This window comes from Thermomicrobiales bacterium (assembly GCA_041390825.1).
In the GTDB taxonomy this organism is placed as follows: Bacteria; Chloroflexota; Chloroflexia; order Thermomicrobiales; family UBA6265; genus JAMLHN01.
The window spans coordinates 1-47,053 of the sequence record JAWKPF010000033.1; the positions used below are offsets into that span (position 1 = coordinate 1).

Consider the following 47,053-nt stretch of genomic DNA (forward strand, 5'->3'; position numbering starts at 1 on the left):
ACAGGCGCGATAGCTCGTCGAGAAAGCCCGCGCGTTCGAGAAGCTGGATGTTCGTCATCCGGATCGGCCCAGTGGTGACGCGAACACGCGGTGGATCCAGTCTGGATCGCAACCGCGCCGTTAGGTATCGGGACCTCGATGTGCGTAGTGCCGGGAGGGGGATTCGAACCCCCACGGGTTGCCCCGTCGCATTTTGAGTGCGATGCGTCTGCCATTTCGCCACCCCGGCCAGGTGGTTGGCTGAATTCTAGCCGATCTCTGGCAGTGCTACCCTTGCGGTCGAAACGGATAAGCGACTACCCCTCAGGGAGCACGACGATGAGCGCCACTGCAAGCAAGACCGAGGTCCTGAACCCCCTTCTCATCATCGACGGAAAGGAAGTGTCAGCAGCCGACGGCGCGACCTTCGAGACCGTGAGTCCCACCACCAATGCGGCCATCGGGGTCGTGCCCAAAGCAGGGAAAGCGGATGCAGTCGCGGCTATCGAAGCAGCTCACCGGGCGTTCGAGCAGGGGCCCTGGAGCCGATTCACTCCGCTGGAACGGTCGAGGGCGTTGCACAAGATGGCGCAAATCCTGCGCGAGCGGATCGACGAAATCAGCGTGCTGGAAACAATGAACTCTGGCAAGATCATTGTCGAGTCCCGTGGCGATGTCGTCTCGTCCGCGAACTGTTTCGAATACTACGGCAACCTGGCTGGGCAAATCTGGGGCGACCAGATTCCCATGAACGGCCCGTTGCTGGACTACACCGTGCGCGAGCCGTACGGCGTCTGCTCACAGATCATTCCGTGGAATTTCCCGCTGCTGATGGCAGCTTGGAAAGTAGCTCCTGCTCTGGCCGCCGGAAACACCGTGGTGCTCAAACCGGCGAGCGCAACTCCGTTGACCGCGCTCATGTTGGGGCAGATTGCGCTCGAGGCCGGGATCCCAGCAGGGGTGCTCAACGTCATCACCGGTCCGGGCAAGGAACTGGGCGAGACCTTGACCACGCACCCCCTGGTGGAAAAGGTGGCGTTCACCGGCGAGACCGAGACCGGCCGCGAGATCATGCGCGCCGCGGCCGGCACGATCAAGAAGGTCACGCTGGAACTCGGCGGCAAAAGCCCGAATATCGTCTTCCCCGATGCGGACCTCGACGAAGCGGTGAACGGATCGCTCTTCGCGATCTTCACAAATGCCGGCCAGCGCTGCACGGCAAGGACGCGGCTCTTCTTGCACACCTCGATCTACGACGAGTTCCTCGCGACGTACGTCGAAAAGGTGAGCCGAATCCGTGTGGGTGATCCCCTCGACTGGGATACGCAGATGGGGCCGGTCATCAGCAAAGCGCAGCAGAGCAAGGTGCTGGAGTATTGCGAATACGCGGTCGAAGACGGAGCGGAGTTGTTGCACGGTGGCCGGAAAGTGCCGTCCTCGGAGCTTCGCGCGGGCAACTTCGTGGAACCGACCGTTTTTGGCAAGGTCTCACCGGACATGCGGCTCGCTCAGAACGAGGTCTTCGGACCGGTGCTGGCCGTCATCCCGTTTACGACCGAAGACGAGGTGGTCGCGGCCGCGAATAGCACGATCTTCGGATTGGCCGCCACGATCTGGACGAACGACATCAAGCGCGCCCATACGTTGGCCCGGCGAATCAAGTCCGGCAACGTGAGCATCAACTTCCCAACGGTCAATCCGCCAGAAGCCCCATTTGGCGGGTTCAAGCAGAGCGGCATCGGCCGCGAGCTCAGCCGGTACGGGTTGGACCTGTACACCCAGGTCAAGAACGTCGTGGTCAACCTGAATCCCGAGCCGTTCGACTGGTACGGCCGATGGCCGAGCGACCCACGAGGGTAGCCTGTCCGACAAGGTAGCAGCGGACTGGACGCTCAGCGAGTTCGAATTCATATCTGATCCAGGCCATGCCGACACGGAGAAATGGCCCTGTGCGCTGCACGCCACCTCGTGCGGGCTGGATTGTCGATGGCAGCCAACTGTCAACTGCGGGATACTTTCAGGTACGTCGTTCGCAACGCGCGCGAATGATTCCGCATTGCCAATCAGGGTGATCGACCTTTGAGCACGACTACATCACTTTTGCATGCCCATGCTGGCCGGACGTTCGACTCGGTCGATGCCCTCGAATCCGCGCTCCGTGCCGAGAAATACATCGCCGACCGGTCGCTGGCTACGACGCTCTACCTAATGCTGCAGATGCGCAAGCCGCTGTTGCTGGAAGGCGAAGCCGGCGTCGGCAAGACCGAGATCGCCAAGGTGCTCGCGACGATTCTCGACACCCCATTGATCCGGCTCCAATGCTATGAGGGTCTCGACGCGAACGCGGCCATCTACGAGTGGGACTACCCGCGGCAGATGCTCTATCTGCAAACCATCGAGGCTACCGGCGATATCAGCCGTGAGCAGGCCCGGCGCGACCTCTTTTCCGAAGAGTTCTTGCTCAAGCGGCCCTTGCTGCAAGCAATCGACGCGGCGCACGAAAAGTCTCCGGTCCTGCTCATCGACGAGGTCGACCGGGCCGATCAGGAGCTGGAAGCGTTCCTGCTCGAGTTGCTGTCTGACTTCCAGGTGACCGTCCCGGAACTCGGCACCATTCGCGCCGAGCATGTGCCGATCGTTGTCCTCACGTCGAACCGCACGCGGGAAATTCACGATGCGCTCAAGCGCCGCTGTCTCTACTACTGGATCGATTTCCCGACCTACGAGAAAGAGTTCAGCATCCTCTCCGCCAAGGTGCCGGACGCACCGGAGAAGCTGGCGACACAGATCTGCACCTTCACGCAAGGATTGCGCGAGGTCGATCTCTTCAAGTCGCCGGGAATGGCGGAGACGCTCGATTGGGCGCATGCCTTGCTGGCGTTGGGCTCCAACTCCCTGAATCCGCAGGCTGTCGACGACACCCTGGGTGTCATCCTGAAGTATCAGGAGGATGTCGACCGGGTGCGTGGAGATATTGCCGAGACCCTCGTGGAACGAGCCGAACGTGGAATCCCAGCCTAGATGGAGCTACCTCGAGCGAACGCCGAGCTCCTCGACACTTAGCTCGAATCTCCTGACGCTCGGTCGAGACCTGCGCAGCGCCGGCATGAATATCGGCTCCGGGCAGATCATCAACCTGGTGGAAGCTGTATCCGCCATCGATTGCCGGCGCAGGGACGACTTCTATTCCGCGGCGAAGACCACGCTGGTCACTTCGCCGGAGCAGATCCCGGTCTTCGATCTGGCGTTCTCTCGCTTCTGGCGGCGGCTTCTGAAGCCCGATGTCGCGACTGATGAGCTCTTCGAGCGGCACGAATTCGACATGCCGCCCGCGCCCAGCGATCAGGCCGAGCAGGCCCAGGCGAGCAAGAAGCAGGCTGCCGACAACGCCGCAAGCGCCAAGAAAGAGCGCGCGGTGGTTGCAGTCGAGGATTCCGAGGACCAGACGAGCGAAGACCAGCAGGATCTCGACGCGCTTCCCGAGGACGTCATCGTTTTCAGCGCGCGCGAGGTGCTGAAGAAGAAGGACTTCGCCCAATTTACTCCTGATGAGATCGCCGAGGCGCGGCGTCTGATCGCCAGCATGAACTGGCGGCTCGGAACGCGTGAGACCCGCCGCAAGGAGAAATCCAGCTCCGGAGATTTCATCGACTACCGCCGGACGCTCCGGCAGAGCATGAAACACGGCGGCGTTCCGATCGAGCTCAAGCGCCGGCGCAACAAGGTGAAGATGCGTCCGCTCGTGCTCATCTGCGATATCAGCGGCTCGATGGACCGGTATTCTCGTCTCTTGCTGCAGTTCGTGCATGCCATGGAGCAGGGGCTCGAGAACGTGGAAGTTTTCGTGTTCAGCACCCGGCTCACACGCATCACGCGGGAGCTGCGCAAGAAGAACGTCGATGACGCCATCGAGCAAGTGGTCAACTCGGTCCACGATTGGTCCGGGGGCACGCGTATCGGTGAGTCGATCAAGACATTCAACTATGAGTGGAGCCGGCGTGTGCTGCGTTCGGGAGCGACCGTCGTGATGATCTCGGATGGATGGGATCGTGGCGATCCGCAGCTCCTTGCGACCGAGATGGCGCGACTGCAGCGTTCGTGTCGGCGCCTGATCTGGCTGAACCCGCTCCTCGGAGCGCCCGGGTATCAGCCGCTCACGCAGGGGATCCGCGCGGCCTTGCCGTTTGTGGATGCCTTTCTGCCAATTCACAATCTCAAGAGCCTGGAAGCGCTGGCCGAGCTTCTCAGTGACGTCGAAGACACGCCGCCGGTGCGCGCAAACCGCAGCATCCAGCCGGCGTCGGCCGATTCGCAAGCACTCAAGCCATTCGTAACTGCCCGGGGCCAATTGGCTGTCAACATCGGGCCGATGATGGATGGCAAACCCTTGTCACAGGGAGGAAGAAAACGTGAAAGAACTGCTGCACGACATTGACCAGTGGCATGCCAACGGCAGCAAGGTGGCAATCGCGACGGTCGTCAAGGTAGAGGGATCCGCGCCTCGGCCCGTTGGGGCGGCCATGGCCGTGTCCAGTGACGGAGATCTGGCCGGATCGGTGAGCGGTGGCTGCGTCGAGACCGCGGTCTTCGACGAGGCGCAAGAGGTCATCAAGTCAGGGCGGCCGAAGTTGGTCCGCTATGGCATTACTGACGAAATGGCGTGGGACGTTGGCCTCGCCTGCGGTGGGACCATCGAGGTCTTTGTCGAGCCGGTCACGATCGAATGAACGACGCAGCCGCGGTCTTTGCCTCGGTCAGAAACGCGATTGCGGGGTCGATTCCGGTCGCCGTGGTGACGGTGGTCAAGGGCGAAGGCGCCGGCCAGAAATTGGCTGTTCTGAAGGATGACGTTATCGGGACCCTGGGGTCATCCTCTCTGGACGAATTCGCGATTCCGGAGGCCCGCCGGTTGCTCGACGACGAGCGCTCGCTCACGCAGACGTTCACGACCGATCGAGGCGAGGTCGACCTCTTTTTCGAATCGTTCCCACCCCCGCCAACGCTTCTGATCTTCGGGGCCGTCCATGTCGCGCAGTCCCTGGCGACCTTCGGCAAGCTGCTTGGTTTCCGGGTAATCGTCACCGACGCGCGCGCCAAGCTGCTCACACCAGAGCGCTTCCCAACAGCCGACGAGCTGATCCAGGGTTGGCCGGAGGATGCGATCGTGCAGACGCCAATCGACCGGAATACCTATGTCGCGATCCTGACCCACGATCCCAAGTTCGACGAGCCCGCGCTCATGGGCACGCTTTCCACGGATGCGCGGTATATCGGCGCTGTCGGCAGCCGAAAGACGAGCGCGGACCGCCGGGTGCGCTTGATAGAGGCGGGAGCCACCGAGGAACAACTCGCTCGGATTCGTGGGCCGATCGGACTCAACATCGGGGCCAGCACACCCGAAGAGATGGCGATTTCCATCCTTGCCGAGATCATCGCGGTGCGGCACGGACGCGACGGCACTCCGCTCACGAGCGCCACGGGCAATATTCGCGCTCGCGTCTAGCAATGCAACACGAGTCCGGGGTTTCCGCCGCAATTCTGGCGGCCGGGTTCTCCCGGCGGCTCGGGCGACCGAAGCAACTGTTGGAACTGCGTGGAAAGCCGCTCGTGCAGTGGGCGATCGACGCCGCGCAAGGGGCGGATGTTTCCGAAGTGCTGGTCATCCTGGGGGAATCGGCGCCGGACATCCTGGAGCGCATCGAGCTCGGAGATGCCCGCGCAGTCATCAATGACCGTGCAGTCGAAGGACAAAGCACGTCGATCGTTGCCGCGATTGCCTCGGCCGATCCGCTCCGCTCCGGGACGCTCCTCATGCTTGGCGATCAACCGGGTGTCACTGCCGAGGATTTGCAGAGAGTGCTTGCCGCATTCGATGACGCCCCTGATTCGATTGCGATGGCTTCGTGGCAAGGCGAGGCGCGCAGTCCGGTCGTTTTCGGGCGGGCATACGACCGCGAGCTCATGCAGCTGACTGGCGACACCGGCGCGCGCCAAGTCGTTCGAGCGCATCGAGACCGGGTGCGGTTTGTCGAGTTCGATCGACCAGTGCCGATCGATATCGACACAGTAGAGGACTATCGACGTCTCCTTTCCGAGAGGCCGTGACTCGCGGATGCGGAATCCGATTGGACACCCATAGACGCCCCACGATCGCTCCGTGCGGACCCGACGTTGAAACACTGGGCCGTACCCCTTGGTGATCGTCCGGACTCCGGATTGATCCTCGGCTCGGAAAGGGATAGGCGGAGCCATCTGGCCCCGCCCATCTGACGCCGGATCGTTTCGCTGGATCTACAGAAGACCGTCCGCCTGGAGTCTCGTGAGCGACTTGTCGAAGGCGTCGATTGTGTGGTCGATATCGCCTTCGGTGTGCGCGATGCTCAGCAAGCCGCCCCCGTTGAAGAGGTCCACTCCCTCGATCGCCATCGCGATCGCCAACGGGGTGTTCAAACCCGCCTTGCCACTCGCCTTGAGCACGTCGGTCGCGATTCCCTCCGGGGCGCGCAGGTCGCCGGCGGTGCGATTCGGCACCTTGTGGCCCAGAATCACGTGCCAGACCGAGGACTCACCCCAGGCGCAACCGTCGACACCGCGATTCTCCAGGACCGTGTTGATTCCGGAGCGGAGGCGCGCGGTCAGGTCGTCGCAATAGATCTGGATTTCCGGGTTGGCGCAGATCCCAAGGCAGGTGTAGCCCGCAGTTGCCGCAACAGGGTTGCCGTTATAGGTCCCCGGGTGGATGACCTTCTTGGTGGCATTCCAGCCTGGCTCGTCCTTGAAGACCAGCCCTTCCATAATGTCCGCCCGGCCCGCGACAGCGCCGCCAGGGAAGCCTCCCGCCAGAATCTTCGCCATTGTTGTGAGATCGGGGATGATTCCGAAGCGACCCTGGGCGCCGCCTGGCGACCAGCGGAACCCGGTGATCACTTCGTCGAAGATCAGGATCGTGTTGGTGCGCGTCGCAATCTCGCGCAGATCCCTCAGAAAATCCGCTTCCATTGGGATTTGTCCCCAGGACCCGCCGCTCGGTTCGGCAATGATGGCGGCAATGTCGCCCTGGGCCAGCCGCTCTTCGACCATGCCAAGATCGTCCTGTGGCAGGACGGCCACCGTTCGGCCGACCTCGTCAGGGACACCCGGGTTGGATGGGCTCTCGAACGGTGGCTTCTCGCCTTTGATCAGATAGTCGTTCCAGCCATGAAAATGGCCCTCGAACTTCAGGATGCTCGGCTTGCCGGAGTAGGCGCGCGCCAGGCGCATCGCCAGCAGGGTGGCTTCGGTGCCGGAAGCAGTGAAGCGCACCAGTTGGGCCGAGGGAATCAGCTCGATGACCTTCTCAGCCCACTTGATCTCTGCCTCGTGACCCGCACCGAAATGTGTGCCTTTCGATGACGCTTCGTGTACGGCGGTCATGACTTCGGGGTTGTTGTGCCCAAGAATCAGCGAACCGTGGCCCATTGCATAGTCGATCAGGCGATTGCCATCGACGTCCCACTTGTATGCGCCCTCGGCGCGATCGACATAGATCGGGAAGGGTTTGATGTATCGCCCATCATGCGCAATTCCACCCGCCAGCGCGCCACGAGCGCGCTCGTGCATCCGCTTCGAGCCGGCAAACCGGTCCTCGTATTCCCCGATCAAACCGGGTTCGACTGCCGATTGCACCATCTTTCGAACTCCCTGGACGAACTCGTGCGAATATCACGTCTCAGTATAGAGTCGGTTTGCGGCTCTCGGACCGAGGTCCCCGTATCGATATCGCGAGGAGACATGCGGCTTTGGGCACAGAGAACAATTTCCGGGAAGCATTGGCGGCCTTTCCACGGTTTCCCCTGACATTTCTTCCAACGCCGCTGCAGCGCGCGCGCAACCTCGAGCGGGCGCTCGGCGCCCGTGCACCGCAGATTTGGATCAAGCGGGATGACATGACCGGTCTGGCGTACGGCGGCAACAAGTCCCGCAAGCTGGAATACCTGACCGGCGACGCATTGGAGAAGGGAGCGACCGTGCTGATCAGCGAAGGCGCGGCGCAATCCAACCATGCTCGGCAGACCGCTGCGGCGGCGTCCCTGGCCGGGATGCGCTGCGTGCTGGTGCTCGACACGCGGCGAGGTTCCGAGCTTACCGGAAATCTGTTGCTCGACCGGCTGCTCGGAGCGGAGGTGCGATTGGTCGCGGGATCGGAGCAGCGCAAGCCGGAAATGGCGCGTGTGTTTGCCGATCTCGAGGCCAGGGAGAGCGACCGTACCTGGTTCCAACGGGCGGCAGCGTTCCCATCGGAGCGCTGGGCTATGTGAACTGCGTTTTCGAGCTCCAGGACCAGCTCGACGCGCTTGGACTCCAGCCAACGCGGCTCTACTTTCCGACGGGATCGCAGGGAACCCAGGCCGGTCTCGTGGCGGGCGCGATGCTCGCGGGAGCGTCGTTTGAGGTGCGAGGAGTGGCTGTAGAGGGAACCTGGGAGGAACTCTCCGCCGAATGCGTGCCACTGACGAACGAGACACTCGCCCTGTTGGGCGCAGACGAACGGGTGAGCCAGCAGCAAATCGTCATCGACGATAGGCATGTTGGGGCGGGCTACGCGATTCCCACCGACGACGGTATGGAAGCCATCGGCATGCTGGCCCGTACCGAAGCCATCGTGCTCGATCCGGTCTATACCGGAAAAGCGCTCGCCGGTTTGATCGCGGATGTCCTCGCTGGCGACGTTGGGCCGGACGAATCGATTGTTTACCTGCACACTGGCGGCGGGCCATCGGTGTTTGCGAACATCGATGCCTATGCTCAGCTCCTTGACAGATAGGAACATTTGTTCTGTGTCGTAATGCGGTGTAGGCTGCGTGCATGACGGACCAGCGGTTCCTCTATGCCGATATTGCTCCACCGTCTGCCGCAGTCACGGGTGACGGAATCTACACGTACGCGGTGCCGGAGAAGCTCCAGCGCGTGCTCGAGATTGGGCAACTCGTGCGCGTGCCGTTGCGTCGCCGGCTGGAGCCCGGCATCGTCACGCGCCTACACGATGTGACTCCGGACTTCGAGCTGCGGCCGGTCGACTCGATCGTCGAGCCGGAATTCGTGCTTCCGGCCTGGGCGATGGAGGTTGCTGAGTGGATGGCCGCTACCACTCGCTGCGGTTTCTACGACGCAGCCCAGCCGTTTCTTCCGCCAGGTGAGCTGCATGCATCGGAGCCGTGGATCCGAATTGTTCCCGGAGCCGTCCCAAAGCCGGATGAGTTGACCCAGCTTCAATCGCGCGTGATCGAGATGCTCGGCGAGCGGTCGTCGATGTCGCTTGCCGATGCGAGGAGAAGAGCAGGAAGCAGACTGACCTCGGTGATCCCCGAGCTGGAACGGCTCGGGTTGGTGGAACGCTTCAATCGACCAATCGATCGGATTCCCGCCGAACGGACGGAACGGTTGATTCGGGTGCACTCGACCGACGAGAAAATTGCCGGCCGCTCTGCCAAGCAACGCAAGACGCTGGAACAGCTGCGGCAACAGTCGCGCCTCTCCCGCACAGCTGATCTTCCGCTGCTGCGCTATCGCGACGTCATCGCGCTGGAAGGAGTCGATGGCGCGAGTCTCCGCGCGCTCGCTGAAAAAGGGGCAATCGAGTTCATCGAGCTGCCGATTTCGATGTACGAGCGTGAGGTGGAACCGTCGAGTCCGCCGCTCTTGTCGCGCGCGCAAGCGGTGGCCTGGCACGACATCGAACGCCAGCTGCAACGCCGGTCGGCGCGTCCGATGCTCGTCCATGGGGTCACGGGGAGCGGCAAGACGGAGCTCTATCTGCGCGCGGCTGCCTGGAGTGAGCGCGAAGGACTCGGTACGGTCGTCCTGGTGCCAGAGATTGCGCTCGCAACGCAGGTCGTGCGCCGTTTCGAGGAGCGGTTTCCCGGCCGGGTCGCGGTCATTCATTCCGAACTGAGCGATAGCGACCGATACGCCACCTGGAATGCCATTGCGCGCGGCGAACGCTCGATCGTGGTCGGACCGCGGTCGGCGCTGTTCGCGCCCGTTCCCAAGCTTGGCGCAATCGTGATCGACGAGGAGCAGGACAGCGCCTACAAACAGGACACGATTCCGCGGTATCAGGCGATCCGGCTCGCGCACAAACTGGCGCAAACGCGTGGCGCGTCGCTGATCCTGGGCAGCGCGACTCCATCGGTCGAGACGTTCTATGCGGCGAGACGTGGCGCCTTTACCCTGGTGTCGCTCCCGGATCGGGTTGGGTATTCACCTGGCGGTCTGGACAACGAGCAGCGCGATCGCATTCTGGAGATGCCGGATGTCGATATTGTCGATATGCGGCATGAGGTGAAAGCGACTGGCGCCGCCCTCATCTCGAGCCCGCTGCAAGAACTGATCGGCTCGTCGCTCGAGCGCGCTGAGCAGTCGATCATTCTGCTCAATCGGCGCGGCATGTCGACGATTGTGATTTGCCGGGTCTGTACCCGATCGATCGACTGCCCACATTGCGACATTCCGCTCGTTTACCACCGGGATATGCAGCGGCTGCTGTGCCATCGCTGCGGATTCCAGATGCGCCCGGTGCAACGCTGTCCGGAATGCGACGGGCCGCTCGACTACTTCGGGGCCGGTACGCAGCGAATCGAAGCGGAAGCGGCGAGGCTCTTTCCCGGCGCACGCGTCATGCGGGTCGATCGCGACTCCATTCGGCGCCTGGGCGGATATGACTCCACCATCCGTCGCATTCAACGTGGCGATGTCGATATCGTCGTCGGCACCCAGATCGTCGCCAAGGGACTCGACTTCCCCCGTGTGACCGCGGTCGGTGTGGTGCAAGCAGATAGCGCCCTCTACTTGCCCGACTTTCGATCGGCAGAGCGGACGTTCCAGCTGCTCACCCAGGTTGCCGGACGGGCTGGCCGGCGTTCTACACGGGGACGTGTGGTTGTCCAGACCTACACACCCCGCCACTACGCCATTCAGGCGGCCGCAAAGCACGACTACACGGGCTTCTATGAACGCGAGATCGAGTTTCGGGCACAGCAACGGTATCCACCGTTTTCACGCTTGATCCGTCTCTCGATGCGCGACCGATCCGACGAAACGTGCCGCGAGGAAGGGGAAACACTCGCTGCTGAGATCAACGACGTGATCCGGGCGAACGGGTTCGAGGCGGAGGTGTTCGGGCCGGCGCCGGCCTTCGTCGCCAAGATTCGCGATACCTACCAATGGCAGATCATCGTTCGGGGCGAAGTCACTGGATTCGCTGACCTCATCTCCGCAATCCCGCTGCGGGCGCCCTGGACCATCGATGTCGACCCGCAGAGCCTGTTGTGAGGTATTGAGCCTCGTCCGAACGTCGGCGATACTTGAACCTGCATGTGCCGGGCGGCGCGCCTGCGCTGAGATACGACGAAACGATTCTGAAAACCATGGCGAAACTGGACATTGTGCTCGAGGGCGACCCGCGTCTTCGGCAAAAGGCGACGCGCATCAAACATGTCGATGAGGGGTTGCGAAAGATCGCGGCGGATATGCACGAGACGATGGACGCCGCGCCCGGAGTTGGGTTGGCGGGGCCACAGATCGGGTTGATGCGCCGCATCATCGTGGTTCATGTTGCGAAGGACGAAGAAGAGGACCAGGAAGAAGTGCGCCTGACCTTGATCGACCCGGAGATCGTCAAGGCGCAAGGAAGAGTGACTGGACAAGAGGGCTGCCTGAGTATTCCGCTCTGGGTCGGCGATGTTCCGCGGGCCGAGTCGATTACAGTCAAGGCGATCGATCTGGACAACAAGCACATCCGCATGAAGGCCAAGGGCTTTCTGGCGCGTGTCATTCAGCACGAGATCGACCATCTCGACGGCATTCTCTTCGTCGACCGGGTGGAGGACCGTTCGACCCTGTTCAAGGTCTCCGAGGAAGAGCTCTCCAAGGAGGAGTACGCCGTCATCGGCGAATAAGGCACCCTGATCGGAACCACGCGTTCGATGCGCAGACTCGATGGGTCGTCGACTGTGAGGAGTCGGAAGCTACGGCACGCGCCAGCGCAACTCGTGATCGATCGAGCAATGTCCCAGTCGGGCCTCGAACATGGTGCTGGTCGCTTCCAGTTCGAGGCCGGGGATGTCGAACCCGAGTGCGTCTAGGTCCTCGGTGAATCGACCGGTCGACTGCCGGTGCGCCTGCTCCGCCTCCCAGACGTCCAACAACGCCATCCGCTCATCCCATTCTTCGAGCGGGCGCACCTCCGGCAGGTCGGTCGTGCGGTCGGAGAACTGCAACACTCCCCACCATTCCGGGCGGTGCATATCGATCGCATGTTGTGGCGACCAAACCCAGTTGTACTCAGGGGTGTCCGGGGGCTTGCGATAGGCGCCGTCGATCACCGAATGCTGCCACTCGACCCGGGAAAAATTGATGCGCCACTGATCGCCGTCTCTGGGAGGGCAGGGCACCCCGGCGACATCGCGCAGGCTCGCCCACGGGATGGCAATCTCGACGGTCCATGCAATGTCGATATCGGAAGGATCGTTCAGCGTCCCGTCGATCGCGATTGCGGTGCGAACGCCCGCGAACTCCCAGCCCGAGATCGGCATACCCCCTGAACGGTAGGGGTGCGTAAGCAGCAGATCCCAGGTGGTATTAAGTGGATTGACCTCCAATTCGACGTAATGATGACCACGCCCGGAAGGGTCCAGGAAGACCTCGAAGTCATTGTCGTGATAGATCACCGCATCGTGCTGCGTAATCGTGCCCCAAACATGGGGCTCATCGAGCCGTGCGCCGATGTAGAGCGCATCGTCGTCCCAGAGCATGCGCATCCGGGTGTCGAACAGGGGAGCGGGTTTTCGGTCGCCTTCGATATCGACAAACAGCTCGCTCCAGGGAGCGTGGCCCCAGATCGCCTCGTCGAGGGTCCCATCGAGCGTGGGTGGCGCGACTGCTCGGGGGCAGACATATCCGCGTGGTCGAGGGCGGTCGTCGCGCATCTGACTAGACCGTCGGGGACTGTTGCCTGGTGCGCAAACGTTCGGCCCGGATGATCGCCTCGATCTCACCGGTGGCCTGCTCGTGACGGTCGAACTCGTTGAAGACAAAATAGTCGAACTCGAGCGCCATCGGAAGCTCCGACTCGGCTTCGCCGAACCGCCGCATCAGGTCTTCCGGATTGTCGGTTTTTCGGTGTCGTAGCTGATGAAGGAGCTGAGACATCGAACCTGGGGAGACGAAGATGACGATCGCTTCCGGCCAGCGTTCCTTGATCGTCGCGGCTCCCTGCACATCGACCTTGAGCAGCACGTCCTGGCCACGCTCCAACGCGTGCCGAATCTGGTTGCGGGGCACACCATACGGTTTGCCGTAGACCTGCGCCGATTCCATGAACTCGTCGTTTGCGAGTCGTTCCAGGAAGGTTTCCGGGTCGAGAAAGAAGTAGTCGACCCCTTCCGCCTCTCCCGGGCGACGCTCGCGAGTGGTTGCGGTGACGGCAACGTGAATCTCAGGGAAGCGCTCGCGCAGGTCTTTGACGATCGTATCCTTGCCCGCGCCGGAAGGACCGGTGATCACGAACAGCTTCGGCTTGCGACGATTGCGCAGATCCGACAGCAACAGATCACCTTCGTTCACAGCAACCCCACCTCAGAAAGTCGTTCGCGCATCTCACCGGCCGATAGAATCATGACCGGTACGACCGGCCACGACGAGGAAGTATGTACGACATCTTGACGACCGCGGCGGTAATCGACGAGCTTTCTGGATCGCTCCCCGGTGGCCGCATCCAGCGGGTCGGGTTGCGCAACGCGCAATCGATCGCGCTGGAAGTCTATCGCGACCGACGACGGCAGCATGTGGTGGCGACGATTGGCGATCCGGAGCCCGCGTTCTACCGATCAGTCGATCCGTTTGCCGTCGATCCCGGTTTGGTCACGCCCTTTTCACTCTTGTTGCGCAAGTACGTGCGCGGCGCCACCCTGCTGGACATCGACCAACCGCCGCTCGAGCGAATCGTGCGGCTGAAGATGGCCAAGCGGTTTTGGGCCCATCATCGCGGCGACGATGAGCCCGACGGAGATGGCGCAGTCGACGACGCGGAAGAGAACCTGCCGTCGGAGGTCATCGAGACAACGCTCGTGATCGAGCTGATGGGCCGGCGCAGCAATGTCATCCTGGTCGACGCCAATGGTCGCGTGATGGACAGCCTGAAGCGCGTGACTCCCAGGATGAGCCGCGTGCGGCCGATCTGGCCGTCGGCCAGCTACGTGCTCCCACCAGCATGGCATGGGCTCGATCCACGCGCCGCGACTCCTGGCGCCATCCGCTTGCTACTCGACGCTGTGCCACGCGATGCCTCGCTTCAGAAGACGCTGGTGGATGGGGTGCAAGGATTCAGTCCTGCAATGGCGTCAGAGGCCGTCTGGCGCGCTGCAGGAGCACAGGACGCTCAGGTGGGCCAGTGCAACCCAACTCCGCTCGCAGATGCCATACAAGCGATCGTAGCGCCGTTGAGGACCAACAGTTGGCAGCCTTGTCTCTATCACGACGGGGACGGCTCGCTCATAGGATATGCGGCCATTCCCTTCCTATCCCTTCAGCAGGAAGGAACCGAGACGCATGTTGACTCGATATCTGCCGTGGTCGACGCCTGGCAGAAGACGGAACTCTCGATCGGCGGCCGTCACGACGGGCGGCGCAACCGCTTGCTGGCACGCATAGCCGAGCGGCGCAGCGCAGTCAACGGCCGGGTTCGTTCTGTCGAGAAGCAGCAGGCCTCCGTGGCCGAGGCAGATCGCTACCGTCGCTGGGGCGAGGCGATCTATGCCAACCTGTGGGAGTTGGTTCCCGGGCAATCCGAGCTCGAGGTCGATGGCGAGCGCATTCCGCTCGACCCGCTTCGTCAGGCGAAGGATGCTGCCGCCGACTATTTCGAGCGATATCGCCGAATGCAGCGCGGTTCCGGAGAGGTCGAGGAGCAACTCGAGGATGCCAGGACCGAGCTCGCGTACCTGGATCAGATCGAGACTATGGCGCTGCTCGCATCGTCATTCGAGGAAATCGAGGGCGTGGTCGCCGAGTGGCAAGCATATGCGGGCGTCGAATCCGGCAAGCCGGAAAGGCGGCGAAAACAGGATCCCGATCGCGTCCGGCCGACGCAGGACCACGAGGGCAACTTGATCTATGTTGGACGTTCCGGGCCACAGAACGATCGTGTGACGTTCGATATCGCCGGCCCGGACGATTGGTGGCTACACGCCCGGGGAGTGCCGGGCTCACATGTGGTCGTGCGAGGCAATGGCCGTGAGCCGTCGAATGAGGCGCTGGAACGTGCGGCTGCGGTGGCGGCGTACTACAGCAAGAGCAGAACGTCTGGCAAGGTCGAAGTCGACATTGCCAGACGCCGTGATGTCCGCAAGATAAAGGGTGCTGGACCTGGAATGGTCACCTATCGCAATGAGCGAACCGTGCTCGTCTCCCCGGCCGATGAATCACGCCTCGAGCGCGGGAAGTGAGTCGTCGATGTTCTCGCCCTTACGTCGCCGTGCGGCGATCTTGGCGAAGATGATTCCGACCTCGTAAAGCAAGTAGATTGGCGCGGCCACGAAGAGCATGTTGAATGGGTCAGGAGTCGGCGTAATGATCGCAGCAGCAATCATTACGATCACCGCCGCATAGCGGCGGGAAGCGGACATTCGTTTCGGGCTGACGATCCCCAAACGAGAAAGCAGGAACATGATGATCGGCAGTTCGAACGCGATTCCCATGCCCAGCGAGACCTGGATGTAGAACGCAGCGATGCTGCCAAACGTCGGGGAATAGTCGAACAGGTCGCTGTTGAAGTTCGAAAGGAACTCGAACGCTCTGGGAATGGCCAGAAAGAACGCGAATGCCGCGCCAGCCAGGAAGAAGACCACCACGAACGGCAAAGAGCCGTAGACGTAGCGTTTCTCCTTGCGCGTCAGGCCAGGCGAAACGAATGCAAAGATTTGATAGAAGATCAAGGGCAGCGCGACCGCGATTGCGATATAGAGCGCGGTCTTGAAGAAGGATGTGATCGGCTCGGTAGCATCGATCACGTCGAACCGCTCGATGTTCGCGTTGTCGCGAACGAGGCCGAGCAATGGTCGTGTGAGAAAGAGACCGCCAATGAAGGCGATGCCAATTCCCACACAGGTCTTGACGAGGCGCGAACGGAGCTCATCGAGGTGCTCCGCGAGCGTCATCTCCTCGAATACGTCCTCGTAGTCCTCATCGTCCTTCCCAGGGAAACTGGGAAGGGGGACTTTTGGCATCTTGATGGCACGAGCCACGAATCGTTACTCCGACGTAGGGCGGACCGGCTGATCGCGTGAAGCAAAGGCGAAACGAAGCCGGAGTGGTTCGGCCGCGACGGTGCGGCAACGCGCAAAGGATACGCGCTGCCGCATTTTCACGTCACGCCCGCCGGGCGTCGAACTCGGGAAATGTGTGTGAGGACGCCCGGAATCGGGGAGTTAGCTGCGCTCGTCGATGAATGCGACGGCGTCGCCAACGGTACGGATCGACTCGGCATCCTCGTCCTTGATCTCGGTGCCGAACTCCTGCTCGAGCGCCATGATGACCTCGACCAGGTCGAGCGAGTCGGCGTTCAAATCGCCAATGAACTCGGAGTCCATGGTGATCGTGTCCTCATCGACACCAAGCCGCTCGGCGACGATAACGCGAACGCGTTCGAAATTGGTTGCCACTCGTACTTCCTCCTCTTGCAAAAAACTGGTCCCGCTTCCGGCCCTGCGGAACGAGACATTTTTCACTTCTCCACATTGTGAAGCGGCCGTCTCGCGTGTGGCGACCAACTGGGCCAGCGCGCAACGACCGTAACGGGCCGATGATACACGAGCGCTTCCCCACTGCAAAGAACGGCAGGTGGGCGAATGCCTCTTCGATCGGCGCTAGGTGCTCGATTCCGGGAGTCGGTCCACCACTGTTCCGAGCACGCCATTGACGAATCGCCCGGAACTGTCACCGCCAAACCGCTTTGCCAGTTCTACCGCTTCATTGATTGCGACCTTCATGGGAACGTCCGTCGTGTAGCGCAACTCGAAGATCGCGATACGCAGCGCGTTGCGGTCCACCGGGGAAAGCTGCCCGATGGGAAACGCTGGCGCGGCCAACTCGATTTCCCGGTCGATGGCGATCTTGTGTCGATGAATGCCATCGATCAGCACGCGCAGGTATGCGACCGTCTCTTCGCTGGGCGATTCGGTCTCGATCGAGCGATCGAGCACCTCGCTCAGGTCATGGTCCGTTTGGTCGGTTTCGTAGAGAACCTGGAGCGCCAACGTGCGCGCTGCCCGGCGCGCGTTCGGTTTGCGCTGGCGGTTCGACTTCTTTTGGGCCGGACGTCGAGGGTTATTTCCGTCCGAGTCGCTCATTGCGTCCATCCCGCGGGCGCCGGGAGCCCGTCCCCGAGTCGCGAGATGATCGCGGCATTTCGATGCATGAAGTCCGCCACGTACCCGGTGTGCACATCGCCTCGGCGGAAGTCGCCATCGGAAATGAGCAACCGCAAGAACGATGTTGTGGTCGGGATACCGGAAATGAACGTCTCCGAAAGCGCGCGATCGAGCCGGTTGACGGCTTGCTCCCGCGTCTGACCCCAGGAAATGACCTTTCCCAGCAGTGAATCGTAGTCGGGCGGCACGCGGTAGCCGGGATAGAGATGCGTATCGACGCGGATGCCGGGTCCGCCAGGAAGCACCACAGTATCGACCGTCCCAGCGCCCGGCTGGAAGTCATTGGCCGGATCCTCGGCCGTGATGCGCGCCTCGATGGAATAGCCGTTCGGTTCCAGGTCGCGATTCTCGAGCTTGAGTTCTGCACCAGAGGCAATCTGCAGCTGCCATGCGACCAGATCGAGTCCGTACACCCGCTCGGTGACGGGGTGCTCGACCTGTATGCGGGTGTTCATTTCCATGAAATAGAAGTTACCGCTGGAATCGACCAGAAACTCCAGTGTGCCGGCATTCTGATAGCCAACCGCTTTGGCTCCCTTGATCGCGGCACGCAACAGGTTCTCGCGCGTTTTCTTGGGAAGATTCGGCGCCGGGGCCTCCTCGACCAGTTTTTGGTGTCTGCGTTGCAACGAGCAGTCCCGCTCGCCGATCGCGTAGATGTGACCGAACATGTCGCCCAACACCTGCACCTCGACGTGTCTCGGCTTGTCGACAAAGCGCTCGATATAGACATCGCCGGAACCGAAATTCGCCTCGGCTTCCTGTTGGGCGATGGAAAAGAGCCGCGCCAGTTCGCCTTCGCTGGTCACCACACGCATCCCACGTCCGCCACCTCCAGCCACTGCCTTGATCAGCGCAGGGTATCCAATACGGCGAATCGCCTCTTTGGCGGAAGGCAGATCACGCACGACACCCTCTGAACCCGGAACTGTCGGCACGCCGGCTTGCTTCATGATCTGCCTGGCGACCGACTTGTCGCCCATCTTGGCAATCACGTCCGGCGGCGGCCCGATGAAGGTAATCCCGAGCTGAGCGCAGATCTCGGCCAAATACGCATTCTCGGAGAGAAAGCCATAGCCGGGGTGAAGCGCATCGCACCCGGTCACCAGCGCGGCGCTCATCAATGCTGGAATGTTGGTATAGGAGCGTGCAGATTGCGATGGGCCGATACAAACAGCCTCATCGGCGAGTCTGACCGCCAGTGAATCGCGGTCGGCTTCGCTGTAGGCGACAACGGCGCCTATGCCGACTTCGCGGCACGCACGCAAGATGCGGACAGCGATTTCGCCGCGGTTAGCTATGAGAACTTTGCGAACGCCAGCCATGGGTCAGCCGTACTCTTGCACGCGTTGCCGCGTTCCTAGGCCATGAAGAGACCGCCATCGACGGTCAGCACATGGCCGGTAATGTACGACGCATCGGGGGAGGCGAGGAACGCGACCGCGCCAGCGACATCGTCTGGTTGCCCCAGTCGTCCGGCCGGGATTTGCTTGAGCAGAGTTTCCTTGAGTTCCTGATTGAGCACATCGGTCAACCGGGTTTCGATGAAGCCGGGAGCAACCGCGTTGACCGTTATGCCGCGCGACCCGACTTCCTTTGCCATCGACTTGGTGAGTCCAACGAGCCCCGCTTTGGCCGAGGCATAGTTTGCCTGACCAGCATTGCCGACGAGCCCAACGACCGAGGTGAGGTTGATGATCCGGCCGGATCGCTGGCGAATCATCGGGCGAATGGCCGCTTTCGATGTCAGGAACGCGCCCTTGAGATTGGTGTCGATAACCGCGTCCCAGTCGTCCTCGCTCATGCGCATCATCAACGTGTCGCGCGTGATACCCGCGTTGTTCACCAGAACGTCGAGCTGGCCGAGTTCCGAGAGCGCGGTCTCGATGAGCGCGCCGGCATCGTCGGCATTGGAGATATCGCCCTTGGTCAGCACGATGGATCGCCCGGTTGTTTCGAGTTCCTTGCGTGCGGCTTCAGCCACGTCATCATCGCCTCGGTAGTTGGCAACGATGTCATATCCGTCCCGCGCCAACCGCGCTGCAACGGCCAGTCCGATACCGCGTGTTGCGCCAGTGACGATGGCTACCCGCTTTTGCTCGCTCATGGGTGTCATTCCGCTCCAATTGCAGTGGCGATCGGTTGTTCCACCGTCACGCCGTTCGGACTTCGATGCTCTGGCGCCTTCTTGATTCCGCCCCAACGGATCACGCTTGCCGCCCAGGCGAGGCCGCCACCGAAGGCCACAAAGACGAGATTGTCGTCGTCCTTGACCTTACCAGCAGCTTCTGCTTCGCAAAGCGCAATCGGGATGGAGGCGGCGGAGGTGTTGCCGTACTTGTCGAGGTTCACCCAGACCTTGTCCATGGAAAGGTCGAGCCGGCGCGCCGCGGCATCGATGATGCGCAGGTTGGCCTGATGCGGAATCAGCATGTCGATATCGCCGAACTGGAGCCCGGCGCGCTCGACGGCTTCCACAGCCGCATCTCCCATGGCGGTCACGGCAAACCGGAAGACCTCGCGGCCATTCATTTGCAAGAAGGGACGGTACTCCGGGAAGATGCCCGCCGATTCGGGCACAAAGGCGCCCCAGCCCGGGATGTAGAGGTGCTTGTAGCCTTCGCCATGGGCGCCGAGCACGGTCGACAATGTGCCGCGTGGCTCATCGGTCGCTTCCAGCACAACAGCGCCAGCTCCGTCGCCGAAGAGAATGCAGGTGCTGCGGTCGGAGTAATCGACGAAACGCGTCAGCGTGTCGGCGCCGATCACGAGCACGCGCTCGTACATTCCGGCCTGAATGAACTGTGACGCGGTCGAGAGAGCGTAGACGAACCCGGCGCACGCCGCGCCAAGGTCAAAGGCAGCTGCCTTGCCACCGAGTTCGGCCTGGACGAGGCAAGCCTGGGAAACGAGGAACTGATCGGGGGTACAGGTCGCGACGACGATCAGATCGAGCTCTTCGGCCGAGATACCGGATCGTTCGAGCGCTTGCGTTGCCGCTGCAACCGAGAGCGAGGTGGTGCTGTCGTTCGGCCCGACGATCCGCCGTTCGCGAATGCCAGTGCGCGAGACGATCCACTCGTCGTTCGTGTCGACCATTTTCTCCAGATCGGCATTCGTCAGCACCCGTTCGGGTACTGCCATGCCCCAACCTGTTATGGCCGCGTATCGCATTGGATTCCTGCTGCCCGTGTCGATTCAGCGACCGGGGAGCGTTCCCCGGCGAGTGCGGGCAACTGCCCGACCATGCCATTGTTGCGCCGAACGACGCGTGCGTGCAAACCGGTCGAACTGGAAGTCGCCCGAGGAGCGCTCCCTAGCTCGTGCGGGAGCGCTCTTCGATGACGATGACCTGGCGATTGCGGTAGTAGCCGCAGTTCGGGCAAACGTGGTGCGCCCGGTGGAGCTCACGGCAGGTCTGGCAAGGAACCAGCTCCGGCGTCTTGAGAAAAATGTGGCGCCGGCGGTTGCCCTGGCGATGCCGGCTGATACGTTGCTTGGGAAGTGCGCCCATTGTTCGTTCTCCTCGTCGCGCGGCCAACGCCGCGACGGTCTAGTCCTCTATCGATCCGTTCAAAAGGGCGCCCAGCGCCGCGAATCTGTTGTCGATTTCATCCTCGCCGCCGTCATCGATTGCCGGCGGCCCCGGGCATTGCACGCCGCAGTCCGGCCGCATCGGCAGCGAAACGATCAGCTCTTGCCGCAACGGCTCGCGAACATCGAGCTCGTGCGCGTCAGTAATCGTGAACCGCTCGTCGTCGTCGGAACTGCGCATTGCTGCGCCTGACCGAACATCGTACGCAACCCGGAACTCTTCCTGGAAGCGTGTCTTGGCCGCTTGATCGTACGGTTCGAGACAACGCAGACAGGTAAGTTCGACGACCGCAGTGGCTTCGACGTTTGCCAGGATTTCGTCCGACAAGCGTGTCAGCCGCATTTCTCCCATCACATCACGAGCGACGAGATCGGCGTCCAGTTCGAGCCGATCGAGCCGGAAGGAATAGGTGCGACTGGCGCCCACCGGTTCCTGCAGCAATGTCGCGACATTGACGGCGGTTTCGTTGTAAAGGTCCATCGATTTGTCTCAGTGCTCGACCGCAGACGCCAGACGTGCTGGTGTCAAAACGGCAAATACGCCGGGTCGAGCCCGGCGTAACCGCAGAAGTATACCGCAATCGGGCGCGGTTGCCAGTCGCGCTGTGCTGATCGGGGACGCGCGATTATGCCTGCGCGGGGCCGGGGGAGGTCGCCTCGCCGAGGTCTCCCCGACCGGAGATCCAATACTCGGCCGCAATCGTCACCAGCGGAGGGACCGCCGCCAGCAGGGCGATGATCGCCACATGCAGTCTCCACTTCAGCGTTACCGCCGCCGCGATCGTGACGACCGAGTAGGCGATGAATGCCACCCCGTGAATCGGCCCCATGATTTCGACCCCGCGTTCCGAGGTATCCGTTCCGTACTTCAGGATCATGCCGATGAGCAGACCTAACCAGGTCAGCGCCTCGATCCAGGCCACGGCGACAAATGCCCGGCCGATCGGGCTGACATGCTTGGGATAGAACCGTTCCACTCGAACTCCCTGGGTGATTTCCTATGTTCCGATTGAATCGCGAGCTTGCTGCAACCTGTCCACAGTCTCCTGCACCGCTGAGTCGATCACCTCGAGTCCTTCCCGCAGCGCCTGTTCGATGCGGTTGAACTGTTGCATGGCGTAGACGTCGATCTCGCCCTTGTCTCGTTTCCTGCGCTCTTCGGCGGCGCGCAGGATCTCTTCGCTGCGCTGTTTGGCTTCGTTGAGTATTCCCTCGCTGGAAACGAGATATTCGGCGCGGGAACGCGCGTTCTCGACAATGTGCGAAGCCTCCTGCTGCGCTTCGGCGATGATCCGCTCGCGATCGCGGATCACGCGCTGCGCCTGCTTGACCTCACTGGGAATTGCGAGACGAAGTTGCTCCACCAGTTCGACGAATTCATCCTCTTCGACCATGACACGATGGCTGAACGGCACGCGCTTGCTGACACCGACCATATCCTCGAGCTGGTCGAGGAGGTAGAGGAGTTCGACCGTGCCTTCGTTGCCGCGATTCTCCGGCTCGGGCTGGCCGTAGTCTTCGTAACTCATGACGCCACCGGTCGCGCGGCCGCCATGTCCCCGAAACGCTCGCGAAGTACCGCGGCAACGTTCGGCGGGACCAACCCTGAAACATCGCCTCCCAGCGCCGCGACCTCGCGAATGAAGCTGGAGCTGACAAACGAATTGCGCGATGAGGTCATAAGGCAGACGACCTCGATCTCAGGCGCCAGATGATGGTTCATATGCGCGAGTTTGAACTCATACTCGAAGTCCGAAACCGCGCGCAGACCGCGCACGATGATCGAAGCGTCTTGATCGCGGGCGAAATCGACCGTCAAGCCGGAAAAACACTCGACCGAAACATTCGGAACGCTCGCCACGGCCTCGCGCGCCATCTCCACCCGGTCGGCGTGAGTAAACAACGCTCCCGGTTTGTCGCTTCCGAGATAGATTCCGATGATGAGTTGCTCGAATAGCGATGCCGCGCGCCGGGCAACATCGAGATGCCCGATCGTCATCGGGTCGAAGCTGCCAGGGTAGACCGCTCGTTTTCCAGTCATCGTTCGATTCCGCTCCCTGCCCGCGTCCGCCTAGTCTGTCGGCATGGGCTCCACGATCTCGAAAATGGAAAAGCAACTGTCGCCATGGCAACGGCGCTTCAGCAATTCCAATCGCCCGAGTTGCTCGGGTAATACGAGCCGTGGCCAGTGACCGAGCACAACGACCGTCCCGGATTGTACCAGCGCACTTTCCGCCAATTGGGACAATGTCTCGACGATGGCGGGATCGGCATACGGCGGGTCCAGCACGACGAGATCGTAGGGAGGCAACTTCCTGTGCAGAAAGCTCTGCACCGATTGGCGATGAACCTCTCCCTGCGCGCTCAGTTGGGTCCGCTCCAGGTTCTCGCGCACCACAGCGGACGCCGGCGCGGTCATTTCGACAAAGTCGCACCAGGCCGCTCCGCGCGAGAGCGCTTCGATTCCGATCGCTCCTGTTCCGGCGTAGAGATCGAGCACGCGATCGGGTTCGACGCCGAGCGACCCGAGTGCTGAAAAGACCGCCTGGCGGATCTTGTCCGACATCGGTCGAGTGCCCGAAGTGGGGGGTCCTTTGAGATTGCGCCCCTTGGCGGAACCGGTCGTCACGCGCATCGTGGCTGCTCCATCAGGACAGCATCAGGTCAGGCGCCATCGACTGCCAGAACCGGGCCGCGTGATCGCGCAGCGGGCGCCACGTGTCAGAGGACATGCCGGGATCCTCGGCCAGAATCGCCTCGGCTTCGCGACGCGCATTGTCGAGCGTGCGCGTGTCGAACCAGCGGATCGTCGATGCCATCTCCGGCAGACCGCTTTGCCGTGTGCCCAGGAAGTCGCCGGGCCCGCGCAACTCCAGATCCTTCTGAGCAAGAACGAACCCGTCATTCGAATCGACCATGATCTGCAGGCGTTGCTCGGCCTCCGGCGTTGCGTCGTCCGCCAGAAGCAGGCAGTAGGACTGATACGGTCCCCGGCCAATGCGTCCCCGGAACTGGTGGAGCTGCGCCAGCCCGAACCGGTCCGCCCCTTCGATCAGCATGATCGATGCATTTGGGATGTCGATTCCGACCTCGATCACCGAAGTCGATACCAACACATCCGATTCGCGGGTGCGGAACTCCTCCATGATGCGGTCTTTCTCTTTGCCAGACATGCGCCCATGGAGGACCTGCACCTTGAATTCGGGAAAAACCTCGCGTTGCAGGAACTCAGCCTCAGTGACCGCGGCTTTGGCGTCGAGCGTTTCCGACTCTTCGACCAATGGGCAAATGACGAAGGCTTGTCGCCCGTTGTTGACCTCGCGCCGCACCAATTCCCACGACTGCTGGCGGTCCATGGCGCTGAAACGCTTGGTCTCGATTGGGATGCGGCCAGGCGGCAGTTCGTCGATGACGGAAACGTCCAGATCGCCGTTGAGCACCATGTTGAGCGTGCGCGGGATTGGCGTGGCCGTCATCGAAAGCACATGCGGTTGCACCTGCCCCGTTCTCGATGGCAACAGGCTGCGTTGCCGGACGCCGAAGCGGTGCTGTTCGTCGATCACGACCAGTCCTAACGCGTCGAAGGTCACCCAATCTTCGAACAGCGCATGCGTTCCGACGAGCATGTCGATCGTCCCCGCACGCAACTCCTCCATCAAGCGGGTGCGCTCCTTCTTGCGAGTGGCCCCGGTCAGCAAGCGAATGGTCGGTTGATCTGCTTCGGGCAGTCCAGCGAAGAGTTTCTGAAAGTTCGTCGCGTGTTGCTCGGCGAGAATCTCGGTTGGCGCGACAACGGCAACCTGGAAGCCGTTTCGAATGGCTACCTGCGCCGCCGCAGCCGCGAGCACCGTCTTGCCGCTGCCAACATCTCCTTGCAGCAATCGCGCCATTGGGCGCTCTTGCTGCAGATCGGACAGCACCTCGTCGAGCGCGCGGCGCTGCGCGAACGTGAGTTGAAACGGTAGCTGGGCGAAAAACGCCGGAAGGTCCGCCAGATCCACATCGAAACCCGGTGCAACACCGCGCTTGCGGTTTTCGCGTTGCTTGACCAGACCAAGCTGGAGCAGCAGGAGCTCGTCGAACGACAGCCGCTGGTGCGCGCGGGTCAATGAGCGATAGTCGGTCGGATAGTGAGACTCGCGGTACGCCTGGCCGAGCGGCATCAGGTCGAGTCGGCGGCGCAGCGATTCAGGTAGATAATCGACCACCGTCGATGCGGTCATGTCGAGAGCGGCTTTGGTCAATACGCGCACTTGCTTCTGCGAGACTCCCTGCGTCAGGTTGTAGACCGGAGTGAGACGGCCAGTGGACAGGTTGGGACCACCCGATTTTTCCCATTCCGGACTCGTCGCGGTCGGCATCCCGTACCCATGTTCGAGCTTTCCACTGATGGTTATTTCATCTCCGGCACGGATCTGATGCGCCAGGTACTTGTTGAACCAGGTCACCTTGATCGAACCGGTCGCGTCCTGGAGCCGAATCGTGTACCGGGCAGGTGGACCGTCGAAGACTGCCTCGTCCTTGACGATCCCCTTGACTGTCACCTCGCCAGAGGTGTCGAAGCCCACCGCCTCGCGGATGGTCATCGTCTTGGAGTAGTCGATATGCCGGCGGGGAAGGAAACGCAGGACATCACCGACCGTCCTGAGTCCCAGTTTCTCGAGCGGTTTGGCTTTCTTTTCACCGACGTTTGGCAGTGTGGTGATCGGCGCGTCGAGCGAGACCTGTCGGGGCGCCGCAGGTTGCGCCGGGCGCTTGGGCGCGCGCGTGAGCGTTGGTGTGGCGTCTGGTCGCAAAGGGAGCGATGGAAGTCGATCGCTAACCGCAGACAGGTCTCGGCCAATTGCTGACAGGAGTTCCTTGCGCTCGTCCGAAGGGGTCCCAGCGTAGCGCTCGAGCTGTAGATCGATCCGTGCCAGAGAGATCGAAACCCCGCTGTCACCGGTCAGATCTTGCGCCTGGCGCACGAGCATGCGGGCACGGTCGATCTTGCGGCCCAGAAAGCCATCGCGCCATTCCTCACGCAAGAGCTGAATCGCGCGATCGAGCGCTTCCTGGGCGGTTCCCTGAATGATAGGTTGGGGTCTCGAAAGGGACATTGAATCGGGTTGCTCTGCTCCAACCGGTATCGACTCGAACAAGTGTACGACGGAGGCAGGTCACTGCACGATAGGGTCGAATCTGGTAGAATGCGTGATTGCGGACGCTCGACAGCGTCCGATTTCGTGTCTGCCGCGGCCGGATATCGGCCGAATCGTTCTGAACGCAGAAGTGGAGCCGGTGATGGCTGGTGTATGTGACATTTGCGGCAAGACGAAGAGTTTCGGACATAATGTCAGCCATTCGAAGCGGCGGACCAACCGTGACTTTCGTCCCAACGTGCAGCGCAAGCGCATGATAGTCGGCAACGAACTGGTGCGTCTCAACGTCTGCACCCGATGCATGCGAACCGCGCAGAAGGGTGGCCGCTCGGCGTAGCAGCCTCACTCAGATGCATCGAAAGAAGAGGGACGGCCCGCGCCGTCCCTCTTTTGCATATCGCCAGTAGGGATCTCGTCATGTCCACATCGGGTGAACCTGGTTCGCTCAAGGTCGCACCAATCTGGTTGCGATCGGGCGCCGGCGCGCGGGGAGTCGACTCGGCCTGGGTACGGCAACTCGCGAAGGAATGTGGGCTCGAGGTTGCTGCCATTGCCGGCCCTGAGCCGTTCGATGGTCTGGAATCCCATCTGCACGATCGCATCGCGCAGGGTCACTATGCCGGTTTCTCGTGGTTCACGCCGGAGCGCGCGTCGGTCTCTGCTGATCCCCATCAACTTCACGCGCAGGTGAAGTCGATCATCTCAGTCGGCCTGCCGTACTACCAGGTCATGCCTGAGATTCCCGACGATGGTCTCCTCCGCGGAAAGATTTCCCGCTATGCCTGGGGGCTCGATTATCACGATTTTCTGAAGAAACGCATGTCCACCCTGTTGGTACGGATCGAAGCGAAAGTCGGCCGTCCGGTCGAAGCGCGTCGCCTGGTCGACACCGCTCGCATCGTCGACCGGGCGGTGGCTGGAAGATCCGGACTTGGCTGGTATGGGAAGCACACCTGCATCATCGTTCCGGGATACGGATCGTGGGTACTGCTCGGAGAATTGCTGCTCGACTTCGAGCTCGAGCCGGATGCTCCGCTCGATCGGAATTGCGGCCGCTGCCGTGCATGCATCGACCGTTGCCCCACTGGCGCCATCACCGGACCCTACGAATTGGATAGCACCCGGTGTATTTCCTTTCAGACAATCGAACAGCGAGACGCGATTCCAGTCGAGCTGCGCACACGGTTCGGCAATTGGGTGTTCGGATGTGATGAATGCCAGGAAATATGCCCCTATACCGGCGCCGCGCAGGTCGTCGCCGATCCCGATCTCCAGCCGGCCTCACTGCGGAACGTCGCGCCGGAGCTCGATTGGCTGCTTGCGATGACCGAGTCTGACTTTCGAGCCACCTATCGCGGGACTGCGGTGCTGCGCGCCAAGCGGCGTGGACTCGCGCGCAATGCTGCGGTCGCGCTTGGCAATGCTGGAGACGATCGGGCGGTGCCTGTGCTCTCGGCCGCGCTTTTTGGCCATGACGAACCATTGGTTCGCGGACATGCCGCATGGGCGCTCGGCCGCTATCCAGGTCGATCCGCGCGCGACGCTCTGGACTGTTCGCGGGGGACTGAATCGGATCCTGACGCGAAACGCGAAATCAATCTTGCACTGGAGCGGATTGCTGGTTGAGCACCTGCGTCAGCTCCTCGAGGGTCGGCAGCCCGGTTTGACCTCCGAGTGTGCGGACGGAAAGCCCGGCCACGCAGTTCGCCAACACCAGTGAGTCAGCAACATCGAGCCGACATGCCAAACCGACCCCGAAGGCCCCGGCGAATGCATCTCCCGCGCCGGTGGTGTCCACCACATCGACCGCCAGAGCAGCCGTGCGGAAGACCCGCTCACTGTCGAATGCCAGCGCTCCCTCCGAGCCGAGTGTTATGGCCACGGATCGCAGGTTCGATACCCGCATCAGCGTTTGCATGGCGGCGACTGCAGCGTCGACCGAATGCCGGCCTGTCAGTTGGCATAGCTCATGCGCGGAGCCGACGAGCGCATCGCATCGGATGACCGAATCGAGCTCGTCCTCGCCTGGAAAGTCGACGACGTAGGTCATCGGAACCAGGATCTTGACACCGGGATAGGTATGGACCGGCAGATCGATGAGGAATCGCCTGAGCAGCGGGTCGACGCTATCGAGCAGCACGAGATCGCGAGTGAACAGACGGTCGATGTCGATTCGGTCGCCACGTCGAGGGATCGCGCCGGCACGCCAGAAGATCGTCCGATCGGGCGGGGACGACGACGAGATAACGGTCGTCTGATCCGTGGGGTGCTCCTTGTCGACATGCACGCGGGTACAGTCGACACCCGCCTGTTGCAATGCCGAGATCAGCCGGTGACCAACATCGTCCGCACCAACCGCACTGATGAATTCGACCTGAGCGCCAAGCGCCGCCGCGGCGGCCGCGGCATTCGCTGACGTGCCCCCGGGCAGCTCCAGGGCGGTCGAAACCATCGCGAATCCCCCGGGATCGGGCATCGCATCGACTGCAAGGATCGTGTCCCAACTGGCGATCCCGACCACGCCGATGGAAGGCTTTTGCTCGAGACGCGCTATGATGCGATTGGGCAACAGTGACATGTGAGTACCGGAACGGGTTCGACTGCGGTAGAATGGCAGTTCTTAACGATGTTCGTGCCGAGTGAACGGCGTTCGGGAGCGAGATGTCGACAACTACGAATGCCGATTCGGACGCTCTCACGCTGAGCGAGCGTCGCCGCCGGGCAAGCCGCGCGCTCATGCGCACCGATATCCTGGATGCTGCGCAGCATATCATCCGCACCCAGGGTCTCGACGCGCTCTCCTTGCGTGCGTTGGCGAAGTCGGTTGGGGTTACGGCGCCCGCACTCTATGAGTATTTCCCGAGCAAAGACGCAATTCTTCGGGCGCTGTTCGTTCAGGGTTCTCAGGTCATGCTTGGCCGCATGGATCAGGTCGAGGCCGAGCAACCGCCCGGGATGCAACGGTTGGTGGCCATCCTCGATGGGTATCGCGCGTTCGCGCGGGATGAACCGGATTACTTCCGCCTGCTGTTCGGCACGGTCGATCCCAACCTGGCGCTCTCTGAGGATGAATATGCCGGAATGCAGGGGATATTCGATCGCTTTGTCGCGGTGATCGTGGAGTGTATCGAGGCCGGGGATCTCCGCACGTTGCCGCCATTGACGATGGGCGGCGCGCTTTGGTCGCTAATTCATGGAGCGGCGCTCCTCGAAACCGAGAGCTTCATGGCGCGCAAGGATCCCGATTGCGACGACCCGCAACCGTTTTTCGACTCGGCGATCGATCTTGTCCTGCTCGGATTCGCAACAGAAACCGGGGCAGCGCTGATCGGCCCAATAGCCGAGATCTGGTAAGCGAAGGGGAACGAATTGATCGAAGTCGCGCTCATGGTCGAGGGTCAGGACGGACTGGACTGGCCGCGCTGGAAGGCTCTGGCCGAGGCCGCGGAATCGTTGGGATTCGCCGGTCTCTACCGCTCTGATCATTTCACCAACGCAACCGGTCCGCACAAGGATGCGCTCGAAGCATGGATCTCGTTTGCCTTCCTCGCCGCCGAGACGAACCGCATCGAGTTTGGGCCGATGGTCTCGCCGGTCTCGTTTCGCAATCCCGTCGTGTCGGCCTGGAGTGCTGCTGCGGTCGACGATCTCTCTGGTGGCCGCTTTCACATGGGGCTCGGAGCAGGCTGGCAGGAGCGAGAGCATGCGTCGTATGGGTTCGATCTACTGGATCTGAAAGAGCGTTTTGCGCGGTTCGAAGAAGGCGTTCAGGTCGTCAAGCTGCTGCTGGAGAGCGACGCGCCAGTCACGTTCTCAGGCGCCTACTATCAGCTGAATGACGCCCTCTTGCTGCCCCGGCCCTCGCGCTGTGGCGGACCGCCGATCGTCATTGGGGGCAATGGCGAGCGTCGCACCATGCCGCTCGCAGCCAGGTACGCTGACGAGTGGAATGCCGTCTTCGTCACCCCGGCACGGTTTGCCGAGCTGAGCCAACATCTCGACGACCTGGTGGAACGTGAGGGGCGACCACGCGACTCGGTGCGAAAGTCGCTGATGCACCGCGTAACGATTGGTGCGACCGATGCTGACGTTGCGCGAAAAACGGAAGGCGTCGACGTTGCCGGGCTCAAGGAGCGAGGAGCGCTCATCGGGACACCGAATGAGATCGCCGAAGGATTGCTTGCGTTCGATGCCGTCGGTGTGCGGCGCATCATGGCGCAACTTGCGGACATGACCGATCTGGACGGCGTCGAGCTCCTGGGAACCCGCGTTCTCTCGCAGCTCGCCTGAACTAGCGAAACGAAACTCGTCCCAACCGTGCGGCCGTAGCCGGGCGGCTGGCGACGATGCGATTGTCGACCAGGATGCCGCTGAGCAGCACCGCGAGCAGCGCAACCGCCGCCGTGACCCCAAAGAGCCGCTCGAAGTCCCATTCGGTCAGGATCCAGGCAGCCACCAGGGAGAGGAGCGTCGTGAACATAAGCACGACATTGGCAGTGGCGAAGTAGCCGGCGCGATTGGTGGCGGGCGCGATCTCGCTCAGGTACTGGAAGTTCCCAGCGCCCTGAAACGCGAGACTCATCCCGAGCGCCACATAGCAAACGGCCACCACCCAGAGATAGAAGCTGTCGCTGGAGATCCGGTCGGCCACGTCGGAGGAATCGCGCAGATATGGGATCGTGAGCAATAGCAGCGGCGTAATCAGCTTCATCCAGGTAGAGGCTTGCAGCACCGCGCGACCTCCCCTGCGAGATCCCAACGATCTTGCGAGTGGCACGCCGATGGCCAGCGCGGCGCAGAAAGCGATCACATAGGTGCCCAGGAAATCCCGTTGCAGTCCGAGTTCCTGCATCGTGTAGATCACGATAAAGACGTCGAGCATACCAACCGCTGCCAATGCAATCCGGAAGACGAGATAGCGCACCATGACGCGATCGCTCAGTCCGGCAAGCACGGTTGCATGCGCTCCATGCCGGGCGCTCGAAAGGCGGCGCACCGGTTCCTTGACGAGTAATGTGAAGAATGCGGCCGAGGCAAAGCAGCCAGTTGCCGCCATGAAGAGATAGGCGAATGCGCGCTGCGTCTCAGGACCGTCCGTCTGGAAAACGCTCCGCACGACAACCCCGGAGATCACGGCCGCAATCAATCCCCAAAACGCACGGCCCAGGAAGAGCTGTGCCCGGCTCGAGCTTTCGAATGACTTCTGCAGCAATGAATCCAGCGGGACAGAAGTGAACCCGGACGCAAATCCGAACCCGCCGAGGCAAATCAGGAACGTGGTCAGGCGATTGTCGTCGGTCGGGTTTGTGTGATACGCGACATATGCCATCGCGCCAATCGCGGCTGCACGGGCGGCGCCCCCACCGAACGCCCAGGGCAAGAGTCGCACCCGTTCGCGCGTGACCCGTCCAGCCACCAGCGCTCCCAGGTTCCACAAGCCGAAGGCGAGTATCGGCACCAGCGCCACGCGATACATGTTCGTCGTGAGAAACGCTACGTTGGCCGCCAGAATCACGACTGGCAGCATGAGACCGGTCGCGAGTGAGGAGGAGACGGCTTGCAGGAGCGCGACAATCCAACGACCGCCAATGAGCGATTGGTCGTCAGAGAATCGCCGGATTTCTGTGCCTGACACGGACGGGCGTACCCCGATAGTGGACGGAAGTCACGGGCGATTCATTCGCCCGTCAGCCCAAAAGTATAGTCACCGACCTGAATTTCCCCTATGAACGACTCAGAGCGCCGCTCCGAGCTGCTCCAGCAGTGCCGCTCGAATACGGCCGTAGGTCACCGATAACGCCTCGGGCATGACGGTGGTGTTGCCGATGATCGGCATGAAATTCGCATCCCCTCCCCACCTCGGGACGATATGCAGGTGCATGTGGTCGGCGACGCCTGCTCCGGCCACCGCGCCCGTGTTCATGCCCGTATTGAAGCCCTGGCAGCTCAACACAGAACGCAGAGCCCGCATGCAAGGGGCGATCGTCGCGCCAAGCTCCACCATGATCTCCGGCTCGATCTCTTCCGGGGTTGCAATATGCGCGTAGGGAGCAAGCATGATGTGGCCGGTGGAGTAGGGATAGAGGTTCATCATCACGAAGATCGAATCGCCACGCCAGAGGACCAGATTGTTCTCGTCGTCATCGGCTTCGAGCTTGGAGCAAAAGACGCACCCGCTCACGCTCACTCCGTCCCGTAGATAGCGCATCCGCCAGGGAGCCGAGAGATACCGGTGGGGCTCGAAATTTGGAAGCAGGTCGGATTCATCCATGGTGCGATGGTAGCACTCCCGAAGTTGGGATCGAGTCGAGATGCCGCGATGGTATTCTTCACGTGATGCGACGTCGGTCTCCGTCCTTATCCATCGGTCGCCACAGGCTCGCATGACAGACTTTCCCGCCAATACGCAGGCAAGATCCATTGGCGCCGTTCGACCGGTGCGGTCAGCGCGCGCCCCGGCGATTCTCGCTCCGGCCCTCTCGTTGCTGATCGACATCGGGTGCATTTGGCTGGCGTTCTGGCTCGCCTATGCCGCTCGTTATCGCTTCGAGCTTGGTGGCGAGGTCTTTCTCTTCAATCAGCGTGCGTTTTCCGATTTCAACGGCCGCATCGCGCTCTTCACCGTCTTCTTCGTCGTCATTGCATTGATGCGGGGGCTCTATCGACTTTCGAGGTGGACATCCCTGCTCGACGAAATGGGACTCGTGACTGGCACGCTCACGATTGCGATGGGCGGTCTGATCCTGACTGCCTATCTCTCGCAGTTCAACCCATCTCGCCTGCTGTTCGTCTATGCCTGGTTGTTTGCGCTGATCCTCCTCTTCCTGGTCCGTGTGGCGCGCCGCAAGGTGAGAGACGCCCTCTGGACACGAGACATTGGCGTGCGGTGTGTGCTCATTGCCGGCAATGGAACAACCGGGCGGCGGTTGATGCAGTTGTTGTTTGCGACCCCTGGGATGGGATTGCGGGTCGCGGGCTACGTGGACGAAGGAGTTGGCCGTCGTTCGCTGGCCGCCGGAAGCGAACGGGGTGTCGTACGGGCCCAACGCCTCGGGTCGCTGGACGATATTCCATCCATTCTGGGGCGCACCTCAGTCGACGAAGTGATTCTGGCGTTGCCGTCCGAAGGGCATGGGCGCGCGCTCGAGATTGCCAGTTGGTGCAGGAGCGCCGGTGTGCCGTTCCGGGTCGTGCCCGATCTCCTGCAACTCTCACTCGATCGCGTCCAATTGGAGGAAATCTCCGGCGTCCCAATGCTCAGCGTCCGGGAGGCATCGATACGTGGAACCAACGCCGCGGTCAAGCGGGGCATGGATGTGATCGGCGCGATTCTGCTGCTGGCCCTGCTTGCGATCCCCATGGCAATCGCGACCATTCAGCTCCGCCGTGCCACGGGTGGAGAGGTTGTGCGACGTCGCACCATGGTCGGGAAGTGCGGGGTGCCGTTCGAACAACTGCGTTTCGCTTCGCCGGGAGCTGCTGACAGCGCCACGGAGACGTGGATCCAGCGATCCCACCTCGACGGCGCTCCTCAACTGTTCAACATTCTCCGAAACGACATGAGTCTCATCGGTCCACGCGCCCAGTCGCCAGAACAGGTCGGGCGATACCGCGATTGGCAACGGCAACGGTTGTTGGTGGCGCCAGGCGTGACCGGGTTGTGGTTCTCGAATGGCCGCACGGAGTTGACCTTCGACGAAATGGTGCGGCTCGATCTCTTCTATGCAGAACACTGGTCAACGTGGCTCGACTGCAAGATCTTGCTTCGATCCGCGGTGGCACTGTTGCGAGGGCGTCCCCGGGTATGAGACATACGGACTTTGCCGATCCCCTGGCCGAGCATTCGATCAGCATGGGACAACTCATGTCGGTCATTCGCAGGCGTTGGTGGATCGTTCTCCTGTTGCCGCTTGTGGCCGTGACAGCCACCTATCTCTTTCAACGCAATGAACCGTATCAATCGACTGTCCGCGCAACAGTCCTGATCCCTGGGGACACTGAGGATCCGGGAAACTCCGAACGGCCCGAGCTCATGGTGCTCGACGATCTCCCGCCGTTCATTCGCTCGCATGCGTTCGCTGATGATGTGCACGCCGCCATGGGTGAGACCGCGATGACGGTCGACGAAATCCAGGCCGCGCTGGATGGCTCGCGGTACAGCCGGGTGCTCACCGTCTATGTCACGAGTGAAGACAAGCAAGAGGTCGAGGAGATTGCTGCCGCGGCGGAGTCGGCGCTTCCTGACTCGATCAACGGCTATCTGATGCCGGAGGACGCCGGGGTTGCGACCGTGCGGATCATCGATCCGCCATCGGCGCCGTCGCGCGATCGCGATGGGCATTGGTTGCAGCTGTTGATTACCGCTGCGCTCGGCGTGCTCATCGGCGGACTGATCGCCATTGCCGTCGGATCTCGCGACCGACCAGAGGTTCAGCCGTCCACCGAGGCGAAGTAGTCGGCCAGGTACGGTTTGGCGCGAAGCGCGTCCAGGTCGGAGCGGATGAGCTCGACTGGATCGATTACCGGCTCGACCGCACGCGCAACGAGCAGGTAGGTGCGCGCGAGCTCGCACGCAAGCGATTCTCTGGATGCTTCTACATCGGTGGGCTCTGAAGTCACGTTTCGCCAGGAATTGGCCATCGACCGCACCAATCCGATGTTGATGTCGGGCGGCACATTCCCCGGTTCCGAGTGCAGAGCGATCGCGTCGCCGATTGCCAGATCCGTATCCCAACTCAGTCTCGTCCCGACGGCGATCACATTCAGCCAATAGAAGACCTGGCTGCCTTCGAGGACGACATCCTGTTTCAGATCGCCAGAATGGCTGTGCGTGCCCTGGAGTGTGGCGACCAGTTCATCGAGCTCGTCTGCGACCCGGTCGAACGGCATCGCGACCTGATGCAAGAGTTTCGATGTTCCGGAAACATCCTGGAGCGGGTGGTCGCGCAGATACTCGTATGCCCCGAACCAACGCTGGATGCTTGCCAGGTGGTCTTCGACAACTCGATCCCGTCGGGTTTCGTACACCTCGTTCGGGTCGAACACGGGATCGCTCGTCTCGAACAATGTCCCGTCGGGAAGCACTTGCCGGAAGAAGCACGTCGTGTGCCCGGTATGGCAGACGGCGCCGTTCTGGATAACCTGAATGAGCACGCTATTGTCTTCGCAGTTGACCGCGATGCTCACGACCTCTTGCGTGTGTCCCGAGGTCTCGCCCTTTTTCCAGAGTTTGCCGCGGCTCCGGCTCCAGAAGTGAACGAAGCCGGTTTCCTGCGTCTTCTCGAATGCGAGGCGGTTCATGAACCCCACCATCAGCACATCCCGCGAGACGTCGTCCTGAATCACCGCGGGAATGAGCGGATGGGCGTCGAAGTCGATCGGGAGCGTCATGGGCGAACGGGGATTCCTTGCGCGCTCAGAAACTGCTTGGCTTCGTGGACCCGATAGTCGCCAAAGTGGAAGATCGAGGCCGCCAGAACCGCATCCGCGCGTCCAGGCGCCAATCCTTCGGCCAGATGCTCCAGATTCCCTGCGCCGCCGGAAGCGATCAACGGGATCGGCGCTGCCGCAGCAATCGCCTCAAGAAGGTCGAGATCGTAGCCATCGCGCGTTCCGTCGCGGTCCATGCTCGTGACGAGCAATTCTCCGGCGCCCAGCTCGGCAACACGCGCGGCCCACTCGACTGCATCGATCCCGGTCGACCTGCGTCCGCCGTGCGAGTACACGGTCCATGAGCCAGTCGCAGTGTCGCGCCGGACGTCGATCGCAACGACGATGCATTGACTTCCAAAGACATCTGCGCCATCCGAAATCAATGTTGGGTTCGCAATTGCGGCACTGTTGATCGAGACCTTGTCCGCGCCGGCTCGCAAGAGCTGCTTGATGTCCCCCGTCGATCGGACGCCTCCTCCGACCGTCAGCGGGATGAAGATCTGATCGGCCGTGCGCGCGATGACATCCACCATCGTCTCGCGGCTGTCGGATGTAGCGGTGATATCGAGAAAGACCAGTTCGTCTGCGCCTTCCCGATCGTAGAACGCCGCGAGTTCGACAGGGTCGCCCGCGTCTCGCAAGTTGACGAACTCGACTCCCTTGACGACCCGGCCGTCTGTCACATCGAGACAGGGAATGACACGACGGGTCAGAGTGGCCTGATTGGTTTGCAAAGCGGTCATTTCGCGCTCGTCCTAGCTTTCCCGTGCGGCGGAAATCGCTTCGGCAAGGTCGATTCGTCCATCATAGAGCGCTCGGCCGATGATCGCGCCGTCGACCCCGATTGCTGCCACCTCGCGCACATCTTCCAGTGTCGAGATGCCACCGGATGCAATGATGCCGGACTGCAAAGCGAACTGCGCTTGCTCGAGTTGCTTCAAGTTTGGGCCTTGCAGTTTTCCGTCTCGGTGGATGTCGGTGACGATGAAGGTCGCCACTCCGGCCCGGCGCAATTTGAGCGCGTGATCGATAGCCGTCTCTTCACTCTGCTGAAGCCAGCCATCGGTCGCCAGCTTGCCATCTCGCGCATCCAGACCAACTGCGATGCGATCGCCCCACTTGTCGACCAGTTCACCAACGAGATCCGGCGTCGAAACCGCCGCTGTTCCAAGGATGACGCGATCGATGCCGAGTTTCAGGTACCGCTCGGCGGTTTCCACTGAGCGGATGCCGCCGCCAAGCTCGATCGGCAGTTGCACCGCTGACCTGATCGCTGCAACTGCGCGCGCGTTCGTTGTCGAGCCGGTGCGCGCTCCATCCAGATCGACGACGTGGAGCCATTCGGCTCCGGCGCTCTGCCAGCGGATCGCTGCATCGACCGGATTGGCATCGAAGACGGTCTCCTGAGTGAAGTCACCTTCGACCAGGCGAACGGCCTTTCCGTCTCGCAAGTCGATGGCCGGATAGATGATCATTCGCCTGCCGCCCAGCGTTCCTTGGTCGATTTGTCGACCTCGCTCACCCAGGTTGCCAGAAAGTCGATCCCTGCTGGCCCGCTCTTTTCTGGGTGGAACTGCGTGCCCCAGACGTTGCCACGCTTCACCACGACCGGAAACTCCTCGCCGTAGGTCGACGTTGCCGCGACGTCCTGGGGGTCAGTGGGATTCGCAACGAAAGAATGCACGAAGTAGAAATAGCCCTCATCGATGCCGTCGTCGGGATTTCCGGTCGACACCTGATTCCAGCCAATGTGCGGCAGTTTGGCAGCGCCCTCGATCTGCCGTACGTTCCCGTGCAAGAATCCGAACCCCTGAATATCGCCTTCCTGTTGATGCTCGAAAAGCACCTGCATACCGACGCAAATACCCAGAAAGGGCTTTCCCGATTCCACCGATTCCTGAATGGCGGGGGTCAATCCGCGCCGCTCGATCTCACCAATCGCATGGCCAGCGTGGCCAACTCCCGGCAGCACGACCGCGTCTGCCTTGCGGACGACGTCCGGGTCACTGGTGATCACCGTTTCCGCGCCGTTGGTCTCGAGCGCGCGGCGAATCGAGCGGAGGTTGCCTGCGCCGTAGTCGATGATCGCGATCATGCCAGCATGCCTTTGGTCGATGGAATGGCGGACGTATCACGTGTGATGCGTGTAGCCATGCGCAGCGCGACCGCAGCTGCCTTGAAAATCGCCTCTGCCGCATGATGCGCGTTTCGCGCGCGAATGAGATCGATGTGCACAGTCAAGCCACCGTTGACCGCGACGGCACGCCAGAACTCCTCCACCAGGCTGGCCGCGAAGTCGGCTCCGATCACCGGTTCCGGCATGCATGCCACGAACTCGAGATACGGACGCCCGGAAAAGTCAACGACGAAACGGGCAAGCGACTCGTCCAGCGGGGCGTATGCGTAGCCGTAGCGCGCTATGCCGGCGCGGTCGCCAATGGCGACCTTGAGGGCTTGTCCGAGAGCAATGCCGACATCTTCGACCGAGTGATGCGGATCCATCGCAGCGTCACCCGTACAAGTGCCGCTCAGGTCGAAACCACTGTGCCGGCAGAGCGCATCGAGCATGTGGTCCAGAAAGAGCACGCCGGTTTTCATCGACGACGATCCGGCGCCATCCAGATCGAGCGAAAGCCGAATCGAGGTTTCGCCGGTCTCGCGTTCGATCGTTGCGCGGCGGATCCGTTCGACTGATGCGCTCATCGGTCGCCCAATATGTCCGCGAGCTCCCGGAGGAACCGCTCGTTCTCGTCCGGGGCGCCAATCGTCACACGCAGGCAGGCGCCAAGTCCCAGAGCCGGATTGGCAAAATGCCGCACCAGGATGCCTCGATTGGCCAGTTCTTCCACGACAGGCCCAGCGTCGTCGACCGGAAGCTCGACCAACAGGAAGTTGGTGGAGGAGGGATACGGCTCCACGCCCGGGATTTCTCGCAGATTGGCTGCAAGCTCGTCACGCGATGTCACGATCCGATCGACGATGCCATTCAGATAGTCCAGATCGTCGAGTGACGCGATGGCAGCCTCGGCGGAGACGAACGAGACGTTGTGACATGGCTGCACGATGTTTTCGAAATGCGGCGCCATCGCTTTGGGGACGATGCCGTAGCCGACACGCATTCCCGCCAAACCGGCGAACTTGCTCATGGTGCGAAAAACCGCGACGTTTGGATACTGGTCCACCATCCAGACGTACGAGGTGCCCGCGAACTCCGAGTACGCCTCGTCGATCAGCACCAGACAGGGCGCTTCTGCAACGACACGCTCGACAAGGTCGGGCGCAAGCTCGTTGCCTGTGGGATTGTTCGGTGTGCAGATGATGATGTACTTGGTCTTGTCCGTCACCGCCGCCAGAACGCCGTCGGCGTCCATCTCGAAACCATCGGTCAACGGGACGTTGACCGTCGTGGCGCCGCGCAGATTGGCTTGCATGCGGTAGACGCCAAAGGTCGGTTCTGAGATGACAATCTCGTCACCCGGATCGAGCATCGCCTGTGCGACCAGGTTCAGCACATCGTCGCAACCGGCTCCGCAGAAGACTTGCTCTGCAGTCGTCCCGGTGTAGGCGGCGATTGCGTCACGCAGCGCCCATTGATCGAAATCCGGATAGCGATGAGTGGTAACGAAGGCCGCGATCGCTGCCTGGGCCTTCGGTGATGGCCCGTACGGCGATTCGTTCATGTCGAGCCGCACGACGTGCTCTGCATGACGCTCGTCCCGCGGCGAGGGAACATAGGAACTCTTGGCGCGAACTGGTTCGCGCACAAGCGACGAAACATCGAATTGCCGGAGAACGGCCTGGCTGGACATTGCGACCTGTCTCGAATGGAACGCGAGTGAAACGAGCGCGCATGGCGCAAGTGGGAAGCGTACCCGAAATGCCCGGCAATTGAAGGCGACCTATAGCAGGAGTTTATCCAACGAGGTGACCAGAATCTCCTGAGCGCCCGCGGCACGCAGACGCTCGATGATCTCCCAGAAGGTGTCTTCTTCGATGGCGGTATGCACGGCCACCCACCCTTCGATCGCCAACGGCACGACCGTTGGCGCCTTCAGACCGGGAATCACCTGCTTTATCGCTTCGAGTTTCTCCACCGGAGCGTTCATCATGACGTACTTGTAGCGGCGCGCCGCCCGGACCGCGTCGATCCGCATGAGCAACCGGTCGATGTTCGCGCGCTTCTCCGGGTCGGCGTAGGATGCCGGGTTGGCCACCAGCACCGCCTGGCTTTCGAGAATGGTGTGAATCTGGCGCAAATCGTTGAGAACGAGTGTCGAACCGGTGGCAGTCAGCTCCACGATCGCGTCGGACAGTCCGAGCGCCGGAGCCACCTCGACCGAGCCGCTCAACGTGATGATCTCGGGCGACTCACCTCGCTCCCCAAAGAACCGGCGAGCCGAGTGGGGATAGGACGATGCGATCTTGCGGTCTTTCAGATCGTCGAGCGTCTGAAATGGAGAGTCGCGCAGGACAGCGACGACCAACGAGCAGAACCCAAACCCGAGCTCCGTGAGTTCGACCACATCGACCTCTTCCTCGTAGATGAGGTTGCGGCCGACGATGCCGAGGTCGACGGTGCCAAAGCCGACGTAGCCGGGGATGTCGTCGTCTCGTCCAAACAGGATCGATAGCGGAAAATTGCGCGTGTGAGAAAGGAGTCGCTGGCCGTAGGTTTCGAATTCGAGCCCGATACCCTGCAAGATGCGGAGCGTTTCCTCCGTCAACCGTCCGCTGCGCTGGACAGCCAGCTTGAGGCGTCCCTCTCCGTTGATCAAACTACCGGTCATCGAGCGAATCCATCTCCTTACATCTCGTTCAAACGGGCAGATTATCGGCCAGATCGGCCGAGACCGCATTCTGAGCGACGCAGGTCGGCAAATGGTCAAGTCTTCATGAACCAGACAGACTCCGGATACTTGCTTGGTGATCGGATCGAAGGCACGATCGAACGGATCGTACCGGGCGGACTCGGGCTACTGCGTGGACCGCGTGGTGTGGTGTTTGTCGAGCGCTCGGCGCCTGGCGACCGGCTCCAGGTCGAAATCGACGAGATGCGATCTGGTGTCGCGCGCGGTTCGATTGTCAGAATTCTCGAGCCCGGACCTGCACGCATCGAAGCTCCCTGCCCCTGGTACGGCAGGTGCGGCGGCTGTGACTTCCAGCATCTCGAATACCGGGCGCAGGTCGAGGCCAAACGCCAAATGCTGCTCGATGCCCTTGTCCGGATCGGAGGATTCGATCTGCTGCCGGAGGTCGAAATCTTCGCGGCTTCTCATCCCTTTGGCTCCCGGGCTCGGATCGAGCTGCACACCGACCAGGAGCAGCGCACCATCGGGTTCTTCGAGCGAAGGTCGAGCAGCATCGTGCCTGTGGATCGATGCCTGGTCAGCAGACCAGAGCTCAACTCTGCGGTGGATGTCCTGCGGCGCAGCACGCGTCCGTATCCGGCGTCGATCAGCCTGGCGAGCGGGAACGGGGTGGTTCGCAGCGCGCCGGCGTTTCCTCCGATCGATGGAGGCGCCTTCTGGCTGCGAATTGCGGAACATGAGTACCTGGTCGACCCAGGGTCGTTCTTCCAGTCCTCGCTCGACCTGTTGCCTGCGTTGATCGGGCGCGTCGTGGGAACCGACGAGCCAGGTGGAGAAGTCGCCTGGGATCTCTTCTGCGGGGCGGGGCTCTTTTCGTTTCCCCTTGCAGCACGATTTCACAAGGTGGTCGGCGTCGACTCCGACGCGAGGACCATTCGCAGCGCGGTGAAAGGCGCTGAGCGGAACGGCATCGGAAACACCGTATTCATTGCGGCAGATTCGCTCGATTGGATCTCAGGGCGCAAGCAACGAGACTTCCGACCCGACCTCATCGTGGTGGACCCGCCCAGATCTGGATTGGGAGCCCGCCTGGCGGACCGGTTGTCGAACGTCGAAGTCCGTCGATTGATCTATGTGTCCTGCGATCCGGCGACGCTGGCGCGCGACCTCAAGCGGCTTGCGAAATCGTCATACCGAGTCGTCGACATAGCCATCTTCGATCTCTTTCCACAGACCCACCACGTCGAAACCGTCGTGCGCCTGGAACACCGTTAGGAGCGGCGCGCGTGCGCGGCCTGCTGTCGTCCACCGGGGGCCCGATGCGGTCAAGTTCGCAGAGAACCGCATAGTCGCTGCCTGGGTCCGGTATTCTTCGCTGCGGAATCGATCCTTCTGGCTCCTAGGTGAAACGAGCGAAATGCATGAGCAACACCGGAAACCGCCCGGGCGGAATCCTGATCGTCGGCGATTCGACAGTCGATTGGTGTATTGCTGAACCTGGCGGCGACCGGCATGGCGCCATCGAGGCACGCTATCTCTGGTCGATGACCGAGGGGCCCGGGCTCTCGCATGTTCCTGGTGGCGCGGCGCTCAGCCTCGAGGTGTTGAGCGCGACGGCTGCGCTCGCGCCGAACCCCATGCGCGTCGTTGGTCCCGTGATTCCACCGGAAATCGGCGACGATCCGTCGTCTTTGGAGATCACACGATCATTCTCATCCTGGGCTCTCCGGCCGCGCACCACGGGCGGCAAAGAGCTCGTGTGGCGGATGGACCGGTTCATTGGGCTGCATCCAGCCTCGGTGCATCCATCCGCGCTCGACGTTCAGGCAGATGACATGCGTCCCGGCGCCATCCTCATCGAGGACGGCAATCTGCATTTTCGCAATCGGGCAGATCTTTGGCCGAAGCAGATCGCGGACACGAGCGTACAGATCGTCATCCGTCAGACCGGGGGACTCGGCAGCGGAGCCCTCTATTCACACCTGGTCGAGCATGCCGCCGACCGAACCACGCTCGTTTGCACGGTGGGAGATTTGCGCAAGGAGGGCGCGCCCATTGGTCAGCCCCTCTCCTGGGAGCGCACTGCCCAGGACGTAGTGGCCGCGGTTCGGATGAGAGACGATCTCCTTTCGGTTCGCAGAGTCGTCGTCAGTTTGTTTGCCTCGGGCGCTGTCGTGGTCGATCGAGATGGGCCAGATCTCCTCATCTATGACCCTCAGTATCAGGAAGGGGATTGGGAGCGATCGCGACCCGGGCAGCAGTTCGGCACCGGAACCGTGCTCCTGGAAACGCTGGCCTGGGAGCTTGCCCAGCACGGCGCCAACACCGATATTCGAGGGGCTGTTGTCAGCGGAATCGAGTCCGGGCGAGTGCTGCACGATCTCGGATTCGAGGCTGCGCCAAGCCAAGCGGGAACGCAGATCTCGTTTCCGATTCAACGAGTCGCAGAGTCGATCTTCGGCGGAGCGGACCCCGAAAGCGACATCCAGTCTGTGCCCATCTCGGACGACGCGAGCTGGCGGATCTTCGATGCAACCGCCGCGGGCAGCTTTCGCGAAGCTGCCGAGCAGATTGCCAGGTTTGGAGTCAATCGGGTCGCCAATGAGATTCCGCTAGAGACAATGGGGCACTGGTCGTCGGTCGACCGCATCGAGATCGAGAGCATGCGGAGCGTGCGAAATATCATCTCCGAATATCTCGCCAGTCCAGGCCGACCGCGGCCGCTCAACCTCGCGGTCTTTGGTCCTCCAGGCTCAGGGAAGTCTTTCGCCATCAAGCAGATGGCGTCGGTGATCGCTCCGGAACGCAACCGGCTCGGTTCGCTGGAGTTCAACCTGTCTCAGTTCCAGAGCGCAATGGATCTGCCCAATGCATTCCAGCAGGTGCGGGACCTTCGCTTGCGCGAGTATCTGCCGCTCGTCTTCTGGGACGAATTCGACAGCGCGTTGGATGGGCGGGAGCTTGGCTGGCTCGTGAGTTTCCTCGCGCCAATGCAAGACGGCGCCTTTACCCAGGATGGGATCGTACGGCCGATCGGACCGGCGATTTTCATCTTCGCCGGTGGCACGCATGCCACGATGGAATCGTTCAAGAACCGTGCGCTCGAGCTTCCGGGAGCCAAAGCAACCGACTTCCTGAGCCGCCTGCGTGGGTTCGTGAACGTGCTCGGACCAAATCCAGACGCTCCCGATGATCGGACTTTCCCCCTTCGCCGGGCCATTCTGCTCAGGGCCGTGCTCCAGCGCAACGCGCCACAGATCTTCGATGGCGACGAAATGCGCATCGACGATTCACTTCTGGCTGCCTTCCTCGATGTGCCGCAGTATCTTCATGGCTCGCGCTCCATGGAAGCGATCGTCGAAATGAGCGCGCTTTCACGCAAGTTGACATTCGAGCGGTCTACGCTGCCTGCAGTGCATCAGCTTGCGCTCCATGTCGATGCGGATGCATTCATGTCGATTGTGGAACGATCCGCATAGTCAGTTGGTCAATGCCGAAGGGATACCCGCGTGCTTGCAAAGGTGAATAGTTGCGCCGTCGTGGGGCTCGACGGCGTGTTGGTCGAGGTCGAGGTCTATGTCGGCAGCGGGATACCCGGCATCATCATCGTCGGATTGCCCGATGCCGCTGTGCAGGAGAGCCGGGAACGGGTGCGGGCGGCCATTCGCAACAGTGGCGGCCGTGTACCCGGTGGGCATGTCACGGTCAATCTTGCTCCAGCCGATCTCAAGAAAGCAGGCCCAACCTACGACTTGCCGATCGCAGTTGGAATCCTGATCGCTTCACGTCAGATTCATGCCGACGTTGCCGATACGTTGATCGTCGGTGAGCTATCACTGGACGGGCATGTCCGGCACACACCCGGGATCATATCGATGATTTCGCTGGCGGCCGAACGGGGCTTGCGCCGAGCCATTGTTCCGGCGGACGATGCTCCCGAGGCAGCGTTGATCGGGGGCATCGACGTTATCGCAGTGCGCACGTTGGCCGACGTCGTGAACTACCTGAATGGCGAACTGCCGATCGAGCCGTTTCGTCCTCAGGAGGGACTCTCGGACAGATCTGACACGTCGCGTTCCGATTTCGCCGAGATTCGCGGACAAGAACACGTCAAGCGGGCACTCGAGATTGCCGCTGCCGGCGGCCACAACGTGCTCATGTCGGGTCCACCGGGGTCAGGCAAGACCATGCTGGCCCGGGCGATGCCGTCGATTCTGCCGCCAATCACTATCACTGAAGCGCTCGAGGTCACCAAGATCTACTCGGTACGGGGGTTGCTGCCACCCGAGACGCCATTGCTGCGCGAACGTCCTTTCCGGTCTCCACATCATGGAACGAGCAACGCCGGACTGATTGGTGGAGGGACATGGCCGAGACCAGGCGAGGTCAGTCTTGCGCACCGAGGCGTCTTGTTTCTGGACGAGCTCCCGGAGTTCATGTCGTCCACGCTCGAGATGCTGCGCCAACCGCTGGAAGACCGGCGAGTCAGTGTCGCCAGGGCATCGGGCACAGTCACGTTTCCCGCGAACTTCATGTTGATCGCGGCCATGAATCCGTGCCCATGTGGCTACTATGGCGATCCGGTGCGCGAATGCCGATGCGGAACCGCGCAGATTCAGCGCTATCAGAAGAAGATCAGCGGCCCGTTGCTCGATCGGATCGATATTCACGTCGAAGTACCGCGCGTCGAATACGACAAGTTGTCGTCTCGCCGCACCGGCGAAGCGTCTCCAGCCATTCAGGCTCGTGTCACTGAAGCACGGCAGCGGCAAGCGGATCGATTGCATGCATCAGCTGCCCTCACCAACTCCGACATGAGCGCGCGCGAGCTCGAGCAGTTCGTGACGCTCGATGCGACGAGTGACGCCATGATGAGACACGCGGTTACCCAGCTCAGCCTCTCGCCGCGTTCCTATCATCGTGTCCTGAAGCTCGCGCGCACGATTGCCGATCTGGCCGGAGAACATGGGGTGTCAGCTCAGCATCTGGCAGAAGCGCTACAGTACCGTCCGAAGCAGAGTGTTGCATAGCAGATTGATTTCGCCCGAAGGCGAACCAGGTTCACACGCGTGACGAGCGTTGCTCAACCTCCAAGGTTTCTCACCTCTTTTCTCGGCCGCGATCGGGAGCGGGGTGAGCTTCGGGCGCTGTTCGCCGATCCGGCGGTCCGTCTCGTCAGCCTTGTCGGACCGGGCGGGGTCGGCAAGACACGCCTGGCGGCTGAGGTGTCGCCGGAGATTGCAGCCGACCTCGGGTTGCGCATCGGGTATGTCGCACTTTCCGCGCTGGGCAGCGAGGAGTCGGTCCTGCAGGCGGTTGGCCGCGCACTGAACGTCGCGGACCAGCCAGACCTGGGACTGCCGCGTGCCATCCGTGGGGCGCTCGAGCGCAATCCGACGCTGATCGTGCTCGACAACTTCGAGCATCTCCTGGATCAAGCTCTTGCCGTCGGTGAGCTACTGGCCGTTCCGTCGACTCGGGTGATCGTCACGAGCCGAGCGCCACTGGAAATCCGTGGCGAGCAAGTCTTTCCCATCTTGCCGTTCGGAGTGCCATCGACCACGGCACAGATGACGACGAGCGAGCTGCGAAAGCTGGATTCAGTACTCCTTTTCGAGGAGCGTGCCCGGGCGGTCCAGCACGATTTTCGGCTGAACGATGCCAATGCCGCCGCGGTCGCGGGCATCTGTATTCGGCTGGACGGGCTGCCGTTGGCGCTCGAGCTTGCCGCGGCGAGGAGCAGGATGCTGGCTCCCGGCGTGTTGCTTGCGCGGCTCGATCGCCCGCTGGAGGCGCTGGGATCGGGACCGCTCGATTCTCCCGACCGGCACCGATCGCTGCGCGCCGCGCTTGCATGGAGCTACGACCTGCTTTCGCCGAGCGAACAGGTCCTGTTTCGGCGGCTCGCTGTGCCGAGAGGAACCTTCGCGATCGCAGCAGTGGAAGCGCTCGCGGATGACCTGTCGGTCGATCCGCTGGACGCGATTTCGTCGCTCGTGAGCAAGTCTCTGGTGCAGCCATCCAACATTCTCCGTGGTGACGGGGTTGAGTGGGTGCGATTCCAGCTGCTCGATACCGTTCGTGAGTTCGCGCTCGAGAAACTCGCCGCGAGCGACGACTTCGTTGCCAGCCACAACAGGTTCGCCGCGCATATTGTCGAGGTGGCACTGCAGGTGCCCGCTGAGTACCCAATGACTGCTGCCGGTGGCGACATGGCATTCGACATAACCGGAGTGGATCGGGCGCCTGCGCTGGCTGCGCTCGATTGGCTTCATCGCTCGGGACAACATGGTGAGCTTGTTCGAGCGGTGGCGGCGCTCGCTCCGCACTGGTTTGCGCGAGGGGCGCTGCGCGACGCTCATGCCTGTCTGGAAATCGCCTTGGCGCTTACCGCAGAAAGCGAATCAGCAGACTACGCGCGCGCAACGGTTGCGATGGGAATGGTCGCTATCCAGCAAGGGAAATTCGAGTACGGCGAGGCGCACCTGCTTGCCGGACTCGATTTGGCGAGGAAATCCGGCGCCGAGGAGTGGGTCGGACAGGCTAGTTTCAGTATGGGCGTCGTGGAGCAAGATCGAGGACGTCCCGAGGCGGCGCTTCCGTTCTTCGAATCGGCGCGTGCGTCATTCCTCGC

45 protein-coding genes, 1 tRNA gene and 1 pseudogene are annotated in these 47,053 nt (G+C 61.8%); 20 read left to right on the forward strand and 27 right to left on the reverse strand.

Features of this window, described 5'->3' with window-relative positions:
* Positions 1 to 148 precede the first annotated feature (148 nt).
* Positions 149 to 229: transfer RNA gene (locus R2855_15925), tRNA-Leu, on the reverse strand.
* A gap of 89 nt (positions 230 to 318) precedes the next feature.
* Here R2855_15925 and R2855_15930 point away from each other — a divergent pair.
* From R2855_15930 to R2855_15955, 6 genes are all read left to right on the forward strand, one after another.
* The gene (locus tag R2855_15930; GenBank protein MEZ4532482.1) at positions 319 to 1,839 is read left to right on the forward strand and encodes an aldehyde dehydrogenase family protein; all 1,521 of its coding nucleotides are present in this window, start codon (positions 319 to 321) and stop codon (positions 1,837 to 1,839) included.
* A gap of 219 nt (positions 1,840 to 2,058) precedes the next feature.
* Positions 2,059 to 3,000: a MoxR family ATPase gene (locus tag R2855_15935; protein MEZ4532483.1), complete on the forward strand. Its 942-nt coding sequence runs from the start codon at positions 2,059 to 2,061 to the stop codon at positions 2,998 to 3,000.
* Positions 2,984 to 4,414: a VWA domain-containing protein gene (locus R2855_15940; protein MEZ4532484.1), complete on the forward strand. Its 1,431-nt coding sequence runs from the start codon at positions 2,984 to 2,986 to the stop codon at positions 4,412 to 4,414. The genes R2855_15935 and R2855_15940 overlap by 17 nt, the downstream gene beginning before the upstream one ends.
* Positions 4,389 to 4,706, forward strand: a complete 318-nt coding sequence (locus R2855_15945; protein ID MEZ4532485.1) for an XdhC family protein — start codon at positions 4,389 to 4,391, stop codon at positions 4,704 to 4,706. Before R2855_15940 ends, R2855_15945 begins: the two co-directional genes overlap by 26 nt.
* A complete protein-coding gene (locus R2855_15950) occupies positions 4,703 to 5,482 on the forward strand; it encodes an XdhC/CoxI family protein (GenBank protein ID MEZ4532486.1) in 780 nt (259 codons plus the stop codon). The genes R2855_15945 and R2855_15950 overlap by 4 nt, the downstream gene beginning before the upstream one ends.
* Before the next feature lie 2 nt (positions 5,483 to 5,484).
* Positions 5,485 to 6,084, forward strand: coding sequence for a nucleotidyltransferase family protein (locus tag R2855_15955; GenBank protein ID MEZ4532487.1), 600 nt, complete (start codon positions 5,485 to 5,487; stop codon positions 6,082 to 6,084).
* Positions 6,085 to 6,270: 186 nt separating this feature from the next.
* On the opposite strand, the gene R2855_15960 is transcribed toward R2855_15955, so the two are convergent.
* Positions 6,271 to 7,647, reverse strand: a complete 1,377-nt coding sequence (locus R2855_15960; GenBank protein MEZ4532488.1) for an aspartate aminotransferase family protein — start codon at positions 7,645 to 7,647, stop codon at positions 6,271 to 6,273.
* A gap of 140 nt (positions 7,648 to 7,787) precedes the next feature.
* On the opposite strand from R2855_15960, the pseudogene R2855_15965 reads away from it, so the two are divergent.
* From R2855_15965 to def, 3 genes and pseudogenes are all read left to right on the forward strand, one after another.
* Positions 7,788 to 8,782: pseudogene (locus R2855_15965) on the forward strand (D-cysteine desulfhydrase family protein).
* A 41-nt stretch (positions 8,783 to 8,823) separates the two neighbouring features.
* The gene (gene priA, locus R2855_15970; GenBank protein ID MEZ4532489.1) at positions 8,824 to 11,289 is read left to right on the forward strand and encodes a primosomal protein N'; all 2,466 of its coding nucleotides are present in this window, start codon (positions 8,824 to 8,826) and stop codon (positions 11,287 to 11,289) included.
* A gap of 95 nt (positions 11,290 to 11,384) precedes the next feature.
* Positions 11,385 to 11,915 carry a peptide deformylase gene (gene def, locus R2855_15975; protein MEZ4532490.1) on the forward strand — a complete coding sequence of 177 codons (531 nt, stop codon included), beginning with the start codon at positions 11,385 to 11,387 and terminating at the stop codon, positions 11,913 to 11,915.
* 69 nt (positions 11,916 to 11,984) lie between these two features.
* Here def and R2855_15980 read toward each other — a convergent pair whose 3' ends face one another.
* The gene (locus R2855_15980) at positions 11,985 to 12,944 is read right to left on the reverse strand and encodes a carbohydrate-binding family 9-like protein (protein ID MEZ4532491.1); all 960 of its coding nucleotides are present in this window, start codon (positions 12,942 to 12,944) and stop codon (positions 11,985 to 11,987) included.
* 4 nt (positions 12,945 to 12,948) lie between these two features.
* Entirely contained in the window at positions 12,949 to 13,581 is a 633-nt protein-coding gene (gene gmk / locus R2855_15985) for a guanylate kinase (GenBank protein ID MEZ4532492.1), read from the reverse strand.
* 83 nt (positions 13,582 to 13,664) lie between these two features.
* Between gmk and R2855_15990 the strand changes: the two genes are divergently transcribed.
* A complete protein-coding gene (locus tag R2855_15990) occupies positions 13,665 to 15,461 on the forward strand; it encodes an NFACT RNA binding domain-containing protein (protein ID MEZ4532493.1) in 1,797 nt (598 codons plus the stop codon).
* Here the strand turns inward: R2855_15990 and tatC are convergent.
* From tatC to recG, 13 genes are all read right to left on the reverse strand, one after another.
* Complete coding sequence (gene tatC, locus R2855_15995) at positions 15,438 to 16,259, reverse strand: twin-arginine translocase subunit TatC (GenBank protein ID MEZ4532494.1); 822 nt, start codon at positions 16,257 to 16,259, stop codon at positions 15,438 to 15,440. The two genes, R2855_15990 and tatC, sit on opposite strands and share 24 nt — an antisense overlap.
* Before the next feature lie 183 nt (positions 16,260 to 16,442).
* Positions 16,443 to 16,676 (reverse strand): acyl carrier protein, encoded by a 234-nt coding sequence (gene acpP / locus R2855_16000; protein MEZ4532495.1) that lies wholly within the window; start codon positions 16,674 to 16,676, stop codon positions 16,443 to 16,445.
* Positions 16,677 to 16,880: 204 nt separating this feature from the next.
* Positions 16,881 to 17,363 carry a transcription antitermination factor NusB gene (nusB, locus tag R2855_16005; GenBank protein ID MEZ4532496.1) on the reverse strand — a complete coding sequence of 161 codons (483 nt, stop codon included), beginning with the start codon at positions 17,361 to 17,363 and terminating at the stop codon, positions 16,881 to 16,883.
* Complete coding sequence (gene accC / locus R2855_16010; GenBank protein ID MEZ4532497.1) at positions 17,360 to 18,769, reverse strand: acetyl-CoA carboxylase biotin carboxylase subunit; 1,410 nt, start codon at positions 18,767 to 18,769, stop codon at positions 17,360 to 17,362. The genes nusB and accC overlap by 4 nt, the downstream gene beginning before the upstream one ends.
* A gap of 35 nt (positions 18,770 to 18,804) precedes the next feature.
* A complete protein-coding gene (gene fabG, locus R2855_16015) occupies positions 18,805 to 19,551 on the reverse strand; it encodes a 3-oxoacyl-[acyl-carrier-protein] reductase (protein ID MEZ4532498.1) in 747 nt (248 codons plus the stop codon).
* Between the two features lie 5 nt (positions 19,552 to 19,556).
* The gene (locus R2855_16020; GenBank protein ID MEZ4532499.1) at positions 19,557 to 20,618 is read right to left on the reverse strand and encodes a beta-ketoacyl-ACP synthase III; all 1,062 of its coding nucleotides are present in this window, start codon (positions 20,616 to 20,618) and stop codon (positions 19,557 to 19,559) included.
* Between the two features lie 142 nt (positions 20,619 to 20,760).
* Positions 20,761 to 20,958 (reverse strand): 50S ribosomal protein L32, encoded by a 198-nt coding sequence (rpmF, locus tag R2855_16025; protein ID MEZ4532500.1) that lies wholly within the window; start codon positions 20,956 to 20,958, stop codon positions 20,761 to 20,763.
* Between the two features lie 39 nt (positions 20,959 to 20,997).
* The gene (locus R2855_16030) at positions 20,998 to 21,519 is read right to left on the reverse strand and encodes a DUF177 domain-containing protein (GenBank protein ID MEZ4532501.1); all 522 of its coding nucleotides are present in this window, start codon (positions 21,517 to 21,519) and stop codon (positions 20,998 to 21,000) included.
* A gap of 145 nt (positions 21,520 to 21,664) precedes the next feature.
* Positions 21,665 to 22,015 (reverse strand): DUF3817 domain-containing protein, encoded by a 351-nt coding sequence (locus R2855_16035; protein MEZ4532502.1) that lies wholly within the window; start codon positions 22,013 to 22,015, stop codon positions 21,665 to 21,667.
* Positions 22,016 to 22,036: 21 nt separating this feature from the next.
* Complete coding sequence (locus tag R2855_16040) at positions 22,037 to 22,567, reverse strand: hypothetical protein (protein ID MEZ4532503.1); 531 nt, start codon at positions 22,565 to 22,567, stop codon at positions 22,037 to 22,039.
* Positions 22,564 to 23,079, reverse strand: a complete 516-nt coding sequence (gene coaD / locus R2855_16045) for a pantetheine-phosphate adenylyltransferase (protein MEZ4532504.1) — start codon at positions 23,077 to 23,079, stop codon at positions 22,564 to 22,566. Before coaD ends, R2855_16040 begins: the two co-directional genes overlap by 4 nt.
* A 30-nt stretch (positions 23,080 to 23,109) precedes the next feature.
* Entirely contained in the window at positions 23,110 to 23,673 is a 564-nt protein-coding gene (locus R2855_16050) for an RsmD family RNA methyltransferase (GenBank protein MEZ4532505.1), read from the reverse strand.
* Between the two features lie 13 nt (positions 23,674 to 23,686).
* Positions 23,687 to 26,137 carry an ATP-dependent DNA helicase RecG gene (gene recG, locus R2855_16055; protein ID MEZ4532506.1) on the reverse strand — a complete coding sequence of 817 codons (2,451 nt, stop codon included), beginning with the start codon at positions 26,135 to 26,137 and terminating at the stop codon, positions 23,687 to 23,689.
* Between the two features lie 184 nt (positions 26,138 to 26,321).
* On the opposite strand from recG, the gene rpmB reads away from it, so the two are divergent.
* Together rpmB and queG are read left to right on the forward strand one after the other, a co-directional pair.
* Positions 26,322 to 26,516, forward strand: a complete 195-nt coding sequence (rpmB, locus tag R2855_16060) for a 50S ribosomal protein L28 (GenBank protein MEZ4532507.1) — start codon at positions 26,322 to 26,324, stop codon at positions 26,514 to 26,516.
* A gap of 80 nt (positions 26,517 to 26,596) precedes the next feature.
* On the forward strand, positions 26,597 to 27,805 hold the full coding sequence (gene queG / locus R2855_16065; protein MEZ4532508.1) for a tRNA epoxyqueuosine(34) reductase QueG: 1,209 nt from the start codon (positions 26,597 to 26,599) through the stop codon (positions 27,803 to 27,805).
* Here queG and R2855_16070 read toward each other — a convergent pair.
* Complete coding sequence (locus R2855_16070) at positions 27,774 to 28,757, reverse strand: carbohydrate kinase family protein (GenBank protein ID MEZ4532509.1); 984 nt, start codon at positions 28,755 to 28,757, stop codon at positions 27,774 to 27,776. The genes queG and R2855_16070 overlap by 32 nt on opposite strands.
* Before the next feature lie 83 nt (positions 28,758 to 28,840).
* Here R2855_16070 and R2855_16075 point away from each other — a divergent pair, with 83 nt between their 5' ends.
* Together R2855_16075 and R2855_16080 are read left to right on the forward strand one after the other, a co-directional pair.
* Positions 28,841 to 29,533 carry a TetR/AcrR family transcriptional regulator gene (locus R2855_16075; protein MEZ4532510.1) on the forward strand — a complete coding sequence of 231 codons (693 nt, stop codon included), beginning with the start codon at positions 28,841 to 28,843 and terminating at the stop codon, positions 29,531 to 29,533.
* Positions 29,534 to 29,548: 15 nt separating this feature from the next.
* Positions 29,549 to 30,469 carry an LLM class F420-dependent oxidoreductase gene (locus R2855_16080; protein ID MEZ4532511.1) on the forward strand — a complete coding sequence of 307 codons (921 nt, stop codon included), beginning with the start codon at positions 29,549 to 29,551 and terminating at the stop codon, positions 30,467 to 30,469.
* A gap of 1 nt (position 30,470) precedes the next feature.
* On the opposite strand, the gene R2855_16085 is transcribed toward R2855_16080, so the two are convergent.
* Complete coding sequence (locus R2855_16085; protein ID MEZ4532512.1) at positions 30,471 to 31,814, reverse strand: MFS transporter; 1,344 nt, start codon at positions 31,812 to 31,814, stop codon at positions 30,471 to 30,473.
* Between the two features lie 99 nt (positions 31,815 to 31,913).
* Entirely contained in the window at positions 31,914 to 32,450 is a 537-nt protein-coding gene (locus R2855_16090; protein ID MEZ4532513.1) for an HIT domain-containing protein, read from the reverse strand.
* Positions 32,451 to 32,562: 112 nt separating this feature from the next.
* Between R2855_16090 and R2855_16095 the strand changes: the two genes are divergently transcribed.
* Positions 32,563 to 33,987: a sugar transferase gene (locus tag R2855_16095; protein ID MEZ4532514.1), complete on the forward strand. Its 1,425-nt coding sequence runs from the start codon at positions 32,563 to 32,565 to the stop codon at positions 33,985 to 33,987.
* A complete protein-coding gene (locus tag R2855_16100) occupies positions 33,984 to 34,634 on the forward strand; it encodes a hypothetical protein (GenBank protein ID MEZ4532515.1) in 651 nt (216 codons plus the stop codon). Before R2855_16095 ends, R2855_16100 begins: the two co-directional genes overlap by 4 nt.
* Here the strand turns inward: R2855_16100 and hisI are convergent.
* The 7 genes from hisI to hisG form a co-directional block, all read right to left on the reverse strand.
* Positions 34,610 to 35,569, reverse strand: coding sequence for a phosphoribosyl-AMP cyclohydrolase (gene hisI / locus R2855_16105; GenBank protein ID MEZ4532516.1), 960 nt, complete (start codon positions 35,567 to 35,569; stop codon positions 34,610 to 34,612). The genes R2855_16100 and hisI overlap by 25 nt on opposite strands.
* Positions 35,566 to 36,354 (reverse strand): imidazole glycerol phosphate synthase subunit HisF, encoded by a 789-nt coding sequence (gene hisF, locus R2855_16110; GenBank protein ID MEZ4532517.1) that lies wholly within the window; start codon positions 36,352 to 36,354, stop codon positions 35,566 to 35,568. The genes hisI and hisF overlap by 4 nt, the downstream gene beginning before the upstream one ends.
* Positions 36,355 to 36,366: 12 nt before the next feature.
* Positions 36,367 to 37,086 carry a 1-(5-phosphoribosyl)-5-[(5-phosphoribosylamino)methylideneamino]imidazole-4-carboxamide isomerase gene (hisA, locus tag R2855_16115; GenBank protein MEZ4532518.1) on the reverse strand — a complete coding sequence of 240 codons (720 nt, stop codon included), beginning with the start codon at positions 37,084 to 37,086 and terminating at the stop codon, positions 36,367 to 36,369.
* On the reverse strand, positions 37,083 to 37,706 hold the full coding sequence (gene hisH / locus R2855_16120) for an imidazole glycerol phosphate synthase subunit HisH (protein MEZ4532519.1): 624 nt from the start codon (positions 37,704 to 37,706) through the stop codon (positions 37,083 to 37,085). Before hisH ends, hisA begins: the two co-directional genes overlap by 4 nt.
* Positions 37,703 to 38,314: an imidazoleglycerol-phosphate dehydratase HisB gene (gene hisB, locus R2855_16125; protein ID MEZ4532520.1), complete on the reverse strand. Its 612-nt coding sequence runs from the start codon at positions 38,312 to 38,314 to the stop codon at positions 37,703 to 37,705. Before hisB ends, hisH begins: the two co-directional genes overlap by 4 nt.
* Positions 38,311 to 39,420: a histidinol-phosphate transaminase gene (gene hisC, locus R2855_16130; GenBank protein ID MEZ4532521.1), complete on the reverse strand. Its 1,110-nt coding sequence runs from the start codon at positions 39,418 to 39,420 to the stop codon at positions 38,311 to 38,313. The genes hisB and hisC overlap by 4 nt, the downstream gene beginning before the upstream one ends.
* A gap of 90 nt (positions 39,421 to 39,510) precedes the next feature.
* Positions 39,511 to 40,398 carry an ATP phosphoribosyltransferase gene (gene hisG, locus R2855_16135; protein ID MEZ4532522.1) on the reverse strand — a complete coding sequence of 296 codons (888 nt, stop codon included), beginning with the start codon at positions 40,396 to 40,398 and terminating at the stop codon, positions 39,511 to 39,513.
* 105 nt (positions 40,399 to 40,503) lie between these two features.
* On the opposite strand from hisG, the gene R2855_16140 reads away from it, so the two are divergent.
* From R2855_16140 to R2855_16155, 4 genes are all read left to right on the forward strand, one after another.
* A complete protein-coding gene (locus R2855_16140) occupies positions 40,504 to 41,694 on the forward strand; it encodes a class I SAM-dependent RNA methyltransferase (protein MEZ4532523.1) in 1,191 nt (396 codons plus the stop codon).
* 146 nt (positions 41,695 to 41,840) lie between these two features.
* Positions 41,841 to 43,898, forward strand: a complete 2,058-nt coding sequence (locus tag R2855_16145; GenBank protein MEZ4532524.1) for a hypothetical protein — start codon at positions 41,841 to 41,843, stop codon at positions 43,896 to 43,898.
* Between the two features lie 30 nt (positions 43,899 to 43,928).
* A complete protein-coding gene (locus R2855_16150) occupies positions 43,929 to 45,449 on the forward strand; it encodes a YifB family Mg chelatase-like AAA ATPase (GenBank protein MEZ4532525.1) in 1,521 nt (506 codons plus the stop codon).
* 39 nt (positions 45,450 to 45,488) lie between these two features.
* Positions 45,489 to 47,053 (forward strand): NB-ARC domain-containing protein (locus R2855_16155; GenBank protein ID MEZ4532526.1); only part of this gene is annotated, 1,565 nt, incomplete at its 3' end.

What these genes read in the sequence shown, in the direction of transcription:
- R2855_15930 (MEZ4532482.1), top strand. Translation starts at nt 319, where the DNA reads ATGAGCGCCACTGCAAGCAAGACCGAGGTCCTGAACCCCCTTCTCATC.
- R2855_15950 (MEZ4532486.1), top strand. Translation starts at nt 4,703, where the DNA reads ATGAACGACGCAGCCGCGGTCTTTGCCTCGGTCAGAAACGCGATTGCG.
- R2855_15955 (MEZ4532487.1), top strand. Translation starts at nt 5,485, where the DNA reads ATGCAACACGAGTCCGGGGTTTCCGCCGCAATTCTGGCGGCCGGGTTC.
- R2855_15960 (MEZ4532488.1), bottom strand. Translation starts at nt 7,647, where the DNA reads ATGGTGCAATCGGCAGTCGAACCCGGTTTGATCGGGGAATACGAGGAC.
- priA (MEZ4532489.1), top strand. Translation starts at nt 8,824, where the DNA reads ATGACGGACCAGCGGTTCCTCTATGCCGATATTGCTCCACCGTCTGCC.
- def (MEZ4532490.1), top strand. Translation starts at nt 11,385, where the DNA reads ATGGCGAAACTGGACATTGTGCTCGAGGGCGACCCGCGTCTTCGGCAA.
- R2855_15980 (MEZ4532491.1), bottom strand. Translation starts at nt 12,944, where the DNA reads ATGCGCGACGACCGCCCTCGACCACGCGGATATGTCTGCCCCCGAGCA.
- R2855_15990 (MEZ4532493.1), top strand. Translation starts at nt 13,665, where the DNA reads ATGTACGACATCTTGACGACCGCGGCGGTAATCGACGAGCTTTCTGGA.
- nusB (MEZ4532496.1), bottom strand. Translation starts at nt 17,363, where the DNA reads ATGAGCGACTCGGACGGAAATAACCCTCGACGTCCGGCCCAAAAGAAG.
- accC (MEZ4532497.1), bottom strand. Translation starts at nt 18,769, where the DNA reads ATGGCTGGCGTTCGCAAAGTTCTCATAGCTAACCGCGGCGAAATCGCT.
- fabG (MEZ4532498.1), bottom strand. Translation starts at nt 19,551, where the DNA reads ATGAGCGAGCAAAAGCGGGTAGCCATCGTCACTGGCGCAACACGCGGT.
- R2855_16020 (MEZ4532499.1), bottom strand. Translation starts at nt 20,618, where the DNA reads ATGCGATACGCGGCCATAACAGGTTGGGGCATGGCAGTACCCGAACGG.
- rpmF (MEZ4532500.1), bottom strand. Translation starts at nt 20,958, where the DNA reads ATGGGCGCACTTCCCAAGCAACGTATCAGCCGGCATCGCCAGGGCAAC.
- R2855_16030 (MEZ4532501.1), bottom strand. Translation starts at nt 21,519, where the DNA reads ATGGACCTTTACAACGAAACCGCCGTCAATGTCGCGACATTGCTGCAG.
- R2855_16040 (MEZ4532503.1), bottom strand. Translation starts at nt 22,567, where the DNA reads ATGAGTTACGAAGACTACGGCCAGCCCGAGCCGGAGAATCGCGGCAAC.
- coaD (MEZ4532504.1), bottom strand. Translation starts at nt 23,079, where the DNA reads ATGACTGGAAAACGAGCGGTCTACCCTGGCAGCTTCGACCCGATGACG.
- R2855_16050 (MEZ4532505.1), bottom strand. Translation starts at nt 23,673, where the DNA reads ATGCGCGTGACGACCGGTTCCGCCAAGGGGCGCAATCTCAAAGGACCC.
- recG (MEZ4532506.1), bottom strand. Translation starts at nt 26,137, where the DNA reads ATGTCCCTTTCGAGACCCCAACCTATCATTCAGGGAACCGCCCAGGAA.
- rpmB (MEZ4532507.1), top strand. Translation starts at nt 26,322, where the DNA reads ATGGCTGGTGTATGTGACATTTGCGGCAAGACGAAGAGTTTCGGACAT.
- queG (MEZ4532508.1), top strand. Translation starts at nt 26,597, where the DNA reads ATGTCCACATCGGGTGAACCTGGTTCGCTCAAGGTCGCACCAATCTGG.
- R2855_16070 (MEZ4532509.1), bottom strand. Translation starts at nt 28,757, where the DNA reads ATGTCACTGTTGCCCAATCGCATCATAGCGCGTCTCGAGCAAAAGCCT.
- R2855_16075 (MEZ4532510.1), top strand. Translation starts at nt 28,841, where the DNA reads ATGTCGACAACTACGAATGCCGATTCGGACGCTCTCACGCTGAGCGAG.
- R2855_16090 (MEZ4532513.1), bottom strand. Translation starts at nt 32,450, where the DNA reads ATGGATGAATCCGACCTGCTTCCAAATTTCGAGCCCCACCGGTATCTC.
- R2855_16095 (MEZ4532514.1), top strand. Translation starts at nt 32,563, where the DNA reads ATGACAGACTTTCCCGCCAATACGCAGGCAAGATCCATTGGCGCCGTT.
- R2855_16100 (MEZ4532515.1), top strand. Translation starts at nt 33,984, where the DNA reads ATGAGACATACGGACTTTGCCGATCCCCTGGCCGAGCATTCGATCAGC.
- hisI (MEZ4532516.1), bottom strand. Translation starts at nt 35,569, where the DNA reads ATGACGCTCCCGATCGACTTCGACGCCCATCCGCTCATTCCCGCGGTG.
- hisF (MEZ4532517.1), bottom strand. Translation starts at nt 36,354, where the DNA reads ATGACCGCTTTGCAAACCAATCAGGCCACTCTGACCCGTCGTGTCATT.
- hisA (MEZ4532518.1), bottom strand. Translation starts at nt 37,086, where the DNA reads ATGATCATCTATCCGGCCATCGACTTGCGAGACGGAAAGGCCGTTCGC.
- hisH (MEZ4532519.1), bottom strand. Translation starts at nt 37,706, where the DNA reads ATGATCGCGATCATCGACTACGGCGCAGGCAACCTCCGCTCGATTCGC.
- hisB (MEZ4532520.1), bottom strand. Translation starts at nt 38,314, where the DNA reads ATGAGCGCATCAGTCGAACGGATCCGCCGCGCAACGATCGAACGCGAG.
- hisC (MEZ4532521.1), bottom strand. Translation starts at nt 39,420, where the DNA reads ATGTCCAGCCAGGCCGTTCTCCGGCAATTCGATGTTTCGTCGCTTGTG.
- hisG (MEZ4532522.1), bottom strand. Translation starts at nt 40,398, where the DNA reads ATGACCGGTAGTTTGATCAACGGAGAGGGACGCCTCAAGCTGGCTGTC.
- R2855_16140 (MEZ4532523.1), top strand. Translation starts at nt 40,504, where the DNA reads ATGAACCAGACAGACTCCGGATACTTGCTTGGTGATCGGATCGAAGGC.
- R2855_16145 (MEZ4532524.1), top strand. Translation starts at nt 41,841, where the DNA reads ATGAGCAACACCGGAAACCGCCCGGGCGGAATCCTGATCGTCGGCGAT.